The 56,568-nt window shown below is 62.3% G+C and carries 52 protein-coding genes (2 of these 52 cut by a window edge); 24 read left to right on the top strand and 28 right to left on the bottom strand.

Annotated features, from left to right (window positions below):
* The 8 genes from AC1VVM_RS21185 to AC1VVM_RS21150 form a co-directional block, all read left to right on the top strand.
* On the top strand, positions 1–794 hold the final stretch of the coding sequence (locus AC1VVM_RS21185) for a chemotaxis protein CheA (protein WP_482905711.1). The gene continues 1,231 nt to the left of window position 1, outside the view; only the last 794 of its 2,025 coding nucleotides appear in the window; its start codon lies off the left edge, out of view; it ends in the stop codon at positions 792–794.
* A gap of 4 nt (positions 795–798) precedes the next feature.
* Positions 799–1,326, top strand: coding sequence for a chemotaxis protein CheW (locus tag AC1VVM_RS21180; RefSeq protein ID WP_132390740.1), 528 nt, complete (start codon positions 799–801; stop codon positions 1,324–1,326).
* Between the two features lie 12 nt (positions 1,327–1,338).
* Positions 1,339–3,024, top strand: coding sequence for a methyl-accepting chemotaxis protein (locus AC1VVM_RS21175; protein ID WP_482905710.1), 1,686 nt, complete (start codon positions 1,339–1,341; stop codon positions 3,022–3,024).
* Between the two features lie 56 nt (positions 3,025–3,080).
* On the top strand, positions 3,081–4,913 hold the full coding sequence (locus AC1VVM_RS21170) for a methyl-accepting chemotaxis protein (protein WP_482957343.1): 1,833 nt from the start codon (positions 3,081–3,083) through the stop codon (positions 4,911–4,913).
* Positions 4,910–5,407: a chemotaxis protein CheW gene (locus AC1VVM_RS21165; protein WP_482957342.1), complete on the top strand. Its 498-nt coding sequence runs from the start codon at positions 4,910–4,912 to the stop codon at positions 5,405–5,407. Before AC1VVM_RS21170 ends, AC1VVM_RS21165 begins: the two co-directional genes overlap by 4 nt.
* A gap of 126 nt (positions 5,408–5,533) precedes the next feature.
* A complete protein-coding gene (locus AC1VVM_RS21160; protein ID WP_482957360.1) occupies positions 5,534–6,346 on the top strand; it encodes a CheR family methyltransferase in 813 nt (270 codons plus the stop codon).
* Positions 6,347–6,356: 10 nt separating this feature from the next.
* Positions 6,357–7,439 carry a protein-glutamate methylesterase/protein-glutamine glutaminase gene (locus AC1VVM_RS21155; protein WP_482905707.1) on the top strand — a complete coding sequence of 361 codons (1,083 nt, stop codon included), beginning with the start codon at positions 6,357–6,359 and terminating at the stop codon, positions 7,437–7,439.
* Positions 7,436–9,232 carry a hypothetical protein gene (locus tag AC1VVM_RS21150; protein WP_482905706.1) on the top strand — a complete coding sequence of 599 codons (1,797 nt, stop codon included), beginning with the start codon at positions 7,436–7,438 and terminating at the stop codon, positions 9,230–9,232. The genes AC1VVM_RS21155 and AC1VVM_RS21150 overlap by 4 nt, the downstream gene beginning before the upstream one ends.
* Positions 9,233–9,360: 128 nt before the next feature.
* Here AC1VVM_RS21150 and AC1VVM_RS21145 read toward each other — a convergent pair whose 3' ends face one another.
* Positions 9,361–10,926 carry an EAL domain-containing protein gene (locus AC1VVM_RS21145; RefSeq protein WP_482905705.1) on the bottom strand — a complete coding sequence of 522 codons (1,566 nt, stop codon included), beginning with the start codon at positions 10,924–10,926 and terminating at the stop codon, positions 9,361–9,363.
* Positions 10,927–11,289: 363 nt separating this feature from the next.
* Between AC1VVM_RS21145 and AC1VVM_RS21140 the strand changes: the two genes are divergently transcribed.
* A complete protein-coding gene (locus AC1VVM_RS21140) occupies positions 11,290–11,811 on the top strand; it encodes a hypothetical protein (RefSeq protein ID WP_482905704.1) in 522 nt (173 codons plus the stop codon).
* 196 nt (positions 11,812–12,007) lie between these two features.
* Here the strand turns inward: AC1VVM_RS21140 and AC1VVM_RS21135 are convergent, their stop codons facing one another.
* From AC1VVM_RS21135 to AC1VVM_RS21125, 3 genes are all read right to left on the bottom strand, one after another.
* The gene (locus tag AC1VVM_RS21135; protein ID WP_279389727.1) at positions 12,008–12,301 is read right to left on the bottom strand and encodes an HU family DNA-binding protein; all 294 of its coding nucleotides are present in this window, start codon (positions 12,299–12,301) and stop codon (positions 12,008–12,010) included.
* A 207-nt stretch (positions 12,302–12,508) separates the two neighbouring features.
* Positions 12,509–12,766: a hypothetical protein gene (locus AC1VVM_RS21130; protein ID WP_482905703.1), complete on the bottom strand. Its 258-nt coding sequence runs from the start codon at positions 12,764–12,766 to the stop codon at positions 12,509–12,511.
* Between the two features lie 227 nt (positions 12,767–12,993).
* Entirely contained in the window at positions 12,994–13,308 is a 315-nt protein-coding gene (locus AC1VVM_RS21125; RefSeq protein ID WP_132390722.1) for a hypothetical protein, read from the bottom strand.
* A 59-nt stretch (positions 13,309–13,367) separates the two neighbouring features.
* Between AC1VVM_RS21125 and AC1VVM_RS21120 the strand changes: the two genes are divergently transcribed.
* On the top strand, positions 13,368–13,604 hold the full coding sequence (locus tag AC1VVM_RS21120) for a tautomerase family protein (protein WP_482957341.1): 237 nt from the start codon (positions 13,368–13,370) through the stop codon (positions 13,602–13,604).
* Here AC1VVM_RS21120 and AC1VVM_RS21115 read toward each other — a convergent pair.
* The 5 genes from AC1VVM_RS21115 to dctA form a co-directional block, all read right to left on the bottom strand.
* Entirely contained in the window at positions 13,580–15,088 is a 1,509-nt protein-coding gene (locus AC1VVM_RS21115; protein ID WP_482957340.1) for a tryptophan halogenase family protein, read from the bottom strand. The two genes, AC1VVM_RS21120 and AC1VVM_RS21115, sit on opposite strands and share 25 nt — an antisense overlap.
* Positions 15,089–15,164: 76 nt before the next feature.
* Positions 15,165–16,469 (bottom strand): cation:proton antiporter, encoded by a 1,305-nt coding sequence (locus AC1VVM_RS21110; protein ID WP_482905702.1) that lies wholly within the window; start codon positions 16,467–16,469, stop codon positions 15,165–15,167.
* 739 nt (positions 16,470–17,208) lie between these two features.
* Positions 17,209–17,619 (bottom strand): SPASM domain-containing protein, encoded by a 411-nt coding sequence (locus AC1VVM_RS21105; RefSeq protein WP_482905701.1) that lies wholly within the window; start codon positions 17,617–17,619, stop codon positions 17,209–17,211.
* A 257-nt stretch (positions 17,620–17,876) separates the two neighbouring features.
* Entirely contained in the window at positions 17,877–19,307 is a 1,431-nt protein-coding gene (locus tag AC1VVM_RS21100) for a carbohydrate porin (protein ID WP_482957339.1), read from the bottom strand.
* A gap of 68 nt (positions 19,308–19,375) precedes the next feature.
* Entirely contained in the window at positions 19,376–20,689 is a 1,314-nt protein-coding gene (gene dctA / locus AC1VVM_RS21095; RefSeq protein ID WP_482905699.1) for a C4-dicarboxylate transporter DctA, read from the bottom strand.
* 310 nt (positions 20,690–20,999) lie between these two features.
* Here dctA and AC1VVM_RS21090 point away from each other — a divergent pair, with 310 nt between their 5' ends.
* From AC1VVM_RS21090 to AC1VVM_RS21075, 4 genes are all read left to right on the top strand, one after another.
* The gene (locus AC1VVM_RS21090; RefSeq protein WP_482957338.1) at positions 21,000–22,247 is read left to right on the top strand and encodes a LysR family transcriptional regulator; all 1,248 of its coding nucleotides are present in this window, start codon (positions 21,000–21,002) and stop codon (positions 22,245–22,247) included.
* 339 nt (positions 22,248–22,586) lie between these two features.
* On the top strand, positions 22,587–22,901 hold the full coding sequence (locus AC1VVM_RS21085) for an ArsR/SmtB family transcription factor (protein WP_482905697.1): 315 nt from the start codon (positions 22,587–22,589) through the stop codon (positions 22,899–22,901).
* Complete coding sequence (locus AC1VVM_RS21080) at positions 22,898–23,257, top strand: SRPBCC family protein (protein WP_482957337.1); 360 nt, start codon at positions 22,898–22,900, stop codon at positions 23,255–23,257. The genes AC1VVM_RS21085 and AC1VVM_RS21080 overlap by 4 nt, the downstream gene beginning before the upstream one ends.
* Before the next feature lie 46 nt (positions 23,258–23,303).
* A complete protein-coding gene (locus tag AC1VVM_RS21075) occupies positions 23,304–23,930 on the top strand; it encodes an ATP-dependent Clp protease proteolytic subunit (RefSeq protein ID WP_482957336.1) in 627 nt (208 codons plus the stop codon).
* A gap of 114 nt (positions 23,931–24,044) precedes the next feature.
* Here AC1VVM_RS21075 and AC1VVM_RS21070 read toward each other — a convergent pair whose 3' ends face one another.
* On the bottom strand, positions 24,045–24,269 hold the full coding sequence (locus AC1VVM_RS21070) for a beta-galactosidase small subunit-related protein (RefSeq protein ID WP_482957359.1): 225 nt from the start codon (positions 24,267–24,269) through the stop codon (positions 24,045–24,047).
* Between the two features lie 87 nt (positions 24,270–24,356).
* On the opposite strand from AC1VVM_RS21070, the gene AC1VVM_RS21065 reads away from it, so the two are divergent.
* Positions 24,357–25,250 carry an MBL fold metallo-hydrolase gene (locus AC1VVM_RS21065; protein WP_482957335.1) on the top strand — a complete coding sequence of 298 codons (894 nt, stop codon included), beginning with the start codon at positions 24,357–24,359 and terminating at the stop codon, positions 25,248–25,250.
* A 97-nt stretch (positions 25,251–25,347) separates the two neighbouring features.
* The gene (locus AC1VVM_RS21060) at positions 25,348–25,668 is read left to right on the top strand and encodes a cupin domain-containing protein (protein WP_482905693.1); all 321 of its coding nucleotides are present in this window, start codon (positions 25,348–25,350) and stop codon (positions 25,666–25,668) included.
* 82 nt (positions 25,669–25,750) lie between these two features.
* Here the strand turns inward: AC1VVM_RS21060 and AC1VVM_RS21055 are convergent, their stop codons facing one another.
* From AC1VVM_RS21055 to AC1VVM_RS21040, 4 genes are all read right to left on the bottom strand, one after another.
* Positions 25,751–27,169, bottom strand: a complete 1,419-nt coding sequence (locus tag AC1VVM_RS21055) for a hypothetical protein (RefSeq protein ID WP_482957334.1) — start codon at positions 27,167–27,169, stop codon at positions 25,751–25,753.
* Positions 27,166–27,732, bottom strand: coding sequence for a TetR/AcrR family transcriptional regulator (locus tag AC1VVM_RS21050; RefSeq protein ID WP_482905691.1), 567 nt, complete (start codon positions 27,730–27,732; stop codon positions 27,166–27,168). Before AC1VVM_RS21050 ends, AC1VVM_RS21055 begins: the two co-directional genes overlap by 4 nt.
* A gap of 126 nt (positions 27,733–27,858) precedes the next feature.
* Complete coding sequence (locus tag AC1VVM_RS21045) at positions 27,859–29,079, bottom strand: acyltransferase family protein (RefSeq protein WP_482957333.1); 1,221 nt, start codon at positions 29,077–29,079, stop codon at positions 27,859–27,861.
* A 66-nt stretch (positions 29,080–29,145) separates the two neighbouring features.
* Positions 29,146–30,144 carry a LacI family DNA-binding transcriptional regulator gene (locus AC1VVM_RS21040; protein ID WP_482957332.1) on the bottom strand — a complete coding sequence of 333 codons (999 nt, stop codon included), beginning with the start codon at positions 30,142–30,144 and terminating at the stop codon, positions 29,146–29,148.
* Between the two features lie 259 nt (positions 30,145–30,403).
* Between AC1VVM_RS21040 and AC1VVM_RS21035 the strand changes: the two genes are divergently transcribed.
* Both AC1VVM_RS21035 and AC1VVM_RS21030 read left to right on the top strand, forming a co-directional pair.
* Entirely contained in the window at positions 30,404–30,619 is a 216-nt protein-coding gene (locus AC1VVM_RS21035; RefSeq protein ID WP_482905688.1) for a hypothetical protein, read from the top strand.
* Between the two features lie 82 nt (positions 30,620–30,701).
* Positions 30,702–31,316, top strand: a complete 615-nt coding sequence (locus tag AC1VVM_RS21030) for a hemerythrin domain-containing protein (RefSeq protein ID WP_482905687.1) — start codon at positions 30,702–30,704, stop codon at positions 31,314–31,316.
* A gap of 925 nt (positions 31,317–32,241) precedes the next feature.
* Here the strand turns inward: AC1VVM_RS21030 and AC1VVM_RS21025 are convergent.
* The 8 genes from AC1VVM_RS21025 to AC1VVM_RS20990 form a co-directional block, all read right to left on the bottom strand.
* On the bottom strand, positions 32,242–32,472 hold the full coding sequence (locus AC1VVM_RS21025) for a hypothetical protein (RefSeq protein ID WP_132390682.1): 231 nt from the start codon (positions 32,470–32,472) through the stop codon (positions 32,242–32,244).
* 264 nt (positions 32,473–32,736) lie between these two features.
* Positions 32,737–32,970, bottom strand: a complete 234-nt coding sequence (locus tag AC1VVM_RS21020) for a hypothetical protein (protein ID WP_482905686.1) — start codon at positions 32,968–32,970, stop codon at positions 32,737–32,739.
* Positions 32,971–33,340: 370 nt separating this feature from the next.
* Entirely contained in the window at positions 33,341–35,899 is a 2,559-nt protein-coding gene (locus AC1VVM_RS21015) for a TonB-dependent receptor (protein WP_482957331.1), read from the bottom strand.
* Between the two features lie 248 nt (positions 35,900–36,147).
* The gene (locus tag AC1VVM_RS21010) at positions 36,148–36,894 is read right to left on the bottom strand and encodes a glutathione S-transferase family protein (RefSeq protein WP_482957330.1); all 747 of its coding nucleotides are present in this window, start codon (positions 36,892–36,894) and stop codon (positions 36,148–36,150) included.
* Between the two features lie 4 nt (positions 36,895–36,898).
* Positions 36,899–37,786: an SDR family NAD(P)-dependent oxidoreductase gene (locus tag AC1VVM_RS21005; protein WP_482957329.1), complete on the bottom strand. Its 888-nt coding sequence runs from the start codon at positions 37,784–37,786 to the stop codon at positions 36,899–36,901.
* Positions 37,749–39,548, bottom strand: coding sequence for a class I adenylate-forming enzyme family protein (locus AC1VVM_RS21000; RefSeq protein WP_482957328.1), 1,800 nt, complete (start codon positions 39,546–39,548; stop codon positions 37,749–37,751). Before AC1VVM_RS21000 ends, AC1VVM_RS21005 begins: the two co-directional genes overlap by 38 nt.
* Positions 39,549–39,603: 55 nt before the next feature.
* A complete protein-coding gene (locus AC1VVM_RS20995; RefSeq protein ID WP_482957327.1) occupies positions 39,604–40,758 on the bottom strand; it encodes an oxidoreductase in 1,155 nt (384 codons plus the stop codon).
* Between the two features lie 179 nt (positions 40,759–40,937).
* A complete protein-coding gene (locus AC1VVM_RS20990) occupies positions 40,938–41,522 on the bottom strand; it encodes a TetR/AcrR family transcriptional regulator (protein WP_482906768.1) in 585 nt (194 codons plus the stop codon).
* A gap of 294 nt (positions 41,523–41,816) precedes the next feature.
* Between AC1VVM_RS20990 and AC1VVM_RS20985 the strand changes: the two genes are divergently transcribed.
* A complete protein-coding gene (locus tag AC1VVM_RS20985) occupies positions 41,817–43,754 on the top strand; it encodes an energy transducer TonB (RefSeq protein WP_482957358.1) in 1,938 nt (645 codons plus the stop codon).
* Between the two features lie 33 nt (positions 43,755–43,787).
* Here the strand turns inward: AC1VVM_RS20985 and AC1VVM_RS20980 are convergent, their stop codons facing one another.
* Positions 43,788–44,672, bottom strand: coding sequence for a 3'-5' exonuclease (locus AC1VVM_RS20980; RefSeq protein ID WP_482957326.1), 885 nt, complete (start codon positions 44,670–44,672; stop codon positions 43,788–43,790).
* Between the two features lie 119 nt (positions 44,673–44,791).
* Here AC1VVM_RS20980 and AC1VVM_RS20975 point away from each other — a divergent pair, with 119 nt between their 5' ends.
* Positions 44,792–45,649 carry an oxygenase MpaB family protein gene (locus tag AC1VVM_RS20975; protein ID WP_482957325.1) on the top strand — a complete coding sequence of 286 codons (858 nt, stop codon included), beginning with the start codon at positions 44,792–44,794 and terminating at the stop codon, positions 45,647–45,649.
* A gap of 39 nt (positions 45,650–45,688) precedes the next feature.
* Here AC1VVM_RS20975 and AC1VVM_RS20970 read toward each other — a convergent pair whose 3' ends face one another.
* Positions 45,689–46,939, bottom strand: a complete 1,251-nt coding sequence (locus tag AC1VVM_RS20970; RefSeq protein WP_482957324.1) for a cell wall hydrolase — start codon at positions 46,937–46,939, stop codon at positions 45,689–45,691.
* 328 nt (positions 46,940–47,267) lie between these two features.
* On the opposite strand from AC1VVM_RS20970, the gene AC1VVM_RS20965 reads away from it, so the two are divergent.
* The 4 genes from AC1VVM_RS20965 (at position 47,268) to AC1VVM_RS20950 (ending at position 50,855) form a co-directional block, all read left to right on the top strand.
* Positions 47,268–48,584, top strand: coding sequence for a cytochrome P450 (locus AC1VVM_RS20965; RefSeq protein WP_132390660.1), 1,317 nt, complete (start codon positions 47,268–47,270; stop codon positions 48,582–48,584).
* Positions 48,581–48,787: a ferredoxin gene (locus AC1VVM_RS20960; protein WP_482905676.1), complete on the top strand. Its 207-nt coding sequence runs from the start codon at positions 48,581–48,583 to the stop codon at positions 48,785–48,787. Before AC1VVM_RS20965 ends, AC1VVM_RS20960 begins: the two co-directional genes overlap by 4 nt.
* A gap of 128 nt (positions 48,788–48,915) precedes the next feature.
* On the top strand, positions 48,916–50,556 hold the full coding sequence (locus tag AC1VVM_RS20955) for an FAD-dependent oxidoreductase (RefSeq protein WP_482957323.1): 1,641 nt from the start codon (positions 48,916–48,918) through the stop codon (positions 50,554–50,556).
* A gap of 17 nt (positions 50,557–50,573) precedes the next feature.
* Complete coding sequence (locus tag AC1VVM_RS20950) at positions 50,574–50,855, top strand: UBP-type zinc finger domain-containing protein (protein WP_482957322.1); 282 nt, start codon at positions 50,574–50,576, stop codon at positions 50,853–50,855.
* Between the two features lie 39 nt (positions 50,856–50,894).
* Here AC1VVM_RS20950 and AC1VVM_RS20945 read toward each other — a convergent pair whose 3' ends face one another.
* From AC1VVM_RS20945 to AC1VVM_RS20930, 4 genes are all read right to left on the bottom strand, one after another.
* A complete protein-coding gene (locus AC1VVM_RS20945) occupies positions 50,895–53,357 on the bottom strand; it encodes an AMP-binding protein (protein ID WP_482957321.1) in 2,463 nt (820 codons plus the stop codon).
* Between the two features lie 333 nt (positions 53,358–53,690).
* Positions 53,691–54,788: an NAD(P)/FAD-dependent oxidoreductase gene (locus AC1VVM_RS20940; protein WP_482905672.1), complete on the bottom strand. Its 1,098-nt coding sequence runs from the start codon at positions 54,786–54,788 to the stop codon at positions 53,691–53,693.
* Between the two features lies 1 nt (position 54,789).
* Positions 54,790–55,878, bottom strand: coding sequence for a type III polyketide synthase (locus AC1VVM_RS20935; protein WP_482905671.1), 1,089 nt, complete (start codon positions 55,876–55,878; stop codon positions 54,790–54,792).
* Positions 55,875–56,568 carry the 3' portion of a beta-ketoacyl-[acyl-carrier-protein] synthase family protein gene (locus tag AC1VVM_RS20930; protein WP_482905670.1) on the bottom strand. Its footprint extends 524 nt past the window's final position, so 694 of the gene's 1,218 nt are visible here — the last part of the coding sequence; its start codon lies off the right edge, out of view; it ends in the stop codon at positions 55,875–55,877. The genes AC1VVM_RS20935 and AC1VVM_RS20930 overlap by 4 nt, the downstream gene beginning before the upstream one ends.

The raw sequence follows: 56,568 nt of genomic DNA, 5'->3' as shown, positions 1-56,568 counted from the left end.
AGGATCGCCTTGCCACCGGCAAGGCGGCCGCCGGGCAAGTCCATCTTTCCGCGCATCAGGCGGGCGGCGAGGTGCTGATCACCATCCGCGACGATGGCCGCGGGATCGACCGCGCCCGCGTGCGGGCCAAGGCGGAATCGCAAGGGTTGATCCAGCCCGGCCAACAGGTTTCCGATCACGACCTGCTCCAGATGATCTTCCATCCGGGCTTCTCCACGGCGGCGCAAGTCACCAACCTGTCGGGTCGCGGCGTCGGCATGGACGTGGTCAAGCGCACGATCGAAAGCCTGCGCGGCGCCATCGACATCACTTCGGTACCGGGTGAGGGCTCTACCGTCGTGCTGCGCATCCCGCTGACTCTGGCTATCATCGACGGTCTGCTCGTGCGCGTGGGTGAGGGGCGCTATGTGATCCCGCTGGGCGCGGTGGAGGAATGCCTCGAACTCAGCCTTGAGGAAGACCTGCGCTCACGTGGACGCAGCTTCATCACGCTGCGCGACCGGCTGGTGCCGTTCCTGCGCCTGCGCGAGATTTTCGACACCGGCACGCGGCCTGATCCGCACCAGAAGATCGTCGTCATCGCTACCGGCAGCGAGCGCGTGGGTCTGGTGGTGGACCAGATCATCGGCAGCCACCAGACGGTCATCAAGTCGATGTCCCCGTTGCACCGTGACGTGGCGACGTTCGCCGGCGCGACGATCCTGGGCGATGGCGGCGTCGCCCTGATCCTCGATGTCGCCCAGCTCGTCATGCTTGGTCAGAACCAGGAGGAGCGGCTTCGCGCCGCCGGATAAGCCCATGAGCGACCTGATCCCCGAAAAGACGGCGACCCAGTGGGACGCCGCCGGCAATCTCGAAGTGCTGACCTTCAATCTGGGCGAGGAGACTTTCGCGCTGGAAGCCACGCTGGTCCGCGAAATACTGGACCTCCTGCCCGAAACCCGCGTGCCCGGCGCGGCGCCGCTGCTGGGCAGCGTGGTCAACTTTCGCGGCAAGATCATTCCGATTGCAGACTTGCGGCTGGCCTTCGCCATGCCTGCGGCCGAAGCGACCGTGGACAGCCGTATCGTCGTGATCGAGACGGAAGCTGAAGGCGAGACGGTCCAGATCGGCATCCGCACCGACAAGGTGCACGAAGTGGCGACCTTGCAACGCGCCGCCAGCGAGGAACCGCCCGCCGTCGGCATGCGCTGGCGCCGCGATTTCGTTCGCGAACTGGTTCGCCGGCAGGACGGCGTGGTCGTCCTGCCCGATCTGGCCGCGATCTTCCATTCTCTGGTTGGCAGCGCGGATTCCGCCGCCGCCCAGCCATCCACACTTCACTGAGCCGGGGGCAACATGCGCGCGACCATCAAGCTGAAGCTGGGGGGCACTTTCGTGCTTCTCCTGATCATCATGACCGCAACGATCCTGGTCGGGATTTCCCGCCTTACGATCCTGAACGACGCCATCGGCGATCTCGTCACCGGCCCTGCCAAGCAATTGGACCGCGCCCGCAGCATCGACGGCGGTGTCAGCATGATGGTGCGCGCGGAAAAGAATCTCACGCTGACCGACGATCCTGCCACGCGTCGCGATCTCGACGCGGAGATCGAGACATGGCGCAATAAGGTTGAGCAGACTGTCGAGCAGGGCAATGCCGGCGCATCGGCTGAAACGCGTGCGGCGTGGTCGCAACTGCGCGACCAGTGGAACGCGTTCAAGCCGGCGAACGCGCAAGTCGCGGCGCTCAGCAGGACCGACCATTCCGCCGCCGTGGCGCTGACCATGGGTGAATCGCGCGACCGTGCCCACGCCGTGACCGCGAAGGTCGAGGAGTTGGTGCAGGTCGAACAGCAGACCATGGCCAAGGCGGACGACGATACCGAAGTCACCTACAATTCGGCGCGCACGCTGATGATCGCCATGGGCGTGACGGCGTTCCTGATCACCGTCGCGGCCGCGGCCTATCTGGCACTGTTGATTTCGCGCGGGTTGAAGACCGCCGGCGATGCGATGAGCCGGGTTGCCGATGGCGATCTGACGCGCACGGTGGAAATTCGCTCCGATGACGAGATCGGCGACCTGCTGGGCCATGTGAACACGATGATCGAGCGCTTGCGCGGTGTCGTGGGCGATGCCGGCGTTGCGGCCGAGAACGTGTCCAGCGGTAGCCAGGAGCTTTCGGCCAATTCCGAACAGGTCTCGCAAGGCGCGACCGAACAGGCGGCTGCAGCCGAGCAGGCCTCCGCCTCGATGGAAGAGATGGCCGCCAACATCAAGCAGAACGCCGACAATGCTGCGCAGACCGAAAAGATCGCGCGCCAGTCCTCCAAGGACGCGGAATCGAGCGGCGTCGCCGTGAACCGGGCAGTCGGCGCGATGCGCACGATTGCCGAGAAGATCGGTATCGTCCAGGAAATCGCCCGCCAGACCGACCTGCTTGCTCTCAACGCGGCAGTGGAAGCTGCGCGTGCCGGGGAACATGGGCGCGGTTTCGCGGTCGTCGCCTCCGAAGTGCGCAAGCTGGCGGAACGCAGCCAGCAGGCATCCGCCGAAATCAGCGCGGTTTCCGGCGAGACGGTGCAGGCCGCCGCCGAAGCGGGCGAGATGCTGTCGAAACTGGTGCCGGACATTCGCCGCACCGCCGAACTGGTCTCCGAAATCAGCGTCGCCTGCCGCGAACAGGACATCGGCGCATCGCAGATCAACGAGGCGATCCAGCAGCTCGATCAGGTGACCCAGCAGAACGCCGGCGCCTCCGAGCAGATTTCGACGACGTCCGAAGAACTCGCCGCGCAGGCGGAGGAGCTTCAAGCCTCCATCGCCTACTTCCGCGTCAGCGATGCCCCGGTCCGCCGCAAGGTGCCGCCGATGGCGGTCCGCCCGGCGACGACTCCGGCGCGCAAGGCCGCGCAGCCGGTACGTTCCACACGTTCCCTTACCGTTTCCGACCAGCAGGCCCGTGCCCGTGGTTTCGCGCTCGATCTCTCTACCGGCGGTCCGGATAGCGAGGACGAGGCCTTCAGCACCCACGCTGCCTGATCCGAACGGTTCCCGTCTTTCACCCCAAATCTGGGTTTCCAAGGCTACATTTCCCCATGCGTGCAACCATCAAAATGAAGCTGGGCGTCACGTTCGGCATAATCCTGCTTCTGCTGGCCGTGCTTGTCGGCGTCAGCCTCAGCCGTCTCAGCACTCTGAACACGGCGATTACCGATCTGATTTCCGGCCCCGCCGCGCGTCTCGACCGTGCGCAGAAGGTGCAGGTCGTGTTCGGCACGCTGTCGCGCAATGAGCGCAGCATGACGATGACGAACGACCCATCCCAGCTGAAGGAATTCGACGACAAGGTTTCGCGCGCGATCGTCGAGTTCGATCGTCTGGTGGAAGAGGGTGAGGCAGCGTCGACGCCCGATACGCGTCAGACCTGGCTGGACATGCGGACCGCGCTCGACAACTTCAAGCCGATGGATACGCGCATCCGCGAACTGGCGCGCGCGAACCAGAACGACGAAGCCGCACGCCTGGCGCTTGGCCCGGCACGCGCCGTGCTGGACCGCGTCAACAAGCAGGCCGATGCCCTTGTCGATCGCGCCCGTGACGACATGAAGCAGGTCGATACGGATACCGACGCGCTCTACGCCTCGGCCCGCTATACGCTGCTGACCGTGGCCGCCATCGCCATCCTCGGCGCATTGGCCGGCGGTGTCTGGATCTCGCTGATCGTCTCGCGCGGTCTGGGCCGTGTCAGCACCGTGATCAACGCGGTCGCCATCGGCGATCTCGATCAGGACGTCGAAGTCACCTCGAACGACGAGATCAAGGATCTGGTCGATACCGTGAACAAGATGACCGCCAACTTGCGCGTCAGCGCCGGTCTGGCCGACAAGATCGCCGACGGCGACCTGACCGTGACGCACAAGCCGCTGTCCGATGAGGACAAGCTAGGCCATGCGCTGGTTCGCATGATCGAGCGGCTGCGCGGGGTTGTCGGCGATGCTACCGTGGCCGCCAACAACGTGGCCAGCGGCAGTCAGGAACTGTCCTCGACTTCCGAACAGGTCTCGCAAGGCGCCACCGAGCAGGCGGCTGCGGCCGAGCAGGCATCGGCGTCGATGGAAGAGATGTCGGCCAACATCAAGCAGAACGCCGAGAACGCGGCGCAGACCGAGAAGATCGCCCGCCAGTCGGCACAGGATGCCGAAGCCAGCGGCATCGCGGTCGACCGCGCTGTGGGTGCGATGCGCACGATTGCCGAGAAGATCGGCATCGTGCAGGAAATCGCCCGCCAGACCGATCTGCTGGCGCTGAACGCGGCGGTCGAGGCGGCCCGTGCGGGCGAGCATGGTCGCGGCTTTGCGGTCGTCGCGTCCGAAGTGCGCAAGCTGGCCGAACGCAGCCAGGGTGCCGCTGCGGAAATCAGCGCGGTTTCGTCCAATACCGTCGATGCCGCCACCGAAGCGGGCGAGATGCTGTCGCGCCTCGTGCCCGACATTCGCCGCACCGCCGAACTGATCTCCGAAATCAGCGCCGCCTGCCGCGAACAGGACATCGGTGCCGGCCAGATCAATCAGGCGATCCAGCAGCTTGACCAGGTGACCCAGCAGAACGCCGGCGCGTCCGAGGAAATCTCGGCCACTTCGGAAGAACTCGCCGCACAGGCCGAAGAACTTCAGGCGAGCATGGCCTACTTCCAGGTGGACGACGCCGGCAAGTCTGGCCGCTCGGCCAGCAACGCGCGCTCCGCTCCGGCCCAGCACAAGCCGGCACCGGCGAAGGTGGCGGCAAAGGCTCCGTTCAGGGCCCCGATCAAGAGTGCTGCCAAGCGTCCGGCCACCAACGGCCATGCCCGTCCGAACGGCTTCGCGCTCGATCTCACCATGGGTGGCGCGGACGACCACGACGACGCCTTCGGGATGCAGAACGCATGACGAGCGCGCAGGAAATCCAGGCCGTAACTTTCGGGCTTGGGGCAGAGATCTTCGCGGTGCCGGTGACACTGGTCCGCGAGATCCTGGACTATCGGGAAACCTTCCGCATTCCGGGCGGCCCGGATTACCTGCTTGGCCTGACGGACATGCGCGGGGAGGGCGTCACCACGATCGACTTCCGCCTGCGGCTTGGCCTGCCAGCGGCGGAGCCGACCCCGGCGACCCGCATTCTGGTGGTCGATATCCCGCTGGAGGACCGCGTGCTGGTGCTGGGACTGGTGGTCGACCGCGTGATCGAGGTCACCAGCTTCCGCGCCGACCAGATGAGCGCGGCGCCCGATGTGGGCGTGCGCTGGCCGTCCGACTATATCGGCGGCGTGGTGAAGCGCGAGGAAGGCTTCACGGTGCTGGTGGACATGGCGCGCATCTTCACGACCGAGGATGTTGCCCAGTTCTCTGCCCCCATGGCGATCCCGGCCGCGCAGCCCGCCTGATTTCCCCTGCGAAATGGGCGCCCGTGCGCGGGCGCCCACCCTTCTTCTATTCCGAAAGCCGCCACGATGTCCGCAGCCGCCCTTGCCACACGCAGTTCGTCCGCCGTGCAGCCGCTTGGCGATCACATGAGCAAGCGCAACTTTGCGCGGCTGGCGGCTTACATCTACGAAGAGTCGGGCATCAAGATGCCCGAAAGCAAGAAGACCATGCTGGAAGGCCGCTTGCGTCGGCGCCAGCGGGCAACCGGTTCGACAACGCTCGATGCCTATTGCGACCTGCTGTTCACGCCCGAGAATTTGCCCTCCGAAGGGCTGGCGCTGATCAACGCGGTGACCACCAACAAGACCGATTTCTTTCGCGAGCCCGGCCATTTCGATTACCTGAGCAATGTGATCCTGCCCGAGATGGCGGCGCGCGGCGTGCGCGGCATCCGCGCGTGGAGCGCGGCCTGTTCGACCGGTCCTGAACCCTACACGCTGGCCATGGTGCTGGACGATCATGCCGAAACCAGCGGCGGCCCGAGCTATGGCATTCTGGCTACCGATCTCGACACCGATGTGCTGGATACCGCGCGCGCAGGCATCTACCCTGCGGAACTGGTAGACCCGGTTCCGCCCGCCCTTCAGCGCAAATACGTGATGTTTTCGCGTGATCCGAAGCGGCGCGACGTGCGCATGGTGCCTGCGCTGCGCAGTGCGATCGGTTTTGCCCGGCTCAACCTGATGGACGATCACTATCCGGTGGGTGAGCCGATGCACCTGATCTTCTGCCGCAACGTGCTGATCTATTTCGACAAGCCCACGCAGCGCAAAGTCGTGGCGCAACTGGTCGATTGCCTGAAGCCGGGGGGCCATCTGTTCCTGGGCCATTCGGAATCGATCACCGGGCATGACCTGCCGCTGACGCAGGTGGCCAACACCGTGTTCCGGAAGGGCTGAGGCGATGCTGATGGGCAAAAAGATCCGCGTCCTCGTCATCGACGATTCCGCCAGCGTCCGCCAGGCGATGACCGCGATCCTCCAGGAAGATCCGGAGATCGAGGTGATCGGCGCCGCCCCCGATCCGTTCAGCGCCGCGCGCCGGATTCAGGAGGAAGTGCCCGACGTCATCACGCTGGACGTGGAAATGCCGCGCATGGACGGCATCACCTTCCTGCGCAAGCTGATGTCGCAGTGCCCGGTGCCCGTGGTAATGTGCTCGTCGCTGACCGAAGAAGGCTCCGAAACGCTGCTTCAGGCGATGGAAGCGGGCGCGGTGGATGTGATCCTGAAGCCCCGCATCGGCGTGGCCGATCATCTGGCCGAGCACAATCTCCAGATCCGCGACGTTGTGAAGGGCGCCTCCCGCGCGCGCGTTCGCGGCCGCCCGCCGGTGCGTGAGAGCAGGCCGGAAGGTCCGCCGAAAAAACTGACCGCCGATGCCGTGCTGCCCCCGCCCAGCGGCCGCGCGATGAGCCGCACGACCGAGATGGTGGTCTGCCTTGGCGCCTCCACCGGCGGGACGGAAGCACTGCGCGAAGTGCTGGAGGCACTCCCCGCCAACGCACCGGGCGTCGTCGTCGTCCAGCACATGCCGGAGAATTTCACCCGCGCCTTTGCCAAGCGGCTCAACGGTCTGTGCGAAGTGGACGTGAAGGAAGCGGCGGACGGCGATCCGGTGCTGCGCGGCCATGTGCTGATCGCGCCGGGGGGCAAGCATCTGATGCTGGAACGGCAAGGTGCGCGCTATTGCGTGGCGGTGAAGGACGGCCCGCTGGTTTCGCGTCATCGCCCCTCGGTGGATGTGCTGTTCCGCTCCGCCGCGCGTTCCGCGGGATCGAACGCGGTTGGCGTGATCATGACCGGCATGGGTGACGACGGCGCACGCGGGCTGCTGGAAATGAAGCAGGCCGGCGCGCGAACCTTTGCGCAGGACGAGGCGACGTCGATCGTGTTCGGCATGCCCAAGGAAGCGATTGCGCGCGGGGCAGCGGATCGGGTGATCCCGCTCGGCTCCATTGCCCGTGAAGTGCTGACAGCCACTGCTCGATGACCACCATCTGTTTTCCCGAGCCCGTCTCGGACGATCCGGCAACGTCCGGTCTGGAGGATGCATTGTTTCTCGCCACCATCTCCGAGGATTCCCTTGAGGCCGCGCCTGCGCGTATGGAGCTTCGCGACGCGCTCGCCACTGTGGCGAGCGGGCTGGATGCGCGCTTCGTTGCCGCCGGAACGGCGCTTGCCCGCGCCTATGAGATCGTCGAAGCCCTGATCGGCGCACTGGAGAGCGTCACCAACGCCTTCGAGCGCGATGCGGCAGAGGCGGCGGTAGACAACATGCGCGGCACCGCGGACCGGTTGATGCGCCTGCCCGTGATCCAGTCTTCGCGGCGCAAGGCGCTGGTCTCGATCGAGCAGGCAAGTGCCGCGCTGTCGGGGCAGATCGATCAGGTCAACCGTACGCTGAGCTTCCTGCGTATCTGCGGCCTCAACATCAAGGTTGCGGCCGCAGGTTCCGGCGATTTCTCCGGCTTTGCGGACATGATGTTCGCCAAGATCGACCTTGGCGAAGAGGAGATGGCAAGCATCTCGCGCGAGATCGGCTGGCTGGCCGAGGCCGTGCCGGGCATGTTCGAGGTTGAGGATCAGCTTGCGGCCGAATGTGCGCTGGTGGTTCCGCAGGTACCGTGCAAGCTGGCGGACGATGCGCTTGCCTTGCAGGATCATCAGGTGGACCTTGCCGAACGCGCGGTGCAGATATCCGATGTCGCGCGGCGCATCCGCAGCCAGGTCGGAACCGCGCTGGGCGCGCTGCAAGTGGGCGACATTACCCGGCAGCGATTGGAGCATGTGGCCGATGGTTTGCTTGACCTCGACACGTTTCTGGAATCGCCGTCGGACCTGGCGCCGGATATTCTGGAGATCATTGCCGGCCACGCAACGGCGCTGCTGGCGGCGCAGGCGGCGGACACGCTGGACATTTTCCGGAACGAGGCGCGCCTGCTGACAAGCAGCCTGCGCGGCATCGGCCCGAACGCGGCGGCACTGCTGGAACTGCGCGTAAGTGAGAACGCGGACGAGCCGGACGGCGAGGGTGTGTTCCTGCAGATGCTGGAAACCAGCGTTGTCGAAGTGGCCAGCGTGACCGAACGGCTGCGGGAGGCGGATGCGCGCTCGAACCGGCTCAGCAACGTGGCCTCCACCACGGCGCGCAACCTCGCGAAGCGACTGGCGACGGTCCATCGCATCACCAGCGATGTGCAGCAGATGGCGTGGAACACCGATCTGCGCTGCTATCGCATGGGTACGGAGGGGCGCGGACTGGCAGTGGTGGCCGCCGAGATTCGCGGATTTGCCGCCACCCTGGCGACGATCGCCTCGGCCATCGCGCAATCGTTCGACGGGCTGACTGCTGCCGCCGCGACGATTGGCGGCACCGAAGAGGACGAGCCGGTGGACGCCGGGCAGGCACTGAAGGAGTCGCTGGATTGCATCCGTGACGGTGGCCAGCGCATGCGTCGCGGGCTGTCCGAACTGGACCATGGCGCGTCGGCGGTGGCGGAAATCCTTCAGGAAACGACCGCCAGGATCGATTGCGAGGCCGAAGTCGGCGATCCCTTGCTGGAAATTGCCGATCGCCTGGCGTTGCTCGGCCAGGAATGTGCCGATGTGCCCGAAGAGGCCGTGGCCCCGCTCGGCGACCTGCTGGGCACGATCGCCGCGCGCTATACGATGGCCCGCGAACGCGAAGTGCATCGCGCCTTCGTGCCCAACGCCGGCGAGGAGGCCGCGCCGGCGGTCGACCTGTTCGACGATGATGACGATTTCGACGACGGCCTGTTCTGACCGGTGCCCAGGCTGACCTGCATCGGTACCGTGCGGTGGGCCCGGCCGCGGGCGTTTGACAGGGGGGCCGGTATCGTTGCGGCTTGCCCTCTTCCAATTGCTGACCTGAAGCAGGGGCATTCACCCGATCAGTTCGGTCCGTCATTCAAATGATGGCAGTACTCGATGAAGTTCTCGGCCGACAGTGCGGGTGAGTAGAGCCATCCTTGCGCAAATTCTACACCGGCCGAGCGTAGGTATGCTTCTTGTGAAGGCGACTCGACACCTTCGGCGACTATGGTGAGATTGAGGCTGTGCGCCATATCGATCAGGTGCGGCGTGACGACGCTGGTCGCGGCGCCTCGGCCTATCGTATCGACGAATGATTTGTCGATCTTGATCGTGTCGACCGGGAGCGCTTCGAGCAATGACAGCCCCGAATAGCCGGTACCAAAATCGTCGATCGAAACCGCATGCCCTGCCGCTCGGGCGCGCTCGATAGTGGCGCACGCCAGTTCGGGCTTGATGAAGCCACGCTCCGTCGCCTCGAGCCAGATGTGGCTTGCCGGTATACCCCACCGCTGCAACGCCGCATGCAGGTTGGGCAGGAAACGCCCGCTTTCCATATCATTCGCGCTAATGTTGATGGCTACATGTACATCGAGCCCAGCGCCGAGCATCCCTGCGAGATCCTCTGCCACGCATTCTATCATCAGGTCGGTAATCGCTTCGATCAGGCGCGTTCTTTCCGCGAGAGGGATCAGCAGTTCGGGTGGCATGCGGTCGGGACCGGGGCGCCTCCAACGCACCAGCGCTTCGGCGCCAACGCATCGTCCACTCTGCAACTCTATGAGGGGTTGATAGTGGGCAATCAGCTTGCGGTGCCGAATTGCGAAATCCAGTTCATTCTCAGGCGAAAGCCGCTGGCGGGAGACCCAGGCAATGGTCCCGATGAGAATTGCCGACACAATCAGTCCGGTCGGCACAAGCAGCAACCACTCCCGGCGCAGGCGTCGCTCAAACTCTCCGCGGTCGGAGACGGCAAAGGCCATCAAGCCTGCCCCGCTCGTTGATACGAACATATTGCGATCGTCCATACCGGACCCGGTATGGTGCGCCATCGCAGATATAAGGCTGTTATCCACGTGGCCTGAAATAGCGATCGGCCGGCCATCGAGAGTGGCAACCCCCAGCGCCATTTCACCATCGCGAAGTACGTCGACCAGGCGCTGAGGATTGATCAACACTCTATGATCGCCAAGAACCAGCCCGATCACGGGGTGACCTTGGCTGACCAGAGGATTGACCTGTAGCTGCAGGGCAAAACCGCCAGGAAGCGGATGTTCTGGTGCTTGTTCGGGAACCGAGTGAGACACCGTCCCCCAGCTCGTGCAGGTAAGTTTTCCATCGTTGAAATAGCCAACCTGGTCGATAAATCGATTATCGAAGGCAAGTTGCCGCATGCGGGCGATGTGCGCCGGTGAACAGCCAACCCAACCTTCCTGCTCCAGCTGCTTCAACGTAGCTTGGGCGTTGCTCAGCGTGAGGGTTGCGCGCTCAAGGGTCCAGCCAGCGTATTGCGCCAGATGTGCGCGCTCGGCTTTGTGCGCGCGCTCTCGGGAGAGCAGCGAAACACAGATCAGAGGCAAAATAGCCGCGCTCAACGCAAGAAGCGTTGCAGCATACAATATAGAGCGACGACGCCTAGCAATCATCCTAGGCTCCTCAAATTGACCGCCAAAGTTACGGTTACGCCGCGAATTTATATTCCAAATCGAGAGCAATTCCATTTTGTAATTAGGCAGCCGGCACGGTTTTTGGAGGGTGCCTGACTGCGTAATCCAGTGTGGATTTTCCGGGCCGGATGCCTCAAGCAGCTAGGCAGCCTTTCGTCCGGGGAGATAAAGAATTCAACGCCGTAGCTCCCGACGATCTGAAATCAGTTCAAGCACGGCATCATGACCTCGGCAGGGACTGGCGCCCCATCCATCCTCGATTTTGACAGCCCGATTGCGGCAAGTTGCCGAGCCTCAGGCCGGCAAGCGCCGCTAGAACACATCGTCAGGGAGCACATTTCCATGCGTAAGATCATTTCGGCAGTCGCCGTCAGCTTGGCGCTTTGCGTGACGACCACGGCGCAGGCGGCCGATCCGGCAAGCTGCATTACCAAGCCGGAAATGGACGGGATCATCACCTACTTTCTGCCCAAGGTGCTCGACCAGGTCGCGCAGAAGTGCAGTTCCGTTTTGCCTGCCGACAGCTACATTCGTACCTCACTGCCCAGCCTGGCGACGCAGTTTGAGAACCGTAAGATTGCGGCGTGGCCCATGGCGAAATCAGCGTTTCTCAAACTGGGTCAATCGGAAGGCAAGGAGATCGCCGGCGTGTCGGATGACGTGTTGCGCCCATTGATCGACGAGGCGTTATCCGCCCGAATGTCCATTCCGATCAAGCCTTCGACCTGCGGCGACGTGAACGACATCATGGAAGCACTGTCACCACTTTCACCCGAGCAAACAGTGCATCTTGCCTCTGCGATCATCACGGTGGCGACCCGCGATGGGAAGGCAATCCTTCCTTGCCCAAGGCGCGCGGACTAATCCGAACGTCGAACTAGGGGCAATCGAACCGCAACCCGGGCCTATCGTGGCTGCAAACCTCCGGGGCCCCTGGGATAGCGCGCGTTGTAGTAAGGTATTTTCCGCCACAAGATCTCGTGGCGCAGATGTCGGCGGCCCATGAAGAGGACGGCACGGCGCTGGTGGCGGCGTGCCGTCCCATTTTCAAAGTGCTGGCTTAGCCGTTCAACTTGTCCTTGACGGCCTTAGCTGGGGCGAACGTCAGCTTCTTCGAGGCTGCGATCTGGATGGTCTCGCCGGTCGAAGGGTTGCGGCCTTCGCGAGCCGGAGAGTCCTTTACTTTGAACTTTCCAAAGCCGTTCAGCGAAATTTCGTCGCCCGCAGCCGCCGCTTCGGCGATCGCTACGAAGACCGCATCCACGGCCTTCTTGGCATCAGCCTTCGTGACGCCAGTTTCAGCAGCCAGCTTTTCGGCGAGGTCGGAATTGTTCATTGTCGTATTCTCCTGCAGTTATGACTGAATTCTGCTGAGAGGATTATAGCCGACGACGCAGGTCAGCAATGTCATCCCGCCAACGCCTGTGCACAGTTCACCCGGGCCCCTCGGATTTCATCCAGCCCCCTGTCCGGTTACCCCGGTCGGCAAGCCGGGCGGGGCATGCATGGTCAGCATCTCTGACTGGTCGGCCGGCGTCGCGATCCACGGCGGGCCTGCGCCCTATGACGGAGTGTTCGGCCCACGGCTCAACATCGTCGCGATCTCGCTTTCTGCATCCGTCGCGTCACTGATGAGCAGGCGCAATGCCTTCGCAGTGTCTTCCAAGAGACCGGCGCCAATAGGCCGCTCGCCATTTATGAAACGTCGGATAGCCCGCTCATCTATGTTGAGGCGCCGCGAGAAAGCAGTGGTGCCTCCAAAGAGTTGGACGCAATAGGCAAAATGCTCGCGTTGCTCGTCGCTTGAAGAAATCGTCATTCTCTCTGCCTGTTGGTTGGTTTTCGTAGTTATAAGTTATCTTGCGAATGACGTAAAACGGGGCGTGTCGGAGGGGGCGCAGCCGTTCAACCACGCATATAACTGCCTTCAGGCTTCGGGATACCCGTTCTTCGGTGGCATTCCAGTTATCTCGAAATCAGCTCGCTACCCCTTGGTTTTGACAGAACGCAAGCCGCCCTCATCTGACCCGCTGCGGCAGCCATTGCCTAGTTGCCGTCAGCATCGACCGTGAAAACCATGGGCTTGCCCCGAGAATCGGGTTCCCACCCAGCCAGCAACGCTGCCCGGATTCCCCGAGAGACAATCGCGTCGCCGATCTGAAGGCGCCCTCGTTGCATTCCTTTTAGCAAGCGCTTCGGCGGGGGAAACTCCAGCAAGGCGCCGCGCTGGGTGTGTTTGCGGAGCAATGCAACTGTCATGCCTCTCCAGCCATCGAAGTCACTCCACTGCGGCTCGCTCCGGAGCTCCCATTCATATTGAAGTCCATCGACCTCGACGATACCGGCTAGCTTGTTGGTCATGGCAACACGCCTAGCAGGTCTCTGCTCGCAAACCACCCGTCGATCCTCAAAGTGGACAGATGGGCGGGACCGCTGCTTTTGGGCGCGGAAGGGCGCTCTACAACGGCGTATCCGATATCCTTCAGGAGGTGCTGGGGAAAGCGGCTGATACTTTCGTGATCTTTCAGGACGTGGAACTGGAGGACTGGGCGGGGCGAAGTGGCCTCTCCGTCCCCGCCTATGCGCCACTCCTGCCAGCCCTGATTGATCAGGGCTGGTTCGGGTCCGATCGTCAGAACGCCTCGGCCGGACAATAGGACCTGATGAAGTCTGGATGGGTCGGCATATTTGCGGCGATTTTGGAAATTTCAGATCGCATCCGATCCAGATGGCCTCGCAGCTCCGCGTCCGGCATCATCTCGGCAAGTCGATGATAGCCAAGGGGGGCGAGGCGCTGGCCGAGCAGGACTGACGTCCAGCTGTCGACGCGGAAAAGCTCGTCCTCCAGCTTGAAGGCGCGCGCATCTTCGCGCCACAGGTCCAGCCGTTCCTTCAGGGAATCGGGAATTTCCATGGTCCGGCAACGGCGCCAGAAGGCGGAATCGTCCCGCTCGGTGACGTGATAGTGCAGAATGATGAAATCGCGGATGGATTCGAATTCCAGGCGCGATTTCTCGTTGAAATGGTCAATCAGCGCTTCGTTACAGCCGTTGAACGGGAAGTCCTGGATCAGCCGGGTGACGGCCGCCATCATTAGGTGGATGCTGGTCGATTCCAGGGGCTCGATGAAGCCGCCCGCAAGGCCCAGGCCCACGCAATTGCGGAACCAGCTCTTCACGCGCATGCCGGTCTTGAAGCGCAGGAGCCAGGGCTCGATCGTCGGCTCGCCGTCGATCTCGGCCAACAGCTTTGCCCGTGCCTCGTCATCCGACATGAACTCGTTGCAGAAGACGATGCCGTTGCCCTCACGGTGCTGTAGCGGAATCTTCCAGCGCCAGCCCGCCTCGTGCGCGTAAGCGCCGGTATAGGGCTGGGGCGGGTTGGACGATCGCGACTGGACGGCGACGGCGCTGTTCGTGGTGATCCAGCGCCCCCAATCCTCGAATTCAACGCCGAGGGCTTGCCCCAGAAGCAGGGAGCGGAAACCGGTGCAATCGACGAAAAGGTCGCCTTCGATCCGCTCTCCCGATTCCAGCGTCAGCGCATCGATGAAGCCGCTTTCGGGATGGAGATCGACATTGCGGATCTTGCCTTCGATCCGTTTCACGCCGGCCGGCTCGGCAATGCCGCGCAGGAAGCGGGCGTAGCGCGTGGCATCGACATGATAGGCATAGCCCATGTTCGGTGCGGCGTTCACCGACATGCGGTTGGCCTCTCCGGCTACCCATTCCAGGCAATATTCGCCCAGTTCGCCGCCAAACCCCCGCGATTTTGCATGCAGCCAGAAGTGGTGGAATTCCGCCATCCAGGAAACGCGCGTGCCGATCGTGCCGAAGGGGTGGATGTAGCGATCGCCAACCCGGCCCCAATTCCTGAACTCGATCCCCAGTTTGAAGGTCGCCTGCGCGGCGGCCATGAACTGGTCCTCCTTGATCCCCATCAGGTCATGGAAGCTCTTGAAAGTCGGCACGGTGGATTCGCCGACACCGACGGTCGAGATCTCTTCCGATTCGATCAGGGTCACATCGATCAGCCGCCCCAGATGACGCGCCAGCGCCGTGGCGGTTACCCAGCCAGCGGTGCCGCCTCCTGCGACCACGACGCGTTTCACCACACGGTCCGACGAAGGATCCTGCTGCATTTCCACTTCCCATGATGGCGGCGTCGAGGCCGCATTGTACGATATTCGAACGACTGTGTCCGGCTGCGCGGACGGTTCAGATGGCCGGGACGGTCGGACGTTCCGCCGCTTCGTCCGCATCCTCGTTCAGCGAGCCCAATGCGCCGCTGGCCCGGGCGCGTCGGCCATAGACGAGTTCGAACAGGGGGGAGGCCATTAGTGTCGTCACCAGTGCCATGACGACGAGCATCGAGAACAGCGCCGGGCCGATGATGCCCTTCTGCAGCCCGATGTTGATGATGATCAGTTCCATCAATCCGCGCGCGTTCATCAACGCGCCAACGGCCAGCGCGGTCGGATTGTCCTGCCCGGTCAGCCAGGCCGCAGCCCAGCAGGCCGCGCCCTTGGCAAGGATGGAGCCGATCAGGATAACCAGCGCGATGCCGACGAGTGCGATGCTGTTTACCAGCGTCAGCTGCGTGTTGAGGCCGGAGAAGGTGAAGAACATCGGCACCAGCAGCGCCAGCGTGAAGGGTTCCAGCTGGCTTTTGAGTTCACGGCTGAGCAGCCCGCGCGGCATCGCCACGCCCAGCAAGAAGCCGCCGAACACCGAATGGAGACCGGCCGTATCCATGGCCCAGGCGCTGAGCATGAACAGCGCCACGATGGTCGCCAGCAGTGGCGGCACAATGCGTCCCTCGCGCTCGGCCCAGCGTGCCAGCGGCGCCAGCAGGCGGGGGGCGGCGGTGAGCATGAACAGCGCGAACAGTCCCCCGCCCGCCACGGCCTTGATCGCCACGGCCGGGCCGCCGCCGAAACTGGCAAGGACGATCGCCAGCACTGTCCAGGCGCCCACGTCGTCGATCGCGCCGGCTGATAGTGACAGCGACCCGAGCGGCGTGCGCGCGAGCCCGCGCTCCTGAATGATGCGGGCAAGGACGGGGAAGGCAGTGATCGAGATGGCCGCGCCCATGAACAGCGTCGCCTGGTACGTGCTGACCTGTGGTCCGAACAGGTTCAGGCCGAACAGCCAGGGGGTCATCGCCACGGCAACCAGGAAAGGTGCTGCCATGCCGGACAGGGACACGGCAAAGGCGCTGCGGGCGTTCACACGGAAATGATCGGTCCTGAAGCCAAGGCCAACGAGAAACATGTAAAGCCCCACGCCCAGTTGGGCGCCGACGTAGAGGACGGATTTCGTTTCCTTGGGAAACAGGAAATGCTGGATGTCCGGGGAAAGTAGCCCGAGCAGCGATGGGCCGAGCAGAATGCCGGCGATCATTTCCCCGATGACCTGCGGCTGATCGAAGAAGCGCTTCATGGCCCAGCCGGTCGCGCGGCATGCGGCGATGATCACGAACATCTGCAAGAAGAACGCGACGCTCAGTTCCGCGGGACTCATGCATCTCTCTCCAATAGCCCAGTTGCCGCACTTGGGTCGCGCGGTCATTCAGGCGAGGGAAGTGAGCCGGGCTTGCCTCTTCGCGCAAGCAGTTTTCCCTGGCGGCAGTGTCCTTGGGAACCGATTTTCAAAGGTGAGGCGCGGTTTGTTGCCGATGTGCCACAAGTGGCGGAAATTGGTCATTGATTGCGATGTCATACCGCTCCGGAAACACATCCGCACCATGCCCATCCGAATAATGACGTGATCAGCCTCCCGCATGGTGAAGAATGGTCGATGCTCGCGTCACGCCGGGCTTCCAAAGCATGCACGCCACCGTCGACAGATGATGCCCCGTGCTGCAGAAGCGGCACGTCCATTCGGGCCGCCTCGTCGCAGTGGTCTACATCAATGAGGATTTTCGAAAAATTCCATCGAGCCCGCAGCCCCAGCGCTATGGCAATAAGCTTCACAAAACCGGCAGACGACACCAACAGCGCAGGCTGCACCCATCTATCAGGGCAAAGCGCAAGCTTCTGGTATAGCTCAGGCAGCGCCGCTCGCCGGACGCTTCCGCTCGAACCGCTTTTGCATCAGCCGAAAGGAAGCCTGTCTCCAACAAAGTGAGGCCAGAATCTGACCTCAAATCTCCCAAAAAGCTCGCGCTAGAAACGAGATCACGCCCATCGGCTCAAATCCCGTCGCGGAAATGCCCGACAGGGCGTTGCGGCCCTGACATCTGCTTGCTGGCACAATGCCGCTAGGTTCCACCAAGACAGATCTGGCAGCCACGACTTGTGGCGATGCCGTTAGAAAGCTGGGCAAACATTCGTAGCGCCTGCTGGCTTGTCAGCGCGTCGTGCAGATTGTCGAAGTTCGATAGAGAGCCAAAAGTCGCGGTGCTGTTGAGATCGAGACAGCAGATGCCGAGCCGCCCCGTGGCAAAAATCGCCAGCGAAGGAACCTTGGTAAAGCCCCAACTCCGCCTGGTCGCCAGCTTGCGATCGACAGCCCAGCGCGGATCGTATTCGAGCAGCAGATTGGCATAAGTGCCAACCGGGCGTGCCGAAATGAAGGCACTCTGCCTTCCGCCGTTCACATCCACCCAACTCAGGATCGGCATATGGCCGTGATCGCCAGCCATGTTCCCGATCAGGCAGTCGACTGCCATAACGCCGGCGCTCGTGAAACTCCGCAAGCCCGGTGAAATAGCGCGCAATGTGCGACAAGGGCGGCGTCCGGCCTTGATTTAAAATAGCCCCAAAACTCGGCGACAATCGCCCCTTCAAAGTAATTGTAGAACTATCCCTTGGTCACGCCGGCCGCTGCGGTGATCTCCTGCATGCCCGTGGCGTTGAAGACCGGAGTGCTGACGAGGACTTGCCCTCACTGTATTGCGGTCTCGCGAATGTACGGATCCAGCTCCAATCATTTGCCGAAAAACTGGGCGAGTTTGAGGTCGACGCGAACGCCCAGAACGACCGCGTCGGGTATGTCGGTCTTGCGGCTCGTCGCGTAGATGGGGTCCGGATTGATGGCGTATTGCACATTCGGCATGATCCGCAGACCGGGGAGTGCGGCAAAGCCATAATTGAGTTCGGCAATGATCTCGTTCGATCCCGGGGATCCGCTACCTCCGGCCTTGGCCCGCAGGTCGCGCAAGTACGCAATCTGCTGGGCGCTGAAATGGGTGTCGGAGACAATGAAGCCGATGGTGTCGTCGTCGCGCCCTTTAAAGGTGCCGGTCTTCACCAGCCCCGCCGAGGCAAACCAGTCAAGCTGCTGGGTGTTACCCGCATTCACGAAGAGGCGGCCGAATGCCGCAAGACTGCGCTTGCTCTTTCCCGGTGCGCGCGAAATCGTCTGGTCGACCATCGCGTAGATCCCGAGCCGATTGCCGCCCAGCGCGGCCCGGGCAAGGCCGCTCTGCGCCGCGCTGGCGTCATGGATGTCGTAATAGGGGCTCTGGCCGCCGTCGGTGTTGAGGTAAAAGCCCACTTTGTAGAGTCCGGGCAACCGGCTGCTGGCAGGATCGCTTTCATAGCCGACTTCGCCAGCGATGAGCGCGCCGGTCCCCTTGCCCAGCGAAAGGTCTACCCCGCCTTTTCCTTTGAGATTGAGATCGTTGTTGTAGTCGAATACGCCGAGCTGCACGTACGCCCGCTTGCTGAGTAAATATTGCGCCTTCGCTGCCCAGGACGAGTTCGGGAATGCGGTGATGCCGATATCGCTAATGCCGCCGTACGCGGTGAGGCAGGCGGTATTGCTCATGAATACGCAGTTGAGCGGCGAGTTGTTGAAATAGCTGTTCACGGCGGCGCGCCCGACCATCAGATTGAGACGCCCGAAATCGTGCTCGATGTTGAACTGGGTCAAGCGCGGACCGGGCACCGGACGCCAGGTCTGCTGAAAGCTGATAGAGTTGCCGATATAATCCCGACCGAGGCTGTCTCCGCTGAACCAGGCGCCCTGGACGTGAAGGCGCGTGTCGGACCAGCCGAGCACCTTTTCAAGATCGACGTTGGCCGCAGCGCTGACCCAGTGAGATTCGGCAAAGCCCTTGCGATTGCCGCCGATCGGGTTGCCGGCAATATTGCCGACGACATCGAGTGAGAGGTCCACCCCATCCTTCTTGAGGGAGCGGAGCTCTTTGCCGATCACATTCTCGTGCTGGAAACGGGCGAAACCGGAAAGCGGAGTGGCCGTCGGCGCGGCGCCGGCCGACTGGTCGCCGGCAGCAGCCGGCGCGGCCGCAGTTTCTTCGACCGGTGCAGCAGGCACTTCTTGCTCTTGCGCGAAGGCTGCTGCGGGCAGGACCTGCGAGGCCATGAGCACGGCCAGGACGCGGGTTACGGACATGAATCTCTCCTCTTCCGGCCGCGCCGTGGCGCGACCGGGCTATTGTCTTCGGTGGTTGGGGACGCCGTTTAGGCGGCGATGCCCAGTCGGCGGCGCGCCGCGTCAGTGCCGACGGCAGCTGCCAGGGTTCGCTCGTCGAGCTTGCCTTCCCACTTGGCGATGACGATCGTTGCCACCGTGTTGCCGACAAGGTTCACGAATGTGAGGCCTTCGGCGAGGATGCGGTGGATCCCGAGGATCAGCGCGATCGAGGCGACGGGAATAGTGCCGGTCGTATTGAGCGTGGCCGCCAGGACGACGAAAGCCGCGCCCGCGACACCCGCCGCGCCTTTGGACGTCAGCAGCAGGACGGCAATCAGGCCCAGTTCGTGCCAGAATGTCAGATGGGTATTGGTCGCCTGCGCCAGGAATACCGCAACGGTGGTGAGATAGAGGCAGGTGCCGTCCAGATTGAACGAATAGCCCGCAGGCACGACGAAGCCGACGACGCTTTCCTCGCAGCCGAGCGCCCGCAGCTTCTCGATCAGGCGCGGCAGGACCGTTTCCGTCGACGTGGTCGCCGCGACAATCACGATCTCGTCCCAGATATAGCCGAGCAGCCTGAGAAGGTTGACGCCGCACCACCAGGAGATGCTGCCCATGACGATCGCGGTGAAGGCCGCGCAGATGACGAAGAATTCGAGTATCAGCTCGCCGAGCGAGAGCAGCGATGCCGTGCCGAACTGGCCGACCGTGAATGCGATCGCGCCGAAGGCGCCTAGCGGCGCGAAATACATGATGTATCCGATGATCCGGAACAGGCCTTGCGAGGCGCTGTCGATCACGTTCATCATCGGCTTTGAACGCTCCCCGCCCGCCGCCATGGCAATGCCGAACAGGACTGCGACCAGCAGGACCTGGAGGACATGGCCTTCGGTCAGCGCGCCCGGGAATGTGTCGGGGATGATGGCCATGAGATAGCCGGAGATCGATTGGTCATGGGCGCTGGCGACGTAGCCCTGGATCGAAGCGGTGTCGATCGAGGCTGCATCGATGTTCATTCCCACGCCCGGCTGCCAGAGAGCGACTCCGATCAGGCCAAAGATCAGCGCGAGAATGGTAATGACTTCGAAGTAGACGATCGACTTCAGCGCAACGCGCCCGACGCTTTTCATGTCGTTCATGCCGCCGATGCCGTGCACCACTGTCACGAAAACGATCGGTCCGATCATCATCTTGATCAGCTTGATGAAGGCATCGCCCAGCGGCTTCATGGCCACCGCAGCATGCGGTACGAAATGGCCGAGCAGGATGCCGATCAACGTCGCTGCGAGCACCTGAAACCACAACTGCCCGAATATGCCGAAACGCCCGGCAGGCTTCTTCTCTTCCAACGCTTTCATAACTCAGCTTCTTGTTTCGTTTTTTTGGCGACCCATCGGATTGAAGCTGTGCCGTTCGCGAACAACGGCTGTTTAGCGGCGAATGAGTTGGGCTCGGCAAATCCGGAATGGCCGGGACGATCCGTGTCTGCCTGTGCAAGTCGGCTCGCCGCGCACAGGCAACAATTCACCGTTCCGTTCATTCGTGACCATAAGCTCAAGCATTCGCTCGATTGTATCCTCAACCCGTGTGTTGTCCTATCTACACGGCAGTGAGCGCATTCCGGCAACGTCGAAATGCAACCCATCCATAAGCAAAGTTGAAGTCCCAATGATCGATCCGATGCGCCTGAACCTCCGCCACCTCGACGCGCTGGCTGTTGCTGCGCGGCTGGGGTCCATCAGCGGAGCATCCAAGGAACTGCACCTTTCGCAGCCCGCCGTGACGCAAGCGGTGGCCAGCCTGGAAAGCCAGCTCGGCTATGTTCTGCTGGACCGTCAGCCCTCCGGGGTGCAGCCGACCGAGGCCGGGCGCCGCATGACCGCGCGTATCGAACGCGCGCTGTCCTATCTTGAGCGCGGGGGCCGGGTCCTGCGGCGCAGCGCCCGCCTGCCCGTCCTCCCCAATATCGAACGGCGCATCACGCTCGGGCAGTTGCGGACGCTTATGGCAGTGGACGAAGCCGGCAGTTTCGCACTGGCTTCGGAGCGTGCCCGGCTATCGCAGCCTGCCCTCCACCGCTCGGCCCGCGAACTGGAAGAACATCTGGGCGTACCCCTGCTGGAGCGGCAGGGCAGGACCGTGGTCTCGACTCCGACGGCGGCCCGTTTCCTGCGCTTTGTCCGGCTCGTCCGCGCCGAGCTTGAGGCGGGTATCGACGAACTCAGTGCACTACATTCACAGGGTGGCGGACGTGTCAGAATAGGGACGATGCCTGTGGCCAAGGCGGTCCTCCTGCCGCAATCGCTTGCCCGTTTCGCACATATCTATGCCGATGCTCAGGTGAACGTCGTCGAAGGGCCTTACCCAGAACTCCTTAACAGCCTGCGCCACGGCGAACTGGACATTCTGGTGGGTGCGCTGCGCGATCCGCTGCCCGTGGCCGATGTCACTCAGGAAGGGCTGTTCTCCGACGATCCCGTCATTGTCGCGCGATCCGGGCATCCGCTCGCCGGGCGAAAATTTGAATTCGAGATGCTGCTGGAATTTCCATGGGTCATTTCGGCCAGCGGAACGCCCGGGCGAAAGCGCTGGGAAGAGATGTTCACCTCGCGCGGTCTCACGCCGCCCAGGCTGCGGATCGAATGCGGATCTTTGCTGGTGATCCGCGGCCTGATGCTGGAAGGCGATTGGCTGACACTGCTCTCACCGGATCAGTTCCTGTTCGAGGCGCGCGCAGGATTGCTGACGCGCATATTTGGCGGCGGTTTGACGTTGCAGCGCCGGATAGGAATCACAACCCGTACAGACTGGCAACCCACCTGGTTACAGGCTGCTTTTGTGGAGACGTTTCGGCAAGTTTGTGACGCATGGGAAACCGGGAAAACGGGCGAGTCCGAACCGTTCCGGTTTGGCTAGAATCCTCGCCGCTTGTCATGGTCGATAGCGAGGCGGGATGTGGTAGCAGCCGGTTTCGGGGAGGGCGCTTTCGGCGGCGAACGGCCGAATAGTTGGCGAGATCGGGCCACCGCTGCTGTGCTGCGCAGTCGATGCCAGACCGCCGTTCAGCCAGGTCAAAACCACGCAGCCTGAACATATCTCACGCAAGAGGCGGACGATTGGTTGCCGGCGAAACCTGGAGGGGTGAGCGATCGGAGCGGTGCGCGATTGAAGAAAGTCAAACATCTCGGCGCACTCACTTCTTCAAAGTTCATATCAGGGCTTGCGAATTAGATAAGTGTGGGCTTATGTGTTGGCATGATCGAGAACGACATCTTCAAAGCTCTGGCCGATCCCACCCGCTGCGCAATCTTCGAGAAGTTGGCGGCGGGGCGCATGAATGCCAGCGCTTTGCGCAATGGCATGACGATCAGCCAACCGGCGATGTCGCAGCATCTATCGGTTCTGCGGAATGCCAAGCTAGTCCGAGAAGAACGACAGGGGCGCTTCGTCAACTACGAGGTGGATCCGGACGGTCTTGCCGTACTTGCCGGGTGGCTCGCGAAATATCGCGCTTACTGGCCGGCACGGATCGATGCCCTCAAATCCTTGCTGAAGGATATGGAACCATGACCGAGAGAAAGACCGACGATCAAGGCAAAACCCTCTCGTTCATCTATGACATTGATGAACCGCCTCACAAGGTCGGGCGCGCGATGACTAATCCCGACTTTCGTGCACATTGGTTGCCAGCCGAGGACTTGGCCGATCCGCTAGCGGCCGCCATGATACTGGGAGAGTCAGTCAGCTACCGGATGCGGGAAAGTACGCCGCCATATCTGGAAAGTCTCGTCACCTTCCGGATTGCGGCCAACGACGACGGCGGAACGAGCCTGCGGATCATTCACGAGATTGCGGATGCGCGGATCGATCGGATGATCAAGGCTGCTGCCAACACCAACGGCTCGCCCGTCATGCTTGCAGCCTGACGGGACACCACTCCCACACACATTACGGAAGTCAGGAGTTCGCCGAATGCGCGAAGCGATGCAACTCGTCCCCATGGTCATCGAGCAATCCAGCCGGGGAGAGCGGTCTTTCGACATCTACTCCCGATTGCTGCGAGAGCGGATAATCTTCCTCAATGGTGAGGTGAACGACACCGTATCTGCGCTTGTCTGCGCGCAGTTATTGTTCCTAGAGGCCGAAAATCCCGGGAAACCCATCAGTCTCTACATTAATTCGCCGGGCGGCGTCATCACCAGCGGCCTCGCCATGTATGACACCATCCAGTATATTCGCGCGCCGGTGCACACGTTGTGCATGGGCACGGCCTATTCGATGGGCTCCTTTCTCTTGATGGCTGGCGCACCTGCCGGGCGGGCTGCGCTCCCCAATGCGAGCATCCTCATTCATCAGCCGTCCGGTGGCGCGCAGGGCAAGGTGTCCGACATTCTCATCCACGCCGAGGAAATCCAGCGGACCAAGAACCGGGTCACCAGTCTCTATGCCAAGCATTGCAGTCGCAGCTACGAAGAGTTTGAGCGCGCCATGGACCGCGATCACTTTATGACCGCCCAGGAAGCAGTCGAATGGGGTCTGATCGACCGGATAGTGGAAAGTCGGGCGGAGCCTGGAGATCTGCCTGGCGCAACAGCTTGATCCAGCTCGGCGTCGGACAGGCGCAGAGATCAACTTGATGAATGAATGGGGTATCAGGACGGCCAGAAGCCCCAATTTCAGCGGCCAGCGTCGAGGTAAGCCGAGCGGCTGCCTTCAATCATTTAATTCCAAATGTGGCGGGGCCCCAGCGCCCGACAGTTCCATCCATCGTACGCCGACCTTGTTGCCGGTCTCTTGGGGACAGATATAGTCGTGGTTCTGGTCGGCCACGGCGCCTCGCCAAAGGCCGGTCGGGGCCGAAGTCTTGCGGTCAACGTAGCTTTCGTGCGGCGCGCGTCCATACCATTCCACCGTATCCAGATCGGACGGCAGGGCCAAGGCGCATAGGGAAACGAGCTTTGTGAAAACGACAATCGCTTCTACGCTGCGGAAATGACAGGTAAAGCTAGCTCTTCCGCTCTTATAATGGCCCTGCAATCCCTGCTGCTGGTATGCGGAACGGCGTCTCCGCTCGCCGCCGCCGATATGCGATACGAACCGCCTCGATTTTCCAAATGGATTGATGGCACATCCGCGAATGAGCCCGAGACGCAGGTTCAACGCATCGACGCAGATACCTTCGTGATCCGCCAATCCGTGCAAACCAACTTCGAGGCGCCTTTCCTCTATTTGCTGTTCGGTCGCGACCGGGCACTCCTTCTCGACAGCGGCGCTGGAGGGCTGCGGATCCGGCCTACGGTGGATCGCCTGATCGGCGAATGGCAGCGCCGGCATGGCAACCGCCCGGTTCACCTGACTGTGGCCCATTCTCATGGCCATGGGGATCACGTCAGTGGTGACGGCGAATTCCGGGACAGGCCAGATACGGAGGTAGTCGGTCATACACCCGCGCAAGTTTCGGCCTATTTCCGGATGGCGGACTGGCCCCGTGACATCGGCCACTTCGATCTTGGCGAGCGGATCCTGGATATAATTCCGACGCCCGGCCACGAGCCGGCGCACATCATGGTCTATGACCCCGGAACCCGGCTGCTTTTTTCCGGCGACATGCTCTACCCTGGCAGGCTTTATGTTCCGATCGATCATTTCGACGAGTTTCGCGAGAGTGTGGAGCGCCTTGCCGCCTTCTCCAAAATTCACCCGATCCGCGCATTGCTCGGAGCCCATATCGAAATGACTTCCGTCTCGGGGCAGGACTTCCCGATGCGCGCGCCCGCGCATCCCGCCGAGCATCCGCTACCGTTGCCTCCCGCGACCATCTACGAACTTCAGCGCGCTGTTGAACACGCAGATGTCCCCCCGGTGATCGATCGGCATGCCGATTTCATCCTCTACCCCCGCCCGGCTCGCCCTTCATGACGAATCCGAAAGCGGCCGGCGCGTCATCCGTGACTTCCCATTTCCGAGGCTGGCGGACATAGTCGGGGTGATGGATCAAGGCCAGGATCGGAAAGAAATGCCACCTTCCAATCTCTTTGTCGTAGCGCAAGGGTTCGAGGCGGACGAGCGGTTCGAGGACCTGCTGCGGCGGCCCGGTATTCGAATCGAACGGATCGTCTCGCACGGTCATGTGACGCCTCCGGAGCAGCCTTACCAGCAGGACTGGGACGAGTGGGTTCTTGTGCTCGAAGGCGCTGCCGAACTCTTGCTGAACGGCCTTGAGCGGTATGCACTCGCGGCCGGAGAGCACTTGCTGATTCCCGCCGGTACGCCGCATCTCGTAACCTATACTGCTTCACCGACGGTCTGGCTGGCCATTCACATCGGCGAGAGCTGAACCTGCTGGGGAGGGCGTCAGTCTGGTGCGGCTGACCTGCGGTCAAATCGAGCTTCAGGCACCTTCTTGCGAAAACGCCGGATCAGGTTCGTGCAGATGCCTGTTCATATGATGGACGCCGGATCATTGCCATGATCGCAAGACCTAACGTCACGGCAAGGCATATCCACGCAAAGGCGTCTCCGATCCGGGCGTAGAGTGTTTCGCCGCCACTGCCAGCAAGGGGCAAGTCACCAATTGCAACGGTTAATCCCTCTCGAACCGGCTGCTTCACCAACACTCGGCCGTAACGGTCATTCAATGTCAGCAGCCCATCCCGCGCGCTGCGAGCGAGAGGCGTGCCGGTCTCGATCGAGCGTAGTATCGCGGGTCTGGCATGTGCCCAGGCATCGCGTCCGAAGTCCCATGCAGGCACCGCAAACATCATCGGATGGTTCGCCACTGCATCCTTCCGGATCGTCGCCTGAAAATCCATGTCCTTGCAGATTTCCAGCATCACGCCGCCCGGCAGCATCAGCGAAGTGGTACCTGGCGTGAAATCGGGGGTTTCCAAGCCGACCACCAGGTGCCGCTTGGCGTAAGTCGCGTTGCGAGCGCCTGCGCCCACCGCAGTAACAAGATTGCGCCGCGCGCCGGCAAATTCACCATTGTAGCCGACAAGCGCAACAGCGCCGATTTCACGCGCAGCGGCATCCACGGGCGCAAGTGCCGCCTGCGCCCATTCCGGCCCCAGACGGGTACTGTTTTCCGGCAGCAAGACGACCGCCACGTGCTTTCCGGAAAGAGCGCGGATCGCCTTGGCGTATGCCGCAAAGATCTGCCCTGTTCGCGCCTCGTCCAGCGCGTCGGTGGTAGCGGCGAGGTTGTTGCTCCCCATCAGCGCCACGCGTACTGAGCCTTGGCTTTGCCCCGTCATGCGCCACGCGCCCAGGCCGGCGTCTACGGTGAAGATCGCGGCCGCGGCAAGGAGCCAGGCAAGGCTGCGTCGGCGCACGCCTTCGGCAAGAGCAGCGGCGACCAATCCGATCAGGAAAGTCACCGCCGCAAATCCGCCCAAGGCAGCGGACTGCGCCATGATCGGCATGTCAATCTGAGAATTGGCGGGCGAACTTACTGCCCCGCCGGCAGGGGCGAAGGAGATCAGGAAATCCGTTGCCGCGAACCCTGCTGCAAAGGCGAGGACGCCCGCTATCGCCCCAAGCCTTAGGTGAACCTTCCGCGAAAGCATGACCGTCAGCCCGAAAATCAGTGCGGGGCCAAATAGTATCTGCGCAAGCACGGCTACGGGCATCACCGAGCCATAGGCAATCAGCAGGTTGCTTGCTCCAAGCGCATAACTGACGAAGGCGGCAAGGAAACTTGAAGCCGCGCGCTTGCCCGAAAAGGCGTACCACAGCACTGGAACTGGGGCGATCCGGGCGAGGTACCAGTGCGTGCCAAGACCCAGAGAGAGGAAGAATCCCGCTCCGGAAAGGAGCGTCGCAGCCAGCCAGACGATCATGCCTTGTCCTCCCTGACCTGACTTTCGATAAAGCGGCGCATCGTGGTGCGGTAGAACGTCCTGAAGTTCTCGACATCGCCGGTAACGCGTCCCGCCCGGTGAAGCGAAACGAGGCCCTGACCCAGCGCAGCGATTGCAACCATGATTTCGCCCGCGCGCTCTGGGCCCGCAAATTCCGCGATCAGCTGCATTTGCAGCGATACCGCTGGCGATCCGCCAGCCAGATAATCATCCGGATACTTCAGGGCCTTGTCGGAATAGACAAGAAATGCGGCGTCGAAGCGTGCGGGAGCCTCGAGCGCATAGGCAAGGTATGCGTCACCGATTGCTTCCAGCCATGCCCGCGCGGGGCGGCTGCTGATCGCGTCCACTCTCTTGCGCCACTCGGCTATGCCCTCGGCGACTAAGGCATCGATGAGCGCCTGCCTGTTTTCGAAGTGGCGATAGATCGCCATGGGCGTGATGCCCACCGCACCGGCAACCTTGCGCAGCGAAAGGCCAGCCTCGCCATTGACCTCAAATTGCTGCCAGGCGGCGGCAAGGATGCTCGCTCTCGTGCTCATGTATACAGTGTATACTCAGGCGTCTCGCGGGGCAAACGTATTTTGATGCGCGGCTCCGGTCTTCCGTTTTCATATGCCGTAGGCTCCGGCGTGCACGATATGGCGCTTTGGGAAATTGGTCGCGTCTTAGGAGGCTGCAGGCGAGGGAGCGATTTCGGCGATATGCGAGGGGCGGGCCTGATCTATGGCCGAACGCTTGGCCTTACGGTCCAACCAGCTACGCAAGCGAGCGCGGATGGGCTCGTCCCACCAGATCAACGAAAGCCACGCCACCAGAACGAGGAACGGCACCAGCGCCGTGCCGATTAGGATTGACTGCGCCTGCGTGGGTTGCTCGTTCGCCACGAAGTTCATCCAGACGTAGAGGAACGGGAAGTGCGTAACGTAGAGCGGATAGGAAATCCGCCCGCTGACCTTGCAGAGCCGATTCATTCCCCGCCCGGCATTGGAATGGCTGCCGGTCACGATGATCACCGGAAACAGCACGATTACGCATGCGGCTTCATAGATGCCGTTGAGCTTGATGCCGCCAACCTCGGGCAGGATCGGGCAGGCAATCGCCACGATCAGGACGGCCGAGAGGAACAGAAGTCCGAGGCGGAGACGCGGGAGGCGGCCGCGCACCCGGTAGAGCCACAGCCCGATCAGGAACGGGTAGCAGAGACGCAGCGGCGCGGCCCACCAATGATCCCATCCCGAGCCAAGATCGAGTGAGCCGAAATGCAGGCCGCACATGGTGAGCATGACCGCGCCCACCACAGCGAGCGCCGCGAGGCTCCAACTGGGCAGACGGCGCAGTACGAACGCATAGGCGAGGTTGCCGATATATTCCTGGAATAGCGACCAGCACGGACCGTTCAGCGGGTGCGTGTCGCCGAACCGGTTTGGCAGACCCCACGCCGGCAGCACGAGGAGGCTCATGACCAGCGCAAACAGCAGCGCGCCCCACGACGCGGACTGGGCCGTGCCCGCAAAGGGATCGACCAGATAGCTGACGAAACCGAGAAGCACGCCGATGATGACCATCGGCTGCAGCCGGATAAGACGCAGCGCGAGGAAGCGACCGGTGGTGAGGCGGTTCCAGCGATCGTCATAGGCATAGGCGATCACGAAACCCGAAAGCGCGAAGAAGAAATCGACAGCGAGAGGGGCGTGATGGAGGAAGACCTTCGCGCCCTCCCAGTTCACCGTGATGCCCTGAATGTGGAAGAGGACGACGAGCATCGCTGCCGTGCCGCGCAGACCGTCGAGAACTTCGAAATGTTCCTTGCCGTTAGCCGTCCCGTCCGCGGCGCCGCTATCATGCGAGGCCGCTTCGCCTGGGGGCGATGTTCGAACAAGGTCCATTGGTCTCTCCGCTGTTTTGGCGGAGGGTATTGCTGGATTTAACGATAAACCTCAAGCGTGAATTTATCAGCTCGATCCGCGTTCGATGACCTGGAACGGCAGCACGACATCGCGGGCAGCGCCATAGGTTTCGGGATCGCGGGCGGCTTGGACGACGAGGTCCAAAGCCTGTGCTGCCATCTCGAGGATTGGCTGATGGACCGTGGTCAACAGGGGCCAGACACGCGTCGCGATGAGCGTGTCGTCAAAGCCGGTTACGGCGAGTTCTGCCGGCACTTTCACGCCCAGACGGTGCGCCTGCCACAAGACGCCTGCGGCCATGTCGTCGTTTGCAGTGACGATGGCATCGGGACGATCGGGGAGGGCCAGAAGCTTCTCCGCGGCCTCAAGGCCCGACAGGAAAGTGAAGTCGCCCGAGATGCACAGTGCGGGGGCGAACGACAGGCCGTGGTCGCGCAGCGCATCGATGTGGCCCTCCAGTCTGGCCACGCTATCCGAATGGTTCGTCGGGCCAGTTACTACGGCGATGCGGCGGCGTCCGCCCGCCACGAGATGGCTGGTGACCGCGTGCGCGGCTGCATGATTGTCGATGCGCACCGTAGTCATGTCGGCCAGCGCAGACGCAGTCGAGATTGCTGCCACCGGAACGCCCAGGCTGGCTGCCTTGGCACTCGCCGCCATGCTTTCGGCGAATGGCGGAATGAGAAGAAGCGCTTGCGCGCCCGATCGCACCAGCCCGTTCGCCAAGGTTATCGTTGCCTCCGGCGTTGAAACCTTGGCTGCCCGGATGAGCAGTTGCAGCCCTTTTTCGGCAGCCGCGATCGAGACTGCGGCGATCATGGCATTGATGAACATGCTGTCTCGGTCGGCATGGATCAGACCTAGCCGTGCGACAGCGGACCCCGTCAACCGGCGGGCAGCGAGGTTGGGCACGTAGCCAAGCTCTTCGATGACGGCCATGACGCGGGCTCTCGTTTCGGCGCCCACTTTGCCCGTCCGGTTGAACACGTTCGAAACGGTCATCGTGGAGACGCCGGCACGCTCGGCCACGGACTGGATGGTCACTCGATCGCTATACTTTCGGGGGCGTCCCATTTACCTGCCAGATTGTCTCGTGCCGTGTCGCGTGGATGGACCATTGGCGGGGGCAGGGCAATGGCCTCGCCATGCACGATTGGACTGGCGCCGGTTTCGGACGGCGCGCGTGAGCCATGAACTCGGCGTCAATTGCCAGCTGACTGCCGCAGACTGATCCGCAAGGGCGAAAGCGGATCGACGGAACCCTGTGGGGAACTGGGGGTTTTACTCCCCGAAAGGGTTTGTCATGATCGGTAAAATCATCTCGGCTGTCGTCGGCAGCAAGATCGCCCAGGATACACCGGGGCTCAGTGGCCCGGGCGGTGCGGCGCTTGGCGTTGTCGCGATATCGGTGTTCCGTCGCCTCGGACCGCTCGGTATGGCCGCAGCGGCAGGTGGGTGGCTCGCCTTGCGCGAACTCGACAAGCGGGCGCGGCGCAAGGCCGCTGTGCCCGGCAACTGACAGCACTCAACGCTGATCAAGATCCACCAAGGCTTGGGTCGATAGGACCCGGATGCCTTCGCTGCCAACGGAGCGCGGTCCTATGGTCGCAAAGTCGAAGAAGAAACCCCTTACCCCCGCAGAAGCCAAGGCTAAGGCGATCGCCAAGGCCAAGGTTATTGCCCCCGATGTGCCTGCGCGCATCGGGCAGACCCCTGAAAACGATCTTCGCGGGCTGCCAGACGTGTTCGGCCGCCTTGTCGAGGATCATGACCGCCACCGCGCACTTCTTGCCATGATCGAGGCAACGAATGGCGCGGACGAAGAACGCCATGCGCTGTTCGAGGAACTCGTGCGCGAGTTGAAGTCCCACGCGGCAGCCGAAGAGCAGGCGCTCTGGTCGACCGTGTTGCGCAATCCCGAAACGACCGAATTTGCTCGGCACGCGGTTGCCGAGCACAAGCAAATCGACAAGATGCTCGACGACCTGGCCGCGCGCGACATGGGCAAGCGTAAGTGGATGGAACGCTTTGGCGACCTTAAGGAGGAATATCTCCACCATATCCGCGAGGAAGAGCAGGAGCAGTTCGTCGAAAGCGCGAAGATCCTTTCCGATGCCGACCGTCAGCACATGCGTGCAGTGTTCGAACGGCGGAAGAAGGAAGAGAAGGCTGCCGCTGAAATGACACCGAAGCTGAAGATCAAGGCGATAGCCTGACCGCTGGAAATACGGGGTGTTTGGCGCCTTCGGCGCTTACTTGAATTTCGCGTTCCGCGTCAAGCAAGCGAACCTCGTGCTGGCAATGATCCGGTCGCGGCCTGATGACATTGGATCGGAGGCGGAAGATTCCGCTTCCGGTCGATCTTTCTGAAAAGGGAGGAATTTCTGCGGCTGGGCTGCGCCCTGACAGGCGCGGCCCAGCCGCCAACACTAAAAGTTCGTTGTCCTGATCTGCCCGACACACCATCGTTTCGCGAACGCGAAAACATGCCAAAGACACCACGAGAGCCAGGGCCGCGACCGAACTTCATTCCATCGAAAAGCGCGTCATCCGGCTCTCTCCAGAGCCGGTCTGCGACGACTGCATCACCCAGGCGCTTGGCCTTTCGCCGCTCGAAAACGCCGATCATGCGGGGCGCGAGCCGGCAGGTTCGAACGGCTTCGAACGCAGGAAAGACACATGCAGCCTGTGCGGAGAAATTCGCCTCGTCACAAAGCGTCATTGAGCCGCCGTCACAGGACCGCTCTTCACGATGAATAGTGTTATGGACTTGCGTCTCAGGCCAGGCCGGGACCGTTCCCGAGCCGGTCACGATGCCAGCGTGTCCTGCTGACACGGCGAATAGCTGACCGGCAATCTTCGCATCGTCCGACATAGCATAGGCCGTCCCAGAAGACCTGTCCGGCCTTGGGTCGATGCCGATCGAACCGGCAGCGCAGCGCTCGGAGAATGATCGATTTCATGTGGGAATGCTCCTTCGATCTGCGTCGCGTCCCGCTCTGCCTATCGAGACCAATTCTCCTGAACGGTTCCTGTCGGAAAGGGCGCAAATCGGCGGCCGATACATTGTCGTGTATCGCGACAATTATTACGTGGAATGGGGCACAGGTTTGGCTGCGCGAATGTGGGCACTCCTGTCAATCAGGGGCGCTTCGGTCCGCTTTTGCCGTCTGCCGCCGCCTTCACCGAGACGGCCCAGGCGCGCAAGTAATGCCCGCGCTTGTGGTATTCCTCGCCGGCCTTGAGATGCACCATGGCGGCATGGCCGAGCGATTGGGAAATTTCGGTCGCAGTGCAGACGCCCTTTTCTTCCAGCAGTCCTGCGATGGCGGCAAGTGCGTTGCCGAATGCGAACACGGCATCTTCATCCATCGTCGTTTCTCCCGGTCCTGATTGTCGCTTGCTTGATCCTGCACTGTGCCGAGAGCCCATGCCAGTGCGCATGAGGAGCGAGGAGCATCTCATCGTGCTCGCCGTGCACTCTGCCGAATCCGTGCTGGCCCGCCGCGTGAGGCGCGCTCTCGCGGTCCGGTGCCCCTTAAAAATCCGGGTCGCGACAACTCTACGGAAAAGGACCGCCCCAATGCCTCCCGGAGCGGTCCTTTTCATGTCCCGATATCGCGTAGATCCTGCCTCTCAGGCAATCTGTGACCTGGAAGAGCCGCGATAGTCGTCTCCACCATTCGCTCCGTGCCGAATGGTGCAGAGCTTGCGTGCTCCCTGCCAGAGTTCGGCTGCCCGTCCGGTTCTGACGCCGGAGGCCTTGCGGTGCGCCGTGACCAGCGCATCGGCAGCGTCTTCCGCGTCGAAATCGAGACGCAGCGCGCCCACGTTCCCGTCGTCCGGGAACTTCAGCGTGTAGATGTTCATTCAGGCTCCTCCAATCGTGCAGGTCGTTTGAACGCCCTTGTCGCGATGTGGCTCCGTAGCATTGTCTTGGGTCAATTTCGAGACAATCGGTTACCGGCAGCCGGTCACGCGGCGGTCGGAGACCCTATACGCTCGGGTAGTGTTCGCGCGGATGGCATTCCCCGCGAGCCTTGAGATGGACCATCGCGGCGCGGCTAAGTGACGGGAGCGCCCCACAATGGGTTCATCATCAATTTACGCGTCTCCGGCGCCACCAAAAATCGTAGAGCGGTTGATCCGACCGCATCGGATCAACCGCTCTACGATTTTGGTTTGTCGTGTTTTCCGAATTATCAGGTAGTTATACCTGATTGGAGAACGCGCTTATTGTTCAGCCGAAAGGCCGCAGGGTCAGTCTGATCCACAATTCGCGACCCGGGTCCATATAGCACAGCATCTCGTCGACGCCCGCCGGTCCGGCAGCATTGCCGCCGGTGATCTGGCCGCCGAGCAGACCATTTTGGAAGTTCGACGGTGAGCAGTTGCTCGCCGTATATTGTTTCGTCAGATTTTTGCCAATCAACGCAACTTCCCAACGGTTGTCCGGACCCTGCAAGGTCAGGCCGGCATCGACTTTCGCATAGCCACTCTGGTAAAAATCTTTGCGCTTGCCGGGACCGGTGAGGAATTTCGAGGTCAGATAATTGTTATTGGAAACGATCAGCTTCCAGTCGCCTATCGGTATCTCGTAGTCGAAGCCGACGTTCCCGCTCCAATCAGGTGCGCGCAAGAATGGAGAGCCGGAAAGGTCCTGGGCGAAATAGAAGCCCTGCTGGCCGTTGACCGTCACTGCGCCGGCACCGGGGTTCGCCTGGTCGGGCGAAGGTACAAATTCCTGGTTGCAGCCGTTGGCAATTGTCTGGCCACCGTAGCACGGAACGTTGTTGAGCGTCTTGAACCGGGCGTGGGTGTAATTTACCGCCGCATTGAGCGTTAATCCTTCCAGCGCAGTGGGGCGGAAGTGAGCTTCTGCCTCAGCGCCGTAGCTGCGGCCGCTACCGGCGTTGACCGTCCGAATGACGGGTATCGATCCGACCGTGGGTTCGATGCCGCCGACCTGCAGGCCGGTATACTCGTAGTCGAACCCTGCAAGTGTGAAGCTCAGTTGGTTGTTGAAGGTACGGCCCTTGATGCCGCCTTCGAAGCCGGTGACTTTCTCGTCGCCGAAAGAGTTATCCAGCCAGCCATTGGCGTTAAGCGTCTGAGGCGTCGCGATGCTGAAAGAGCCCGATTTGTAGGCTACCTTGTATGAGGCAAAGATGTTGAGGTCTTGCGTGGGCTTGTACGTGATCGTCACTTCCGGGGATGACCGGGTGGAATTCACGCGAGGCGTCGCTACCGGGACAATGTAAGGCGTGGTGGGCGTCACCGGCAGTCCGGCGCCGAGATTGGTGAGTGAATAGTAAAGCAGGGGATCCTGTTCCCGCTTTTCATTGGTCACGCGCACGCCGCCCGCCAGTTCGAGTTCGGGCGTTATCTTGTAGCGCACCTGGCCAAAGGCAGAGTACGTCTCGATGTCAAATTGGTTGAGCCCGTCCTGCAGTGGAATGCCGCTTGCGGCTGCCGGGACGAAGAATTTATTGGCGTATAGTGTCACCCGATCGGAAACTTTGCCGTCCTGGTAGAAACCGCCGAGCGTGAAGTTGAAGGGGCCGGCAAAGTTGCTGTTGAAGCGTACTTCTTCAGTGAAGTCTCTGCGCCGGAAACGCGGGTTCGTCACGGCAAGAAGCGGACCGGAAAACCCTGAAAGCGACGGGTTCAGCGCGCTGTCGGAATGGAGGTTGTAATAGCCTGTCACGGACGTGGCGGTTACATCGTCAGTCAAATTATAGTTCAGTTCCAGCACGCCGTAGCGCTGCGTACTTTCGATATAGGAAGTCTCTTTATTTAGACCAACAAAGTTCGCGGGATTCATGTCCACGATGTAGCCAACGCGATCGAGCTTGCAATTGTCGTTGGGGTTGATGAACGGTGCGTTGCCGTAGGCCGGTACTCCGCCAACGCCATCGGGGCAGGACTTCAGCTGCCCATTTTCAGCATTGTAGCTCTTGTCATGGACAAGATTGACCTTGAGCTTGGCGTTGAACCGCCAGCTTGGATCCCAGATCACCGTGCCGCGAACCTGATAGCTGTCGCCGCGGCCAGTTCGGCTGAAGCGAGGGGACAGGCCGCCGAGCGCCGATACGGGGAGCGACACGCCTGGCGCCGGTGAGAACGTGGCGGTCGCTGGTATGTCCGCATCGTTGAAATAATACCCGTCAGTCTTCGAGTAGACGCCGGCGATGCGCGCCTTCAACGTATCGCTCAAAGGCCCCGAGACGACGCCTTCAAAACGCATGGCATGCGCCTCTGCCTCATAGCCGGCGGTACCCTTGACTTCGAGCTCGTCGGTTGGATCAGCGGTGTGGATCGCGATCACGCCGCCGGGGCTGCTCTTGCCGTAGAACAGGGACTGCGGCCCCTTCAGCACTTCGACCTGGCCGACGTCGAACATGCCGCTGGTGAAGGCGAGGCCTTGTCCAAGCGAAAGGCCGTCGATGTTGAGCGAAACCGACTGGTCGATTCCCGGATCGAACGAACTGGTGCCCACGCCGCGCAGAGTAACCTGCTGGCCGATCGACAGCACCGCCGTTCCGATCATCAGGCCGGGCGTTAGCTTGGTGAGATCCTTAAGATCGAGGGTCTGCTGGCGGGCAAGGGTCTCGGCCGACACGACCTGTTCGATCACCGGGACATCGAGTTGGGTTTCCTGGCGTTTGCGCGCTGTAACGATGATGTCGCCTGGTGCAACGCTGACAGCGGCTCTGCCTTGCTGGTCGGGTTGTTTGGCAGGCTGTTCGTCGGCAAGGGCCGGATTGGCAGTGGCAAGTGCGACGACAATGGCCGTCATGCTAGAGAACATCGTGCACGTCCTGGACATAGCTCTCTCCCCGATATTATTTCTGGCTGGCTACAGCGGTTAATTGTTATTTTGGTATTACTAAATTGTTACTATGAGTTTCCGGATATTGAAAACAATGTAATGTCGTGAGAACGGCGGCGCGCCCTTTGATCGCTGTGGCGATTGGTGGGAAATGGCTGAATAATTGGATTAATATTTCAAATGACTTTAATCATAGGGTGCATTGGCCATCGCCATCAGCTCATCCTCTTCACGGAAGTAAAGTCTTGAACCGGCACTTCGTCGGTGCGGCCAAAGAACCTGTCGAGATCGCTGATGGTCGCGGCTGTCATGGTCGTTGCGGAGGGGGCGGCGAATTCCTCCACGATCCGCGCCTTGGCGCGCCTGACGGCAGGTCGCTCGGCGATTGCCTCCCGCCATCGCCTCATCGCCGGATAGCTGTCGATCGAAAGGCCATGACGTTCGAGGTACTCGGCCCAAGGGAAAGTGGCGATGTCGGCGATCGAATAGGCGTCACCCGCGATCCATTCGCGGTTCGAGACCCTGTCGTCGATGAGTTGGTAGAACCGCTTGGCCATCGCGGCGTAGCGGCCCAAGGCGTAGGGCTCGCTGCCTTCGGGGAGCAAACGGAAATGGGTATACTGGCCAAGCATCGGTCCGATTCCGGCCATCTGCACCATAAGCCACTGGAACACTTCGTAGCGATCGGCCGATCGGGCCGGCAGCAATTTTCCGTGCTGTTCGGCCAGCCAGATCAGGATCGCGCCAGACTCGGCGAGCGGCCTGCCAAGCGCCGGATCTTCGATGACCGGAACTTTGCCCAAGGGATTGAGCTTGAGGAACTCGGACGTGAATTGCTCACCCTTGAACAGGGCGACATGCTTGAGAACATAGGGTAATTCCAGTTCCTCCAACATGATCGCCACTTTGACGACATTGGGGCTCATCACGCCGTGGAGGATGATCGGTTTCTGTTCACTCATCTGATCAACCTTTGGCAAAGAGCCGGCCGATGGAGCCGCCAAGCGGTGCAGGCATGAACCCATCGTCAGGCCAATCGATCCAGCCGCCGCCCGCGCTCGTGCCGCCGTCGATATGCAGTGTCGTCCCGGTGATCGACCGCGAGAGGTCGCTCGCCAGAAACAGTACGCCGTTGGCAAGATCCTCGACCGTCGGATCGCGCTTCATCGGGACATAGATCTTCGACGCTTCGGCAAGGGTTTCGGGCCCAAGCTTCTCGATCCTGGCAAAGTCTTCCGGATAGAGCGACCCGTTCGACGTCTTCGCCGGCGAAGTGTCCGGAGCGATGAGGTTGACGCGGATCTGGTCCGCGCCCAATTCCACCGCAAGCGCCTTGCTGAAGTTCGTTGTGGCCGCCTTGGCTCCGGCGTAAACTGCGAAGGTCGCGGCGCCGCGATGCGCCTCGATCGTCGTGAAATTGATGATGCTGCCGCCGCCGCTCTTGCGCAGCAGCGGGATCGCGCGCCGACAGCTGTCGATGATGTATCCGTAGTTCATGCGGATATCTTGCGCGTTGTCTTCGCGCGTGGAGTCTTCGAATCTGGAGCGCTTGCAGCGGGTGGGCACGTTGACCACGATATCGACCTGGCCGAAGTCCTGCTCGACGCGATCGTAGAACGCGTCGAGCGCTGCCGGATCGGCGACATCGGCGTGATAGGCCAGAATGCGTACGCCCAGCGCTTCGACTTCGGGCACGATCGAGGCCACCTCGTCCTCGTGATTGTCGCAGGCAGCGATATGGATCCCGGCTTTGGCGAGAGCCAGTGTATAGGCCCGCCCCTGGATTTCTCCGCAGCCGCCGACGACCACGGCAACTTTACCCTTCAGTGCGGCATGAGCTTCGAGGAGCCCCATTTCCTTGATCCTCTCGTGGTGTTCGTGATCGCTTGTCAGACGAGTAACTCGAATTCGATGACGGGCATTCCTCGCTCAGCCTGTTGGATGCCAGCTTTCGTAGCTCGGATGATCTGATCTTGGCACTGCCGGTGAGGACCAGTTCCTCCTCACGCAAGAAAAGGATCTCTCGTGGTATCTTGTAGCTCGCGAGTGACTGCCTGGCGAAATTCCGAATCGCCATGGCGTCGAGGATCACACCGTCCTCCAGGACGATGCAGCCGATCACGATTTCGCCCAAAGTGTCGTGCGGAACTCCGATGGTCCGGGCTACTTTGACGCCGGGACATTTCTCCAGCACCGCGTCGATTTCGAGCGGCGATACGTTGGCCCCTCCGGTTTTGATGATGTCGGAGAGGCGGCCGTCCCACTGGAGCCGCCCCAATTCGTCGAGATAGCCGCCGTCACCAGTGTGGAAGAAGCCGTCGGGATCGAAGGTGTCGGCAGGGTCGATGCCGAGATAGCCGAGCATCAGCGTTGGCCCCTTTACCGCAATCTCTCCCCGGCTTCCGCGCGGCAGGGTCTTTCCGGTCTGCGGGTCGACGATCTTCATTGCGTTCCCGGCCAGAACCTCGCCCCAACTCCGGCCACGGACATTTTCGGGCGAGGAATTTGGAAAGCAGGTGGTGACCGTGAACGTCTCAGTGCTACCGTAATTGCAGACCGGTTCCGACCATGTGCTGCGAATGGTCGGATGCTGGGCAAGTGGCAGGACGAAGTCGACATATTTCATGGCAGAGAGGTCGACCGTCTCCCAGTTCGGCGCCTCCCGCATTTGCTTGGCCTGATGGGGCCAAACGACAGGATAGTTGACGCGCTCCTTCTCAAGCAGTTCGAGCGAGGCGACCGGGTCGAACGTCGATTGCAGGACGAGGCTGCCGCCCGACGAAAGCGTGGCCCCCAATACGGTCGCAAAATTTCCCGACCAGAAGAAACCGTTCGGCGCCCAACTTCGGACGTCCTCGGCCAACCCGAACATCCGCGGCCAACGCCAGAAGTGGATGCACATGCCGCGATGCGTATTGAGGATGCCTTTGGGCAGCGCCGTGGAGCCCGACGAATAGAGGATGGCCCCCAGTTCGTGCGGCTGAACCGCCGCCGCCATTTCCTCGATCACGGCTTCCGGTATTGATGCCGCACTTGCGACAAGCGCGTCCCACGGTTCGATCGCTCCACTTGGCAAAGTGGCGCCCACCCTGAAAAGGCGGCGCAGGAACGGATAGTTCTGCGAAACCAGTTTGCCGGGGGCACACTGCCGGATGGCAGGCTCCAGTTCCTCCAGCATCTGGCAGAAGTCTTTCTTGAGGACTTTTCCTTCGAACAAGAGGATCGACACGGCCGAATTGCGCAGCAGGTAGTCAAGTTCCGATGATGTCGAAAAGGTGCTGAGCGTCACGGCCACGCCGCCGGAAAGAGCCACGCCGAAGACGCCGGCGAGCCATTCCGGACGATTGGTCATCATGACGCCCACGCGGCTGTCCTTGCCGACGCCATGCGCGCGCAGTCCGCGCGCGACCTGCATCGCGCGGTCCCAAAGGTCGGTGTAGGACCAGCGGATCTCCCCGCCATTCTCGTGCATGACGAGTGCCTCGCGCTCTGTGAAGCGCGCAGTGACCTCACGCAAATAGCCGCCCAAGGTCAAAGCGCCTAGATCAGGCTCTTCGGACAGCGCCGGCCCGTAGACAATCGGAGGGAGGGCAGATCCGCCGTTTGACTTGGCCATCGTACTTCCTCCCTGACAATCTCTGAGCCAAGCCACGCCGGGCCCGTTATCGTCGCTATTTCACGTGCGCCATCAGCGGGTCTGCCATCAGGCTTGTCGCGAAAGGCTTGAGCTGGTCGAATGCGCTGGCCCGCACGAGTTTGGGCCAGTCGGGTTCGGCGATCATCGCGCGGCCGACCGCAACGAGATCGAAATCACCGCGATCGAACCGCCGCATCAAATCGTCCAGTCGCTCCAGGTTGAGCGGTGCGACCGTGTCGGCACTGAGGCTGGCGAGGAAATCCATGTCGAGCCCGATCGAACCGATGGTGCAACTTGGCATACCGGTTACTTTCTTGACCCAGCCAGCCAAGTTCAGGTCGCTGTCGTTAGCGAAAGTCGGCTCCCAAAAACGGCGCTGCGAACAATCGAACAGATCGACGCCCGCTTCGACCAGCGGCGCGAGCAGATCTTCAAGCTCTTGCGGCGTTTCGGCGAGGCAGGCATTGAAATCGGCCATCTTCCAGAACGACATCCGCATGATGATCGGCATGCCGGGTTCAAGCTCGGCCCGGCAGGCGCGGATCACTTCCGCGGCGAATTGACCGCGGGCTTTCGGGCTGCCGCCGTAGCGGTCGGTGCGATGGTTCAGTTCCTTCCAAAGAAACTGGTCGATGATATAGCCGTGGGCGCCATGCAGTTCGATGCCATCGAAGCCAAGCTCTACGGCCTTGGCAGTGCTGCGAGCATAAGCGGCGATCACTTCGTCGATCTGGGCATGGGACATGCCTTCGGCCACCTTCTGGCCCGGGGCAATATAGCCCGAGGGACTGACCTGACCCAGTTCCGGACGGTAAACTATACCCTTGCCCGCGAGCAGATCCGGACCGCTGGGGATCAACCCGACATGCCATAGTTCGGGCACGCAGAGGCCGCCTTCGCGGTGAACCTTGGTGGCCACATTGCGCCATGCATCCCACGAGTCCTCGCCGCGGATCCGGCCCAGCATCGGATTGTCGCCCGAGGAGGGGTGGTCGATGTAGGCCCCCTCGGTGATTACCAGGCTGGCGCCGCCTTGCGCGCGCCGGGCGTAGTATTCGGCCGAGTCATCGCCGGGGATGCCATTCTTGCAGACTTCGAGCCCCATCGGCGGAAAGACGAAGCGATTGGGCAGGGTGAACTTGCCGAGCTGGAACGGCGTGAACAGCCCTTCGAAATCCACTGGCCCCATGACATCTCTTCCTCATGGCGCGGAACTTGAGCCCGCTGCCCGGATGTCTCCTATAGAAATTAAAGCACTCGCTCAATATTTTTGTAGGGCGTATCATGCGAACGGATAAATTGTACTCGGAAGGGCGCACCGATCAGCCGGAAGTGGCAGGGTCGGGCGATCGGCCATTTGACGCCCCGTTACGGGGCTGAAGCCGGTTCCAGCTTGTTGAGCAGGCCTTCGAGAAACGCGTGAACCGCTTCATGGGCCAGCGACGTTCCCAAGGCTTCTTCCGTCCCGAGTGTTCGGCTGATGGCGGCAATGAGAAAGGCCACGACTTCCGGTGCCGGCGCGCTTTGTATGTTGGCACGCTCCAAAGCGCCTGCGATGATCATGCTATGGATGTTTCTGGTCGTTTCGTTCGCCCGCCGGACTTCGTTGCCAATAGCTTCGGAATGGCGTGCAAGAGCGATAAATTCGATGGTGAGGCGGGCGTCGGCCTGCTGGAGAGACTCCTCCCAAAGGCTGCGCAGCGGGCTCGTCGATGTGAGTGAACGGACTTGCCGAGCCAGATAATCCTCTTCCGCGCGGCGAAACAGGGCGAGCATCAGATTGTCCATCGTACCGAAGTGATAATGGACGAGCTGGGACTTCAGGCCGGCCACTTCGGCCACTCGTCGTGAGCTGACGGCGGCATAACCCTCGTTGCACATTATCTGCTGAGTGGCGTCCAGGATGGCCCTCTTGGTTCCGGCGCTTTCGTCACTCTTTCGCTTCCTGGTCATGGTCAAGTTCGGTGCTCCCAATCCATCGCAATACCTCTGTGGCATAAAATAAGCGACTGCTTAAAAATTCTTGTTGAGCCGCCGCGTTTTGGGCGGAGATCGGGCCGCGAACGCTCCTGCCATATCTTGATAGGGCACTTCAAATCCGGGGCCGTTCGGAAAGGGACATGCCTGCCAACCGCGAGCCCGCCGTCAAAGCCAGAATGGCATCGATCACCGTGGACATCGCGCAAGACGCGCCATAGGTCTGCCGTTGCATCTGCGTGGTGCGATGGGGGAAGATTCGTGAGTCTGATGCTTTTTCTTGCGGCCGCTTCGGCCGCTGCCGCACCTGTGACGCCGACGACGCTTCAGGAAAAGTTCGATGCGGCCAGCGCTCTGCAAAACAGCGGCCAATGCAAGGAAGCGATCGCGCAGTTCGAGGCGCTGGAAAAGGATCCTCACCTCAAGCCGGGCTCGTTCCCCGCTTCGGCGGTGGCGGTGCGCAAGGGCATCTGCCTGGTCCGCCAGATCCGCCGGGATGAAGGGGAGCGTGCGATCGCGCTGGGTCTGCCCGCACTGATTGCCGCCGGGCCGGACTTTGCCTCCGACGTATCGGAAGCGCGGATGGCATTGGGCGATGTGCGCATGGCCCTTTCCGATCGCACGGGCGCCGCGGCGTATTACCGGTTGGCGCTGGAAGGCCGCACCGGCGCCTTCCGGCTCGATCCGCTGCTGCGTCTGGCCCGTGCGACCGCATTCGACGGAACCGAAGAAGCGCTTGCCCCGGCGCGTGAAGCGCTGGCGATCATGGACTCGCTTCCGGAGATGAATAAAAAGAACGCCATTGCCTATCGCACGCTTTACGCGCGCACGTTGCTCAATCAGGGCCGGGCGGAAGAAGCCTACAAGGAACTGAAGCAGGCACTGGCACTCAGCGGCGGGCTAACCCTGCGCACGACGGTTGACGAGGTTTCCTTGCGCGGGGACCTGGCGATGGCAGCTATGTTGATCGGACGCCGGGACGATGCCCGCCTCTATCTGGCCTATACCGGTGCCGGCCGCCTTTCCGGCAAGCCGTTCGTCCATGCGGAATCGATGGATCCGCCGCTGTGCGGTGAGGAGACCGGCCTGCGCCCGGATGACGTGGCCGTGGTGGAGTTCGGTATCAATGACGATGGCACCGTGGCTTACGCGCAGACCGTCTATTCGCGGGGTGGTCCGCAAGTGGCGGCCGCCTTCGAACAGGCCGTGCATGATTGGTATTGGGGGCCGGACAGTGCCGCAGCCATTCCCGCCTTCTATCGCGTCGCCGCGCGCGTGGAAGTGCGGTGCAGCAATCGGCTGGGCAAGGCTCCTGGCCTATGGGCACCGATGAACGCGCGCTTTGCCAACTGGGCCGCGACGGTCCTGCCGGCGGATACTCTGGAGGGCGATCGTATCGCCGTGCTCGCCCGGCTGCACCGGCTGGGAGAAGACGAAACCGGCGCCGCCAGCGCAGCGGTACGCGCCGCAGCGCTGGGCATGACCCTGGATCTCGATCCTTATGCCCCGTCCGCGTTGGCCGACAAGGCCGTTCAGATCGCCACGCAGGCATCTCTTCCGGCAGAACTTACGAACTCGCTGCGCGTAGAGCAACTGGTGCATCGCGATCCGGACAGCAAGCAGAGGGCACGGGATCGCAGCCGGGCGAGGGCTGCGCTGGCGGCGGAGCCGGCGATCGCCGCCGACGCACTGGCCGCAGACACGCTCCTGCTCGACGCCGCGGGAGAGCGGACGACGCGGCGCGATCCGCAGACCGACGCCTGGGTGGCGCAAGTGGCGCAAGATACGCGGCTGCCCGAAACCCATCCGCTGCGGCAGCTCGCCTGGCTGGAGCAAGCCAATCGCGCCGCAGCAGCGGGCAATCTGAAGCAAGCCCAGACCTATTACGACAAGACCGGACTGACCGATGAACAGTGCGCTCTGCTCAGCCTGCCCCCGGCGCTCCGGCGTACCAATGTGACTGGCGGCGACTATCCCTTGTCAGCCATGCAAATGGGCTTCGAAGGCTGGGTCAATCTGGAATACGACATCAACGCCAATGGCTCGACGGCAAACGTGCGCCCGCTCGTTTCCTATCCGCCGTTGATCTTCGGAAAGGCGGCGACCGAAGTTGGCAAAGGCGTGCAGTACGACATGAGCTATCGCCCGGGGGCCTCCACCGCCTGTACCGCGAACACCAACACGATCGCCTTCGCCATGCGCCCCTGATACCCGTGGCAGCGTCGAGCGTGTGCGGCTTCCTCAGGACTTGCCGTGCCGTTCGCATGCCGTGACGGAGATAAACGCAGGCTCGCCGAACCCGCGGTAGACTTCATTCGTCAGCCAGAGTTTCTCGTCATCATGATCGGTCGCGGAGATTTCCTTCGACCAGAACCGGAGCGCTGCATTCCAGCGATAACCCCTGCCCTTGAGCAGATCCTTGGATTCAAACGGGGCGTCGATCGCATTGACGCGGTAGCTTGGCTGTTCCGACGCGGCGAGCAATTTGGCAAGGATCGTCACGCCATCTGGCAGGTCGTGCGCGAGAAGGTAGATCAGCGCCAGAATGTCGTTTTCGGCGCGGTGCCCCTCATAGAACCAGCCGCACTGCGAGACGAGATGGGCCAGCGCCTTGCCGTCGAAGCCCAGTTCAAGCCAATCCGGTTCGGCCATCGAACAAGCCCACGGCTTGCCCGCGATAGCCGGCAGCCGTTTGTCGACGAAGGGGCGGTCGAAGCGCGCGTTATGGGCGATGATGAGATCAGCAGAGGACAGGATCTCGATCGCGAGTGCCTCGTCGATTTTCTGGTTTTCGAGAACCTCGTTCGTGAGACCCGTCAGTTTCGTAATTCGGGGATCAAGCGGCACGCCTGGATCCTCGCGCCATACCCTTGGTTGTCCGACCTGGACGATGCGGCCGGTGTCATCGAAGCGGAAACGCTGGATGGCGAGTTCGATGATCTTGTCCGTCTCGTGGTCAAGGCCGGTCGTCTCGACATCGATGGCAACGCCGATCCGGCTGTTTCCTCCCGGCCTGGGCGCATGAAATCGCGAGACCGGCTGAAGACGGCGCAACACGCGGAAATCGGGGCTGGGATCCAGGAACGCCGCGGCGCGGTACAGGGCATCGGGTGAAGGGCGGGACATAGCTGCGGCTTGATTGAGGTGTGCCCGGAAAAGGCGGGGCCGGAGCCTTACCGCCGGCCAGTCGTTTTGTCATGGGGCTGTCGCTATCGCGTCGTCTCGATTTCAGGCAGGATCGCCTTATGGCTGCGCTGAATATTCCCGGTCCCGCTTCCGCCGTGCGCGGCCTGCTCGTGCGGCAGGTGCGCGGCGTTTTCAATGACCGCGAGAAGGGCGAGATGCCGGTCGTTCCTTCGAATGACGCATTGTTCGAGGTAGATAGCCCGATCCGCATGGTTCACGCCGATGTGGTCGCCATGATGGTTGGCGGCATGCGGGCGCTGCTGTTGCAGATGCTTCATCCGGCGGCGTTGCAGGGCGTGCTCGATCATTCCGATTTTCGCGAGGACGTGCAGGGGCGGCTGCGCCGAACCGCGCGGTTCATTGCATTGACCACTTACGGTCATCGCGATGAGGCCCGGAAAGCCATCGACAGGGTCAATGCCATTCACGCGCGCGTCACCGGGACAATGCCGGATGGCCGGACCTATTCGGCGACCGAACCTCGGGTCCTTGCATGGGTACATCTTGCGGAGGCGACGAGCTTTCTGGAGGCCTATCTGGCTTATGGAAATCCCGGCATGCCACCGGCCGCGCAGGACCGCTATTTCGAACAAAGCGCGGTCGTGGCCGAGATGCTGGGGGCTTCGCCGCTTCCGCGCAGTCGCCTGGAAGCCCAGTCGCTGATGGCTGACATGCGAGGTGAACTCGAAGGCAGTCTTGCGGCGCGCGAGGTGGCCTCGTTCCTGTTGAATGGCGAGCGGGAGCGGCGCTCCGGAGCGGTGGCGAGAACCCTTGCGGTCGCGGCGGTGGATCTGCTGCCACCGTTCGCGCGGATCTTGCTGGGATTGAAACGGCCGGGGGCTTCGGCGTGGCCGCAAATGATCGGCACGCGGGCCATGGCCGGGGCGGTGCGATGGGCCTTTGCCGGGACGCGGTGAACGCTTTCGAGGTTAGCACGGGCAGGGCGCGGATGCCGGCTATTGCAAGGCGGTCGGCGCATCGACTTTCACTGCGGGCGCGCTGGCCGCGACGATCTTGGGCGCGGTTACCTTGCGCAGGCACTCGGTGGGATCGTTGCGCGGGAAGAGTTTGCAATCCCACGCGGTCATCTCGCGGTGGCTGGCCTGATCGCGCAAATAGAGAAAGGCCATGGACCGCCGCGCGCTGGTCGGGATCGGATAGCTTCGGGGAATGTCCGCGCCGTCGACCCAGCCCGTCACCTCGCAGAAACTGCGCCCGCGACAGAGATCGAGCGCCAGCGATCCGAAGGAGCCGGGGGCGGTGCGCGGCAAAAGCAGGCCGAAGGCATCGCCCGACGGTTTCAGCAGTTTCAGCCGGGCGCCCCGCAGGTCCACACCGATCACATCCGGAGACGTGGGATCGGGCGGGTCGGCCAAAGCCGTCGCAACGGCCGGAATAAGGTCGGCCCCGGTCCCGGCCGCAAGCGGATCCGGTTCCTGGCCGGTTGCAAGCGCTGTTAGAGGCGCAATCGCCGACTCTCCGGGATCGACACGCTGGCGGAAGGCCGCGGGACTGCCCCAGCCGCCGCGCCAGCGAAAGAACAGGTGCGGTCCCACGCGCGCAATCTTGTCGAGTTCGCCGCTCCAGGGCGGGGCTACCCAATCCGTATGGTAATGCGTGGCATGTCCAACCGGCGCGAACACGGCGCCATTGAGCGCGCTGGCCGCGATCGCGCGGGCCTTGTCCCAAAGCCAGGGCATCGGCCGCCTTGCCATGGCGCCGTCGCAGGTGAAGGTGAATTGGCAACCGGTCGCGCGCTCGGCGCCCTGGAACACGACGCCGCAGGCACTGGCGGGGAAGGCGGGATGGCGCATCCGGTTCAGCACGACCTGCGCGACCGCCCGCTGCCCGTCGAGATCGCCGCCGGCTTCGTAGTACTCGGCACTGGCGATGCAGTCGATCGCGCGAAGGCGGTCCTCCTGCGATCCGACGAAGCGGAACGGGGCGGCCGGTGTCTCGCGTCCGCTGGCAAAGGGAATGGAGGCATTGATCCGCCTGGCCGCCTCGCGCGCGGCATCGTCCGGCATACCGGGGGGAACCAACTCGGGAAGAGCGGGCAGGGGAGTGGAGGGCAAGGCGAAGGCCTGCAAGCCGGTCGCTACCCCCGCAATCATGCGCGCGACCGGGACGATCGGGCCGATCTCTCCGGTGACGCCCCCGCCCAATGCCGAGGACCAGGGCAGCAATCCGAGCAGCAGCGGAGCCATCAGTCCCCCGGCCCGGAGCTGTGGGTTTGCTGAAAGCTCCGCCATTGGCGCGCATATACCGCGCCTTTGGCGAAGCGCGGAAGACCCATACCGGCCGAACCGTGGTGATTGCGCGCCTGTCTGCGTTGCTTGGCCGCTTATCTCGGGACTCTGCCGATCGTTCTCCATTCTTTGGACAAAGGCCAAAGACTGGGGCTGATCGTTCAGGCGATGAGTATTTGTGTTCAAACCGGGCTTGTGGCTGGTCTTCGGCGTCATTGCTATATGCCCGACCGGCTATCAGCCAAACATAGACCGTGAACATTCCGGCGACGCCAGAGGAGAGACCATGAACGACACGCCCCACGCGTTTGAGGAGCATGATTTCTTCCGCAGCGATCGGTTCGTCAACGATCCGTACCCCTATTTCGACTATCTGAGAGACCAGTCTCCGGTGGTGCGTGAGCCGCATCAGGGCATCATCATGGTCACTGGCTATGACGAAGCCCTTGAGGTCTATAACGATCCCGCTCGCTTCTCATCCTGCATGTCGACGACTGGACCGTTCGCAGGCTGCCCTATTCCGTTCGAGGGGCATGAAAACGAAGATGTTTCCGAACTGATCGAAGCCTATCGGGATCAGACGCCGTTCAGCGATCAGCTTCCGACGATGGACCCGCCGGTGCACACCATGCACCGGTCGCTGCTGATGTCGCTGATTACCCCGAAGCGCCTCAGGGAAAATGAGGAGTTCATGTGGAAGCTGGCCGACGAACAGATCGACACCTTCCTTGCGCGCGGCGAGTGCGAGTTCATGGACGCCTTCGCGCAGCCCTTCGCCGTGCTCGTCGTATCGGACCTGCTCGGCGTGCCGCCTGAGGATCGGGTCGAATTCCGCAAGCACCTCATTCGGGTGGAGCAGGAAAGTGGCGGCGCCGTGGTCGGCGGCACCGACGGAGGGGTTCATCACTCGCCGTTGCAGTGGCTGTACGACACGTTCTCGGCCTATATCGCGGACCGCAGGACCAATCCCAAGGAGGATATCCTGACCGGGCTCGCCAAGGCGACATTCCCCGGTGGCGAGGTGCCGGAGCCGATCGACGTGGCCCGCATTGCGGCCAACTTGTTCGCGGCCGGGCAGGAAACCACGGTGCGGTTGCTCAGCTACGCTTTCCAGGTGATCGGCGAGCGGCCGGACCTCCAGCAGCGCCTTCGCGAAGACCGCAGCCTCATCCCCAATTTCGTCGAGGAATGCCTGCGCATCGAGGGCCCGGTCAAAGGCGACTTCCGGCTGGCCAAGAAGCCGACGACCCTTGGCGGGGTCGATATCGCGGCCGGCAGCTTCCTCTATATCTCGAACAGCGCGGCCAACCGGGATTCTCGTAAGTTTGAAAACCCCGGCGAGTTCGACATGGCCCGCAAGAACGCGCGGCTCCACGTGGCATTCGGCGCCGGTCGTCATGCCTGTCCCGGCGCTCCGCTGGCGCGGGCAGAGGCGGTCGTCAGCCTCAACCGCATGTTCGATCGGACCAGCGACATTCGCATTTCCGAGAAAGTTCACGGCCCGCGCGACGCACGCCGCTACAGCTATCTGCCAACCTTCATTCTGCGCGGGCTGACGCATATCAATCTGGAGTTTGACCCGGTGGAGGCTGTCGCGCGATGAAAGTCCGTGTCGATCCGGATCTATGCGCCGGTTTCGGGATCTGCGTGGGGCTCTGTCCCGAAGCGTTCGAGCTGCACGAAGACGGCTATGCTACCGTGCTGGTCGGTGAGGTGCCTGCGGAATTCGAGGATATGGTGCATCGGGCGGTCGACCGCTGCCCTGCGCGGGCGATTTTCCTCGTTGACGACTCTTCCGTTGACTAGGGCATAAACTGAAACGCTAAACCACAAGCCAATCCATCATGACGAGAGAGAGAATAGCGCTCGATTAAAAGGTCGGTTACGCTCCGATAGGGCATCCGGAACGATCGGAACCTCGGCAGGAGACTGGCATGAGCACGATCTCGAGTCGCGAATACCAGATGTTCCCGGTTCTGGGCGCTGCCGAAGTGGCCGCTGCGCGGCGTTTCGCAAGTGGGCCGGAGCGCGTTTTCGCCCCCGGCGATGCGGTTTACTCCATTGGCGACCGCGACTCGCCCACCTGGCTGGTGCTCGCGGGGCATATCGAGGTCCAGCGCCGCGACGGGTTGAGCCGGGAAGCCCATGTCACCACCCATGGTCCCGGCCAATTCACGGGCGAGATCAACCAATTGGCCGGTCGCCCCTCGATCGCGGGCGGGCGGGCCGGACCGGACGGTTGTACAGCGATCCCGATCGATGCCGCGCATTTGCGGGCGCTGATGATCGGCTCGGCCGAACTGGGCGAGACGGTCATGCGGGCCCTGATCCTGCGCCGCGTGGGGCTTATCGAGGAAGGCGGGGCCGGCACGGTCCTGATCGGCGTACCGGGCAGCCCGGATGTGGTCAGGCTGGGCGAATTCCTGCGGCGCAGCGGCTATCCCTACCTCGTCCTCGACGTGAGTGAGGACGGCGAAGGCAAGGCCATGGTCGAGCGGCTGGGCGTGGACCCGGCGGAATATCCGCTGGTCGTCTGCCCGACCGGCCCGATCCTGCGCCGCCCGCGTGAGACCGATCTGGCGGCTTGCCTTGGTCTTTCTGCGCAGATCGATCCCGATGTGGTGAACGATGTGATGATCGTCGGCGCCGGTCCGGCGGGACTTGCCGCCGCGGTCTATGGCGCCTCGGAGGGGTTGTCGGTGGTCGTGCTTGATGCGCGCAGCATGGGCGGGCAGGCGGGGGCCTCGGCGCGGATCGAGAATTACCTCGGCTTCCCCACCGGCATATCCGGGCACGCGCTGGCGGGGCGGGCCTTCAATCAAGCGCTCAAGTTCGGTGCGCAGATGGCGATTCCCGCCGAAGTGGAAAACCTGAAGCAGAATGGCGATCACCTGTATCTGCAACTCGCGGGTGGGCATGGCGTGCGGGCGCGCGCTGTGGTGGTCGCTTCCGGCGCACGCTACCGGCGCCTTGCGATTGAGGGACTGGAGCGCTTCGAAGGCGCAGGAATATCCTACTGGGTCTCACCCATCGAGGCGCGGCTCTGCGCGGGCGAGGAGATCGCTCTGGTCGGCGGCGGCAACTCGGCAGGGCAGGCCGTGGTCTTCCTCGCGCCGCAAGTGAAGAAGCTGCACATGATCGTGCGGCGCGATCTTGCCGATACGATGTCCCGCTATCTGATCGACCGGATAGCGCAGTTGCCCAATGTCGAACTGCATGTCGGCGCGGAAGTGGTGGCGCTGGAGGGCGATGTCGCGGGCGGACTGGCAGGCGCGACTATCCGGTACAATGCGGACGGCACGCTCCACCGGCAGGCCCTGCGTCACATGTTCCTGTTCATCGGCGCCGATCCCAATTCGGGCTGGCTGCCGCCGGGACTGGAAAGGGATAACAACGGCTTCGTCGTGACCGGGCGTGGCCATTTGCCGCTCGAAACGACGATGCCGGGCGTTTTCGCCATAGGCGACGTTCGGGCCGGTTCGACAAAACGGGTCGCCGCTGCGGTTGGAGAGGGCGCTGCTGTGGTTTCCCAGATCCATACGATGTTCGCCACCAATCGGAAGGCCGCGCCATGACGGGATGTTCGCACAGCATGACCATCAACGAAGTCACTCCCAGCGCCAAAGGCTGCGAAGAGTGCCTGAAAATCGGCAGCCGGTGGGTCCACTTGCGCCTGTGCCGCAGCTGCGGCCATGTCGGCTGCTGCGACGAATCCCCTCACCGCCACGCCCGCGCCCATTTCGGCGAGACGCATCATCCCATCATCGAAGGCTATGATCCGCCTGAGGGGTGGGGCTGGTGCTGGGTGGACGAAGTCGAGGTCGATTTACCCGGCCGGACCCCGCAATGGGGTCCGATACCGCGCTTCTACTGACCTTTCGCGCTTCGGAACAGCCAGCCTTGCTGGCGCAGTTCACCCGCGCAGCAAGGCGTCCTTGGGAATGCCACCGGCGTTCACCCTGCCCCGATAGGTGCTCAGGAATACGCGCACCTTGCGCTCTACCCAGTGGTATGAATGGGCAAAGGCAATGCCGAACCCGATGGCGACATAAAAGGCAATCCACGGCCTCGGGCCATGAAACAGCCGGATGACTATCGACCGGACTTGCGCATGGCTGAGATATATGAACATCGACGAGCCGGCGATCTCGGACACTATCGACTTTACCACCGAGGGTACCTTGATCGCGGTTCCAAAGAGCAGCAGCGCCGCGCCGCCTATGATGTAAGCGCTGGCCGAGGTGTAGCCGTGATGGACCAAAACAGCGGTGCTTACGATCACCATGGCCACGACACGGTTTTGACGATCCCGCGCACAGCCCATCAGCATGCCTGCGGCGACCGTCCACAGATACCAGATAGGTGTCCGATGATAGAGATAGTTCGTATCCCAGATCCGTTCGACCATCCAGCTTGCGATCGTCGCAATAACCACGAAGGCAGTGCAGAAAACCATGGGGCTATTCGTGATGGCTGCACGAATTTTCGAAAACGAAAGCATCACGGCCACTACGAGTATCAGCTGAATATATATTTCCGCGAAATAATAGTACGCGATATGATATTGGCTGGGGTCGAACCAGTTCGAGATCAGCAGCAGGGGCTTCAGTTCGAACGTTCTGGCCCAACTCTGCATAAAGGCGACGACCAGGATCGTCGGAATGGCGACGTTGAGCACGGTTCCGAAGATCGTATCGACTTTGCCGGTTCTGCTGATTTCCGGCCACTGAAAGCGGATGATACTATAGCCACCTAGCATGAACAGGAAATAGGCAGCGCCCCAATTCTTGCTGTAAATGAATGTATCGAGATGCTCGGCAACAATGCACAACATGAAGAATGCGCGCGTCAACGTGGAGGCGTCCAGCTTGCGCCATCCTCCTCGTTCACCGGTCCCCGCGCGCTTTTCCAGTTGTTCAATGGTCATCGATTCCCACCCGTCGGGCAGAGCACCGAAGCGCTCCTCAAGTCCGAGCGAAAACTGGATGTAGCTGAGGGAGTCTCCCCCCATGGTCTCGAAGCTGTCATTCGGCCCGATGCGTCGACCGGGGAAGAATTGCCGGAAGAATCCCAGTACGTCGCAAGGCTCTGCTTCAACCGCCTGATCTGAAACGGGAGCGGCGGTAGCAGCTTTGCCTGCCTCGACAAATTCATCGGCCAGAAGGCGGCGCAAGGGCTTGCCCGTCGCTGTCCGCGGAAGGGCCGACACGATCCTTACGTGCAAGGCATCGCCTGCAACAATTCCAAGCTCTTTCAGAGCCTCTGCCGAAGCAAAGTGGAGTTGATCGGTGGTAATTTCAGGCGTCTCTGCCGCCACCAGAATGCCTTCGCCGCGAAGTGCGTCAGGCACCTTGGTTACGACGATCTTGCCGCCTTGCCTCAGACTTTGACCAATGCGTGCCTCAAGTGTATCCGGGTTGATCTTTATACCGCCGACGTTGATCAGATCATCTGCCCTGCCGTCGTAATAAAGTTGGCCGTCTTTAATGTGGCCCAGGTCGTTGGTTTCCAGCCAGCCATCGGGGCCGCAAAGGTCCAGCAAGGCTTCGGAATCCAAGCGCCAGCGGGCAACGTGCGGACCGCGAATGCGGATGCGGCCTTCTTCGGATATGGCCACCTCGGTCGCGCCGACGGCCGTACCGACCGATTCCAGCAATTCGTCCGGAACTTCCGAGATCCGCAGAAAAGTGCTGCGGGACGCTTCGGTGAGGCCGTAGTGCTGAACGATCCGGGCATTGGGAAAGAGTTCACGAATCTCGCGCTTTTCAGCTGCGGACATGTACTGCGAACCGATTTCCATCCAGCGCAGCTTCTTGCCGGCGTCACCGATCACGGCCTTCGCCTGAAGCAATATCCGCAGCAGCGTGGGAACCGCAGACAGGGCGTTGACTTCGCCTGACTTGAGCATTCGCGATAGTTCGAGGGGGTCGAAACCGCGTGGCGGCAGATAGGCCTGGCCGCCCACCGCGCTGACGGCGCGTATGCGGGCAAAACCGAAACTGTAGTTAACCGGCACGCCGACATACTCGCGCACGTCAGACGTCAACTCCATCTGATTTATTATGCGTTCAGAGGCATCCGCGAGATTGGCATAGGTCAGGACAATACCCTTGGGTTTGCCCTCCGTACCCGAAGTATAGGTAACCTGAGCCGGAAGATCGGCCCGGATCAGTGGATGACTTGCAACAAACCAGCCACCGCCTTCTTCGGGGGTGATGCAGCGTTCGATGTCCAATCCGGTCAAGGCATGGGCAAAGGATTCGTCGGGAACGTTGACGATAAGCTGACGTGCTTCGTTGAGCGAAAATACGCTTTCAATATAGGAGAGAGAATTTCGCGTAATGAGCGCTACGGCTGTCAGCTTCTGGTGTTGCACTGTGGACCCCTCTCCGCTGATCTTCGGGCAATTTCAGTGAATGCATCACGAAATGTTCACGGCATCTGTCCATAAAATATGGCGACCCGCAGATTAAATCCGCCAATATTTTCACGCAAGTAGTGAGAAATGCCAACCGAGAAGCTTGGTCGGTGGATCGGGGTTCATTGATTGACCCGGAAGGATCTACGCCTTGCAAACCGCCCGGAAGCGCGAGTCCCGGAACATCATCGGCCAGTTGCGCCAAAGGATGCGGAATGATGGCCCCGTTCTTCGTTGAGAGCCTTGGCTTTGTAGGAGTGCTGCCGTTGCCGGCTTCTCAAAAGAGTGCTGCTAGGCTTCGTTCCAGGCAGGCAGCCTGGTTGCATGGGCTGCGCGGGTAAGAAGAGGGGGGTGAAGGCGCGCCAGCCAATATGCGGCGAAGCGGAGCGCCGATGATTCCAGCCCGTTCTGAAGGACCATTGCTCGGGTAATCTGGCGGCGTGTCTGCGCTGCAAGCCGGCGATGATAGGATGCGGCATCCGCCGCCGAAAGGACGCATTGCGCGGCGAGAAAGGCGCTGCGCAGCGCTATGGCCATGCCGTCGCCAGTAAGCGAGGGCGTCATCGCCCAGCGGTCGCCCAGGCTCAGCGCCGGTCCTTCGGCGTGGTCGCGGGAGGGCAGGCCGTAAGTCAGGTTGGCGATCGCCACCGGCTTTTCGAACAGGGCATCGCCATCTGCCAGTATCCGTTGCAGCACGGGATTGCTTTCGAACCATCCGCGCACCGCCGCCCAGTCCCCGCCCAGCTGCGAGAACGTCTTGCGGCGCAGTATGAGGCAGAGGTTGGCCCGCCCATCCTCCACGAGCTGAAGGCCCGCGTATCCGCCGTCGAACAGTGCCAGCACGATGGTTCCCGCCAGTTGCCGCGCGGCTGCCGGCGTGAGGCGGTAGTGCATCTTGAAGCCGACGAAGCCGTCTTCTGCGCGGCCGGAAAGGACCACGCCCTGTTCGCGAACGGGTAGCTTGCCGGTGGCGAGCAGAACGTGGCGGCCTTCCCGCTCTCCCCGCGTCGTGCGCGCGGTGCGTCCGTTTAGCTCCAGTACCCGCACGCCGCGTTCGACGTGGGCGCCATATGTCTCGGCTTTGGCGATCAGTGCTTCGTCGAGCGTGAAACGGCTGAGGCCAAGCGCCGTGAAGGGCAGGGCTGCCTCCACGTCATGGTGCCCTTGCACGACGCGGATCCGCTCGATCGGCGCGGCGCCGAGCGCAAGAGGATCGACACCCAGCTGGCGCAGATGGCCGACCGCCTCGATCGACAGGAATTCGCCGCAGACCTTGTGATGCGGGCCGGTCTCGCGTTCCAGCAGGCTCACATGTTTGCCGCCGCGCGCGATCAGGCATGCAGCGGCGCTGCCGGCAAGGCCTCCGCCCAGAATGAGGGCATCGGCCACCTCAATCCTCGATGGTGAAGCGGAAGCTTTCCGCCGCCATGCCCGGGCCGAAGGCCAGTGCCATGCCCGGACCTCGCGCCTCGTCCGCCAGCATCTTGGCCAGAATGAACATCAGCGTCGCGGACGACATGTTGCCCCGGTCGCGCAGGATGGACCGGGACGGGGCAAGCGCCTCGGGCCCAAGGGCGAACCCGTGCTCCACCGCGTCGAGGATGGTGCGCCCCCCCGCATGGACCGCCCATAGCGCGAAGTCCTCGGGCGATTGCCCGCGCAGCAGGCCATGCCCGTCGTTACGCATGGCATCTGCGGCGAGCGCGGCGGCAATGCGCGCGGGAACTTCGCCGCCGAGGTGCATGTCGAAGCCCTGATCCCGAATGTTCCAGGTGATCGCATCGGCGGTTCCCGGTATCGTTGCGGCCCGGAAGTCGTGCAGGGCGATCCCCCCGGGCTCGGCGGTGACCAGCGCCGCAGCCGCACCGTCTCCGAACAGGAGCATCGCGAGCAGGCTGGGCAGATCGTGGTTGCGCTGGAAATGGATGCTGCACAGCTCGATCGTCACCACCAGCACGCGCGCGGCGGGCTCGGAGCGGACGATATGATGCGCCAACCGCAGCGAATTGACCGCTGCATAACAGCCCATGAAGCCCACGACCGTACGCTCCACGCCGGGATCGAGGCCGGCCTCGGCCATGATGACCTGATCCAGCCCGGGGGCCATGAATCCGGTGCAAGAGGCGACGATGAGGTGGGTAATGCCTGCCTTGCCGATATCCCCGTCGAGCGCAGCTATCGCTTCCAGCGCGAGGCGGGGTGCGTCGCGCTCGTAGCGTTTCATGCGGGTGCCGGTCGAAGGCCAGGGGCCGCTGCCGTAGAACCCGCCGGTCTCCACGACCGTACCGTCTTCCTGCACCACCGGCTGGAGGAAGGAAAAGCGCCGCTCGATCCCGGAACGCGCGGCCATGCGCTCGAACACATGACGCGTGCGTTCGTCGGGAAGTTCCGAGGCGACGAAGCGAAGGAACGCGTCGTGCACCTCGAACGGCGGATTGGCCGTTCCGATACGGTTGATGCGGGCCACGGTGGATGTCATGCGCGCCGCCCCACCAGAACCGAATTGAGCCCGCCGAAGGCGAAGCTGTTCGATATCAGAACTTCCGGTTCAAAGACTTCGGGCTCGAGTACCAGCGGCAGGTCGCACTCGGGATCGGGGCCGAGGTAGTTGAGCACGGGAGGGGCGGCGCTTTCGCCAAGCGCCATCATGCCGATCAGGAACTCGATAGCGCCGGTCGCGCCGATCATGTGGCCATGCGCGGATTTCGTCGCGATCGCCCGATGGCGTGCGAGCGCGGAGCCGTAGACCCGGTGCATGGCGGCCGTTTCGGCCGGATCATTGAGTCCGGTGCCGGTGCCATGCGTCGATATGAGTGCCGTGGCCTCACCGGGAATGCCGGCATCTTCGTGCGCCGCGCGGATCGCGGCGGCAATCCCGTCGACATCGGGCGCGGTCATGTGGGCGGCATCGCTCGATGTGCCGTAGCCGGCCAGTTCGCCGTGGATGGTCGCGCCGCGAGCCCGAGCGTGGCGTTCGCTCTCCAGCACCAGCACGGCGGCCCCCTCACCGAGGACCATGCCGCGGCGATCGCGCGAGAACGGGCGGCAGGTGTCAGGCGCCAGCACGCCGAGCGATTGCCAACCGGCGAGCGAACCGCGCGTGAGGCATGCCTCCGCCCCGCCCGCGATCACGATATCGGCGCGTCCGGCGCGGATCATGTGCATGCCC

The organism is Novosphingobium sp. BL-S-33 (assembly GCF_056857025.1).
The sequence above is the reverse complement of the archived record's forward strand: the minus strand, read 5'-3'. Positions and strand labels throughout refer to the sequence as shown.

Excerpts from the sequence above, each read along its gene's own strand:
- AC1VVM_RS21045 (WP_482957333.1), bottom strand. The coding sequence starts at position 29,079 with ATGGACCTTGTTCGAACATCGCCCCCAGGCGAAGCGGCCTCGCATGAT.
- AC1VVM_RS21180 (WP_132390740.1), top strand. The coding sequence starts at position 799 with ATGAGCGACCTGATCCCCGAAAAGACGGCGACCCAGTGGGACGCCGCC.
- AC1VVM_RS21080 (WP_482957337.1), top strand. The coding sequence starts at position 22,898 with ATGACCGAGAGAAAGACCGACGATCAAGGCAAAACCCTCTCGTTCATC.
- AC1VVM_RS20955 (WP_482957323.1), top strand. The coding sequence starts at position 48,916 with ATGAGCACGATCTCGAGTCGCGAATACCAGATGTTCCCGGTTCTGGGC.
- AC1VVM_RS20990 (WP_482906768.1), bottom strand. The coding sequence starts at position 41,522 with ATGACCAGGAAGCGAAAGAGTGACGAAAGCGCCGGAACCAAGAGGGCC.
- AC1VVM_RS21155 (WP_482905707.1), top strand. The coding sequence starts at position 6,357 with ATGGGCAAAAAGATCCGCGTCCTCGTCATCGACGATTCCGCCAGCGTC.
- AC1VVM_RS21115 (WP_482957340.1), bottom strand. The coding sequence starts at position 15,088 with ATGCAGCAGGATCCTTCGTCGGACCGTGTGGTGAAACGCGTCGTGGTC.
- AC1VVM_RS21100 (WP_482957339.1), bottom strand. The coding sequence starts at position 19,307 with ATGTCCGTAACCCGCGTCCTGGCCGTGCTCATGGCCTCGCAGGTCCTG.
- AC1VVM_RS21125 (WP_132390722.1), bottom strand. The coding sequence starts at position 13,308 with ATGACCAACAAGCTAGCCGGTATCGTCGAGGTCGATGGACTTCAATAT.
- AC1VVM_RS21145 (WP_482905705.1), bottom strand. The coding sequence starts at position 10,926 with ATGATTGCTAGGCGTCGTCGCTCTATATTGTATGCTGCAACGCTTCTT.
- AC1VVM_RS20995 (WP_482957327.1), bottom strand. The coding sequence starts at position 40,758 with ATGGGGCCAGTGGATTTCGAAGGGCTGTTCACGCCGTTCCAGCTCGGC.
- AC1VVM_RS21150 (WP_482905706.1), top strand. The coding sequence starts at position 7,436 with ATGACCACCATCTGTTTTCCCGAGCCCGTCTCGGACGATCCGGCAACG.
- AC1VVM_RS21175 (WP_482905710.1), top strand. The coding sequence starts at position 1,339 with ATGCGCGCGACCATCAAGCTGAAGCTGGGGGGCACTTTCGTGCTTCTC.
- AC1VVM_RS20970 (WP_482957324.1), bottom strand. The coding sequence starts at position 46,939 with ATGGCTCCGCTGCTGCTCGGATTGCTGCCCTGGTCCTCGGCATTGGGC.
- AC1VVM_RS21120 (WP_482957341.1), top strand. The coding sequence starts at position 13,368 with ATGGGCGGGACCGCTGCTTTTGGGCGCGGAAGGGCGCTCTACAACGGC.
- AC1VVM_RS20950 (WP_482957322.1), top strand. The coding sequence starts at position 50,574 with ATGACCATCAACGAAGTCACTCCCAGCGCCAAAGGCTGCGAAGAGTGC.
- AC1VVM_RS21020 (WP_482905686.1), bottom strand. The coding sequence starts at position 32,970 with ATGAACATCTACACGCTGAAGTTCCCGGACGACGGGAACGTGGGCGCG.
- AC1VVM_RS20960 (WP_482905676.1), top strand. The coding sequence starts at position 48,581 with ATGAAAGTCCGTGTCGATCCGGATCTATGCGCCGGTTTCGGGATCTGC.
- AC1VVM_RS20965 (WP_132390660.1), top strand. The coding sequence starts at position 47,268 with ATGAACGACACGCCCCACGCGTTTGAGGAGCATGATTTCTTCCGCAGC.
- AC1VVM_RS21065 (WP_482957335.1), top strand. The coding sequence starts at position 24,357 with ATGGCCCTGCAATCCCTGCTGCTGGTATGCGGAACGGCGTCTCCGCTC.
- AC1VVM_RS21160 (WP_482957360.1), top strand. The coding sequence starts at position 5,534 with ATGAGCAAGCGCAACTTTGCGCGGCTGGCGGCTTACATCTACGAAGAG.
- AC1VVM_RS21165 (WP_482957342.1), top strand. The coding sequence starts at position 4,910 with ATGACGAGCGCGCAGGAAATCCAGGCCGTAACTTTCGGGCTTGGGGCA.
- dctA (WP_482905699.1), bottom strand. The coding sequence starts at position 20,689 with ATGAAAGCGTTGGAAGAGAAGAAGCCTGCCGGGCGTTTCGGCATATTC.
- AC1VVM_RS21075 (WP_482957336.1), top strand. The coding sequence starts at position 23,304 with ATGCGCGAAGCGATGCAACTCGTCCCCATGGTCATCGAGCAATCCAGC.
- AC1VVM_RS21105 (WP_482905701.1), bottom strand. The coding sequence starts at position 17,619 with ATGGCAGTCGACTGCCTGATCGGGAACATGGCTGGCGATCACGGCCAT.
- AC1VVM_RS21110 (WP_482905702.1), bottom strand. The coding sequence starts at position 16,469 with ATGAGTCCCGCGGAACTGAGCGTCGCGTTCTTCTTGCAGATGTTCGTG.
- AC1VVM_RS21085 (WP_482905697.1), top strand. The coding sequence starts at position 22,587 with ATGATCGAGAACGACATCTTCAAAGCTCTGGCCGATCCCACCCGCTGC.
- AC1VVM_RS20985 (WP_482957358.1), top strand. The coding sequence starts at position 41,817 with ATGCTTTTTCTTGCGGCCGCTTCGGCCGCTGCCGCACCTGTGACGCCG.
- AC1VVM_RS20935 (WP_482905671.1), bottom strand. The coding sequence starts at position 55,878 with ATGACATCCACCGTGGCCCGCATCAACCGTATCGGAACGGCCAATCCG.
- AC1VVM_RS21030 (WP_482905687.1), top strand. The coding sequence starts at position 30,702 with ATGGTCGCAAAGTCGAAGAAGAAACCCCTTACCCCCGCAGAAGCCAAG.
- AC1VVM_RS20975 (WP_482957325.1), top strand. The coding sequence starts at position 44,792 with ATGGCTGCGCTGAATATTCCCGGTCCCGCTTCCGCCGTGCGCGGCCTG.
- AC1VVM_RS21025 (WP_132390682.1), bottom strand. The coding sequence starts at position 32,472 with ATGGATGAAGATGCCGTGTTCGCATTCGGCAACGCACTTGCCGCCATC.
- AC1VVM_RS21170 (WP_482957343.1), top strand. The coding sequence starts at position 3,081 with ATGCGTGCAACCATCAAAATGAAGCTGGGCGTCACGTTCGGCATAATC.
- AC1VVM_RS21035 (WP_482905688.1), top strand. The coding sequence starts at position 30,404 with ATGATCGGTAAAATCATCTCGGCTGTCGTCGGCAGCAAGATCGCCCAG.
- AC1VVM_RS21090 (WP_482957338.1), top strand. The coding sequence starts at position 21,000 with ATGATCGATCCGATGCGCCTGAACCTCCGCCACCTCGACGCGCTGGCT.
- AC1VVM_RS21055 (WP_482957334.1), bottom strand. The coding sequence starts at position 27,169 with ATGATCGTCTGGCTGGCTGCGACGCTCCTTTCCGGAGCGGGATTCTTC.
- AC1VVM_RS21140 (WP_482905704.1), top strand. The coding sequence starts at position 11,290 with ATGCGTAAGATCATTTCGGCAGTCGCCGTCAGCTTGGCGCTTTGCGTG.
- AC1VVM_RS21010 (WP_482957330.1), bottom strand. The coding sequence starts at position 36,894 with ATGAGTGAACAGAAACCGATCATCCTCCACGGCGTGATGAGCCCCAAT.
- AC1VVM_RS21005 (WP_482957329.1), bottom strand. The coding sequence starts at position 37,786 with ATGGGGCTCCTCGAAGCTCATGCCGCACTGAAGGGTAAAGTTGCCGTG.
- AC1VVM_RS21050 (WP_482905691.1), bottom strand. The coding sequence starts at position 27,732 with ATGAGCACGAGAGCGAGCATCCTTGCCGCCGCCTGGCAGCAATTTGAG.
- AC1VVM_RS21060 (WP_482905693.1), top strand. The coding sequence starts at position 25,348 with ATGCCACCTTCCAATCTCTTTGTCGTAGCGCAAGGGTTCGAGGCGGAC.
- AC1VVM_RS21000 (WP_482957328.1), bottom strand. The coding sequence starts at position 39,548 with ATGGCCAAGTCAAACGGCGGATCTGCCCTCCCTCCGATTGTCTACGGG.
- AC1VVM_RS20980 (WP_482957326.1), bottom strand. The coding sequence starts at position 44,672 with ATGTCCCGCCCTTCACCCGATGCCCTGTACCGCGCCGCGGCGTTCCTG.
- AC1VVM_RS21130 (WP_482905703.1), bottom strand. The coding sequence starts at position 12,766 with ATGACGATTTCTTCAAGCGACGAGCAACGCGAGCATTTTGCCTATTGC.
- AC1VVM_RS21015 (WP_482957331.1), bottom strand. The coding sequence starts at position 35,899 with ATGACGGCCATTGTCGTCGCACTTGCCACTGCCAATCCGGCCCTTGCC.